The 52,617-nt window shown below is 68.7% G+C and carries 53 protein-coding genes and 2 tRNA genes; 27 read left to right on the forward strand and 28 right to left on the reverse strand.

Annotated elements, in window-relative coordinates; genetic code table 11:
* Positions 1–145: 145 nt before the first annotated feature.
* From ABZU72_RS22990 to ABZU72_RS23020, 7 genes are all read right to left on the reverse strand, one after another.
* Positions 146–865 (reverse strand): TetR/AcrR family transcriptional regulator, encoded by a 720-nt coding sequence (locus tag ABZU72_RS22990; protein WP_355021117.1) that lies wholly within the window; start codon positions 863–865, stop codon positions 146–148.
* Positions 866–931: 66 nt separating this feature from the next.
* The gene (hemB, locus tag ABZU72_RS22995; protein ID WP_355021118.1) at positions 932–1,915 is read right to left on the reverse strand and encodes a porphobilinogen synthase; all 984 of its coding nucleotides are present in this window, start codon (positions 1,913–1,915) and stop codon (positions 932–934) included.
* Between the two features lie 95 nt (positions 1,916–2,010).
* Entirely contained in the window at positions 2,011–3,696 is a 1,686-nt protein-coding gene (locus ABZU72_RS23000; RefSeq protein WP_350665879.1) for a uroporphyrinogen-III synthase, read from the reverse strand.
* A complete protein-coding gene (hemC, locus tag ABZU72_RS23005) occupies positions 3,693–4,706 on the reverse strand; it encodes a hydroxymethylbilane synthase (protein ID WP_355021119.1) in 1,014 nt (337 codons plus the stop codon). Before hemC ends, ABZU72_RS23000 begins: the two co-directional genes overlap by 4 nt.
* Positions 4,703–5,998, reverse strand: a complete 1,296-nt coding sequence (locus ABZU72_RS23010; protein ID WP_355021120.1) for a glutamyl-tRNA reductase — start codon at positions 5,996–5,998, stop codon at positions 4,703–4,705. The genes hemC and ABZU72_RS23010 overlap by 4 nt, the downstream gene beginning before the upstream one ends.
* Positions 5,995–6,720, reverse strand: a complete 726-nt coding sequence (locus ABZU72_RS23015; RefSeq protein WP_350665885.1) for a redox-sensing transcriptional repressor Rex — start codon at positions 6,718–6,720, stop codon at positions 5,995–5,997. Before ABZU72_RS23015 ends, ABZU72_RS23010 begins: the two co-directional genes overlap by 4 nt.
* Positions 6,721–6,898: 178 nt before the next feature.
* Positions 6,899–7,138, reverse strand: a complete 240-nt coding sequence (locus tag ABZU72_RS23020; protein WP_091043131.1) for a glutaredoxin family protein — start codon at positions 7,136–7,138, stop codon at positions 6,899–6,901.
* Between the two features lie 57 nt (positions 7,139–7,195).
* Between ABZU72_RS23020 and ABZU72_RS23025 the strand changes: the two genes are divergently transcribed.
* The 3 genes from ABZU72_RS23025 (at position 7,196) to ABZU72_RS23035 (ending at position 10,369) form a co-directional block, all read left to right on the forward strand.
* A complete protein-coding gene (locus tag ABZU72_RS23025) occupies positions 7,196–8,095 on the forward strand; it encodes an HAD-IB family hydrolase (protein ID WP_355021121.1) in 900 nt (299 codons plus the stop codon).
* A 191-nt stretch (positions 8,096–8,286) separates the two neighbouring features.
* Positions 8,287–9,036: a sigma-70 family RNA polymerase sigma factor gene (locus ABZU72_RS23030; RefSeq protein ID WP_350844849.1), complete on the forward strand. Its 750-nt coding sequence runs from the start codon at positions 8,287–8,289 to the stop codon at positions 9,034–9,036.
* 142 nt (positions 9,037–9,178) lie between these two features.
* A complete protein-coding gene (locus ABZU72_RS23035) occupies positions 9,179–10,369 on the forward strand; it encodes a DUF5667 domain-containing protein (RefSeq protein WP_355021122.1) in 1,191 nt (396 codons plus the stop codon).
* A gap of 100 nt (positions 10,370–10,469) precedes the next feature.
* Here ABZU72_RS23035 and ABZU72_RS23040 read toward each other — a convergent pair whose 3' ends face one another.
* The 5 genes from ABZU72_RS23040 to ABZU72_RS23060 all read right to left on the reverse strand — a co-directional run bounded on the left by ABZU72_RS23040 (position 10,470) and on the right by ABZU72_RS23060 (position 14,389).
* A complete protein-coding gene (locus ABZU72_RS23040; RefSeq protein ID WP_355021123.1) occupies positions 10,470–11,426 on the reverse strand; it encodes a lysophospholipid acyltransferase family protein in 957 nt (318 codons plus the stop codon).
* Positions 11,419–12,468 (reverse strand): NAD-dependent epimerase/dehydratase family protein, encoded by a 1,050-nt coding sequence (locus ABZU72_RS23045; protein WP_355021124.1) that lies wholly within the window; start codon positions 12,466–12,468, stop codon positions 11,419–11,421. Before ABZU72_RS23045 ends, ABZU72_RS23040 begins: the two co-directional genes overlap by 8 nt.
* Positions 12,469–12,482: 14 nt before the next feature.
* Positions 12,483–12,584 carry an AURKAIP1/COX24 domain-containing protein gene (locus ABZU72_RS23050; protein WP_008356322.1) on the reverse strand — a complete coding sequence of 34 codons (102 nt, stop codon included), beginning with the start codon at positions 12,582–12,584 and terminating at the stop codon, positions 12,483–12,485.
* A gap of 185 nt (positions 12,585–12,769) precedes the next feature.
* On the reverse strand, positions 12,770–12,973 hold the full coding sequence (locus ABZU72_RS23055; RefSeq protein WP_008356311.1) for a helix-turn-helix domain-containing protein: 204 nt from the start codon (positions 12,971–12,973) through the stop codon (positions 12,770–12,772).
* A gap of 210 nt (positions 12,974–13,183) precedes the next feature.
* A complete protein-coding gene (locus ABZU72_RS23060; RefSeq protein ID WP_355021125.1) occupies positions 13,184–14,389 on the reverse strand; it encodes an acetoin utilization protein AcuC in 1,206 nt (401 codons plus the stop codon).
* Positions 14,390–14,573: 184 nt separating this feature from the next.
* On the opposite strand from ABZU72_RS23060, the gene trpS reads away from it, so the two are divergent.
* Positions 14,574–15,551, forward strand: a complete 978-nt coding sequence (gene trpS / locus ABZU72_RS23065) for a tryptophan--tRNA ligase (RefSeq protein WP_355021126.1) — start codon at positions 14,574–14,576, stop codon at positions 15,549–15,551.
* 91 nt (positions 15,552–15,642) lie between these two features.
* Here trpS and ABZU72_RS23070 read toward each other — a convergent pair whose 3' ends face one another.
* Positions 15,643–17,094: an MFS transporter gene (locus ABZU72_RS23070; protein ID WP_355021127.1), complete on the reverse strand. Its 1,452-nt coding sequence runs from the start codon at positions 17,092–17,094 to the stop codon at positions 15,643–15,645.
* 257 nt (positions 17,095–17,351) lie between these two features.
* On the opposite strand from ABZU72_RS23070, the gene ABZU72_RS23075 reads away from it, so the two are divergent.
* A complete protein-coding gene (locus tag ABZU72_RS23075) occupies positions 17,352–18,461 on the forward strand; it encodes a ScyD/ScyE family protein (RefSeq protein ID WP_355021128.1) in 1,110 nt (369 codons plus the stop codon).
* 66 nt (positions 18,462–18,527) lie between these two features.
* On the opposite strand, the gene ABZU72_RS23080 is transcribed toward ABZU72_RS23075, so the two are convergent.
* Both ABZU72_RS23080 and ABZU72_RS23085 read right to left on the reverse strand, forming a co-directional pair.
* Positions 18,528–19,985 (reverse strand): alkaline phosphatase PhoX, encoded by a 1,458-nt coding sequence (locus ABZU72_RS23080; protein WP_355021129.1) that lies wholly within the window; start codon positions 19,983–19,985, stop codon positions 18,528–18,530.
* Between the two features lie 427 nt (positions 19,986–20,412).
* The gene (locus ABZU72_RS23085) at positions 20,413–21,363 is read right to left on the reverse strand and encodes a 5'-nucleotidase (RefSeq protein WP_355021130.1); all 951 of its coding nucleotides are present in this window, start codon (positions 21,361–21,363) and stop codon (positions 20,413–20,415) included.
* A gap of 107 nt (positions 21,364–21,470) precedes the next feature.
* On the opposite strand from ABZU72_RS23085, the gene ABZU72_RS23090 reads away from it, so the two are divergent.
* Positions 21,471–21,543, forward strand: a tRNA-Pro gene (locus ABZU72_RS23090).
* Positions 21,544–21,551: 8 nt separating this feature from the next.
* Here the strand turns inward: ABZU72_RS23090 and ABZU72_RS23095 are convergent.
* The gene (locus ABZU72_RS23095; RefSeq protein WP_355021131.1) at positions 21,552–22,025 is read right to left on the reverse strand and encodes a hypothetical protein; all 474 of its coding nucleotides are present in this window, start codon (positions 22,023–22,025) and stop codon (positions 21,552–21,554) included.
* Positions 22,026–22,117: 92 nt separating this feature from the next.
* Here ABZU72_RS23095 and ABZU72_RS23100 point away from each other — a divergent pair, with 92 nt between their 5' ends.
* From ABZU72_RS23100 to acs, 7 genes are all read left to right on the forward strand, one after another.
* Entirely contained in the window at positions 22,118–23,221 is a 1,104-nt protein-coding gene (locus ABZU72_RS23100) for a histidine kinase (RefSeq protein WP_355021132.1), read from the forward strand.
* Positions 23,218–23,991 carry a LytTR family DNA-binding domain-containing protein gene (locus ABZU72_RS23105; protein WP_355021133.1) on the forward strand — a complete coding sequence of 258 codons (774 nt, stop codon included), beginning with the start codon at positions 23,218–23,220 and terminating at the stop codon, positions 23,989–23,991. Before ABZU72_RS23100 ends, ABZU72_RS23105 begins: the two co-directional genes overlap by 4 nt.
* Before the next feature lies 1 nt (position 23,992).
* Positions 23,993–24,361, forward strand: a complete 369-nt coding sequence (locus ABZU72_RS23110; protein WP_355021134.1) for a hypothetical protein — start codon at positions 23,993–23,995, stop codon at positions 24,359–24,361.
* Positions 24,358–25,896 (forward strand): cation acetate symporter, encoded by a 1,539-nt coding sequence (locus tag ABZU72_RS23115; RefSeq protein ID WP_355021135.1) that lies wholly within the window; start codon positions 24,358–24,360, stop codon positions 25,894–25,896. The genes ABZU72_RS23110 and ABZU72_RS23115 overlap by 4 nt, the downstream gene beginning before the upstream one ends.
* Positions 25,897–26,082: 186 nt before the next feature.
* Entirely contained in the window at positions 26,083–26,433 is a 351-nt protein-coding gene (locus ABZU72_RS23120) for a DUF485 domain-containing protein (RefSeq protein ID WP_355021136.1), read from the forward strand.
* Between the two features lies 1 nt (position 26,434).
* Positions 26,435–28,066 (forward strand): cation acetate symporter, encoded by a 1,632-nt coding sequence (locus ABZU72_RS23125; protein WP_355021137.1) that lies wholly within the window; start codon positions 26,435–26,437, stop codon positions 28,064–28,066.
* Positions 28,067–28,177: 111 nt separating this feature from the next.
* Positions 28,178–30,148: an acetate--CoA ligase gene (gene acs, locus ABZU72_RS23130; RefSeq protein WP_355021138.1), complete on the forward strand. Its 1,971-nt coding sequence runs from the start codon at positions 28,178–28,180 to the stop codon at positions 30,146–30,148.
* 64 nt (positions 30,149–30,212) lie between these two features.
* Here acs and ABZU72_RS23135 read toward each other — a convergent pair whose 3' ends face one another.
* A complete protein-coding gene (locus ABZU72_RS23135; RefSeq protein ID WP_355021139.1) occupies positions 30,213–30,743 on the reverse strand; it encodes a C40 family peptidase in 531 nt (176 codons plus the stop codon).
* Positions 30,744–31,256: 513 nt separating this feature from the next.
* Between ABZU72_RS23135 and nhaA the strand changes: the two genes are divergently transcribed.
* From nhaA to ABZU72_RS23150, 3 genes are all read left to right on the forward strand, one after another.
* Positions 31,257–32,555, forward strand: coding sequence for a Na+/H+ antiporter NhaA (nhaA, locus tag ABZU72_RS23140; RefSeq protein ID WP_355021140.1), 1,299 nt, complete (start codon positions 31,257–31,259; stop codon positions 32,553–32,555).
* A gap of 42 nt (positions 32,556–32,597) precedes the next feature.
* Entirely contained in the window at positions 32,598–33,005 is a 408-nt protein-coding gene (locus tag ABZU72_RS23145) for a phage holin family protein (RefSeq protein ID WP_355021141.1), read from the forward strand.
* A 177-nt stretch (positions 33,006–33,182) separates the two neighbouring features.
* Positions 33,183–34,115 carry a DUF559 domain-containing protein gene (locus tag ABZU72_RS23150; protein ID WP_355021142.1) on the forward strand — a complete coding sequence of 311 codons (933 nt, stop codon included), beginning with the start codon at positions 33,183–33,185 and terminating at the stop codon, positions 34,113–34,115.
* Between the two features lie 160 nt (positions 34,116–34,275).
* On the opposite strand, the gene ABZU72_RS23155 is transcribed toward ABZU72_RS23150, so the two are convergent.
* From ABZU72_RS23155 to nth, 4 genes are read right to left on the reverse strand one after another with little or no spacing between them, the layout of a single operon-like run.
* On the reverse strand, positions 34,276–35,454 hold the full coding sequence (locus ABZU72_RS23155) for a MarP family serine protease (RefSeq protein ID WP_355021143.1): 1,179 nt from the start codon (positions 35,452–35,454) through the stop codon (positions 34,276–34,278).
* Positions 35,451–36,146 carry a CoA pyrophosphatase gene (locus ABZU72_RS23160; RefSeq protein ID WP_355021144.1) on the reverse strand — a complete coding sequence of 232 codons (696 nt, stop codon included), beginning with the start codon at positions 36,144–36,146 and terminating at the stop codon, positions 35,451–35,453. The genes ABZU72_RS23155 and ABZU72_RS23160 overlap by 4 nt, the downstream gene beginning before the upstream one ends.
* Positions 36,143–36,787 carry a TlpA disulfide reductase family protein gene (locus ABZU72_RS23165; protein ID WP_355021145.1) on the reverse strand — a complete coding sequence of 215 codons (645 nt, stop codon included), beginning with the start codon at positions 36,785–36,787 and terminating at the stop codon, positions 36,143–36,145. Before ABZU72_RS23165 ends, ABZU72_RS23160 begins: the two co-directional genes overlap by 4 nt.
* On the reverse strand, positions 36,787–37,503 hold the full coding sequence (nth, locus tag ABZU72_RS23170) for an endonuclease III (RefSeq protein WP_355021146.1): 717 nt from the start codon (positions 37,501–37,503) through the stop codon (positions 36,787–36,789). Before nth ends, ABZU72_RS23165 begins: the two co-directional genes overlap by 1 nt.
* A 187-nt stretch (positions 37,504–37,690) precedes the next feature.
* Between nth and ABZU72_RS23175 the strand changes: the two genes are divergently transcribed.
* The 3 genes from ABZU72_RS23175 (at position 37,691) to ABZU72_RS23185 (ending at position 40,366) form a co-directional block, all read left to right on the forward strand.
* The gene (locus tag ABZU72_RS23175) at positions 37,691–38,368 is read left to right on the forward strand and encodes a Crp/Fnr family transcriptional regulator (RefSeq protein WP_008356269.1); all 678 of its coding nucleotides are present in this window, start codon (positions 37,691–37,693) and stop codon (positions 38,366–38,368) included.
* A gap of 68 nt (positions 38,369–38,436) precedes the next feature.
* Positions 38,437–38,946: a SigE family RNA polymerase sigma factor gene (locus ABZU72_RS23180; RefSeq protein ID WP_355021147.1), complete on the forward strand. Its 510-nt coding sequence runs from the start codon at positions 38,437–38,439 to the stop codon at positions 38,944–38,946.
* A complete protein-coding gene (locus tag ABZU72_RS23185; RefSeq protein WP_355021148.1) occupies positions 38,939–40,366 on the forward strand; it encodes a hypothetical protein in 1,428 nt (475 codons plus the stop codon). The genes ABZU72_RS23180 and ABZU72_RS23185 overlap by 8 nt, the downstream gene beginning before the upstream one ends.
* 43 nt (positions 40,367–40,409) lie before the next feature.
* On the opposite strand, the gene ABZU72_RS23190 is transcribed toward ABZU72_RS23185, so the two are convergent.
* The 5 genes from ABZU72_RS23190 to ABZU72_RS23210 all read right to left on the reverse strand — a co-directional run bounded on the left by ABZU72_RS23190 (position 40,410) and on the right by ABZU72_RS23210 (position 43,372).
* Entirely contained in the window at positions 40,410–41,006 is a 597-nt protein-coding gene (locus ABZU72_RS23190) for a YdeI/OmpD-associated family protein (protein ID WP_355021149.1), read from the reverse strand.
* A 17-nt stretch (positions 41,007–41,023) separates the two neighbouring features.
* Positions 41,024–41,818: an MBL fold metallo-hydrolase gene (locus tag ABZU72_RS23195; RefSeq protein WP_355021150.1), complete on the reverse strand. Its 795-nt coding sequence runs from the start codon at positions 41,816–41,818 to the stop codon at positions 41,024–41,026.
* Positions 41,815–42,699: an NUDIX hydrolase gene (locus ABZU72_RS23200; protein ID WP_355021151.1), complete on the reverse strand. Its 885-nt coding sequence runs from the start codon at positions 42,697–42,699 to the stop codon at positions 41,815–41,817. The genes ABZU72_RS23195 and ABZU72_RS23200 overlap by 4 nt, the downstream gene beginning before the upstream one ends.
* A 62-nt stretch (positions 42,700–42,761) precedes the next feature.
* Positions 42,762–43,220, reverse strand: coding sequence for a RidA family protein (locus ABZU72_RS23205; protein WP_355021152.1), 459 nt, complete (start codon positions 43,218–43,220; stop codon positions 42,762–42,764).
* A complete protein-coding gene (locus tag ABZU72_RS23210) occupies positions 43,217–43,372 on the reverse strand; it encodes a DUF4177 domain-containing protein (RefSeq protein WP_141791386.1) in 156 nt (51 codons plus the stop codon). The genes ABZU72_RS23205 and ABZU72_RS23210 overlap by 4 nt, the downstream gene beginning before the upstream one ends.
* 92 nt (positions 43,373–43,464) lie before the next feature.
* Here ABZU72_RS23210 and ABZU72_RS23215 point away from each other — a divergent pair, with 92 nt between their 5' ends.
* The 3 genes from ABZU72_RS23215 to ABZU72_RS23225 all read left to right on the forward strand — a co-directional run bounded on the left by ABZU72_RS23215 (position 43,465) and on the right by ABZU72_RS23225 (position 46,603).
* Positions 43,465–44,280, forward strand: a complete 816-nt coding sequence (locus ABZU72_RS23215) for a maleylpyruvate isomerase family mycothiol-dependent enzyme (protein ID WP_355021153.1) — start codon at positions 43,465–43,467, stop codon at positions 44,278–44,280.
* Positions 44,281–44,307: 27 nt separating this feature from the next.
* Entirely contained in the window at positions 44,308–45,324 is a 1,017-nt protein-coding gene (locus ABZU72_RS23220; protein WP_355021154.1) for an ArsA-related P-loop ATPase, read from the forward strand.
* A gap of 112 nt (positions 45,325–45,436) precedes the next feature.
* The gene (locus tag ABZU72_RS23225; RefSeq protein WP_355021155.1) at positions 45,437–46,603 is read left to right on the forward strand and encodes an ArsA family ATPase; all 1,167 of its coding nucleotides are present in this window, start codon (positions 45,437–45,439) and stop codon (positions 46,601–46,603) included.
* A gap of 79 nt (positions 46,604–46,682) precedes the next feature.
* Here ABZU72_RS23225 and ABZU72_RS23230 read toward each other — a convergent pair whose 3' ends face one another.
* Positions 46,683–46,958 carry a WhiB family transcriptional regulator gene (locus ABZU72_RS23230; RefSeq protein ID WP_045548985.1) on the reverse strand — a complete coding sequence of 92 codons (276 nt, stop codon included), beginning with the start codon at positions 46,956–46,958 and terminating at the stop codon, positions 46,683–46,685.
* 226 nt (positions 46,959–47,184) lie between these two features.
* On the opposite strand from ABZU72_RS23230, the gene ABZU72_RS23235 reads away from it, so the two are divergent.
* Complete coding sequence (locus ABZU72_RS23235; RefSeq protein WP_355021156.1) at positions 47,185–49,620, forward strand: penicillin-binding protein; 2,436 nt, start codon at positions 47,185–47,187, stop codon at positions 49,618–49,620.
* A 67-nt stretch (positions 49,621–49,687) separates the two neighbouring features.
* On the opposite strand, the gene ABZU72_RS23240 is transcribed toward ABZU72_RS23235, so the two are convergent.
* A complete protein-coding gene (locus ABZU72_RS23240; protein WP_355021157.1) occupies positions 49,688–50,146 on the reverse strand; it encodes a GatB/YqeY domain-containing protein in 459 nt (152 codons plus the stop codon).
* Between the two features lie 25 nt (positions 50,147–50,171).
* On the opposite strand from ABZU72_RS23240, the gene ABZU72_RS23245 reads away from it, so the two are divergent.
* The 4 genes from ABZU72_RS23245 to ABZU72_RS23260 all read left to right on the forward strand — a co-directional run bounded on the left by ABZU72_RS23245 (position 50,172) and on the right by ABZU72_RS23260 (position 52,566).
* Entirely contained in the window at positions 50,172–51,092 is a 921-nt protein-coding gene (locus ABZU72_RS23245) for a metallophosphoesterase (protein ID WP_355021158.1), read from the forward strand.
* Positions 51,093–51,165: 73 nt separating this feature from the next.
* Positions 51,166–51,239, forward strand: a tRNA-Pro gene (locus tag ABZU72_RS23250).
* A gap of 72 nt (positions 51,240–51,311) precedes the next feature.
* Positions 51,312–51,770 carry a nitroreductase/quinone reductase family protein gene (locus ABZU72_RS23255; RefSeq protein WP_355021159.1) on the forward strand — a complete coding sequence of 153 codons (459 nt, stop codon included), beginning with the start codon at positions 51,312–51,314 and terminating at the stop codon, positions 51,768–51,770.
* A gap of 37 nt (positions 51,771–51,807) precedes the next feature.
* Positions 51,808–52,566 (forward strand): hypothetical protein, encoded by a 759-nt coding sequence (locus ABZU72_RS23260; RefSeq protein ID WP_355021160.1) that lies wholly within the window; start codon positions 51,808–51,810, stop codon positions 52,564–52,566.
* Positions 52,567–52,617: the final 51 nt, after the last annotated feature.

Genomic DNA, 52,617 nt, shown 5'->3' on the forward strand with positions numbered 1-52,617 from the left:
CCTGTGGAGAGCGAGTGGCCCGAGGTGGCGGCACGGTCGCGTGTAACACGCTGTTCGTAGGAATATCCGGTCGTTCTAATAGGGCGAGTAGTCCTACGAACGACGTGTTACACCCCGCGCGGGCGGCCCCACGAGTTCGCGACAGTCAGGCGGCGGGCTCGTCGTCCTCGTACTCGGTGACGAAGGCTCGACCGAGCTCGCGGACCGCATCCAGGGAGGATGCGTCGGCCAGCAGGGAGCTGAGGTGGTAGTCGGCGACCGACTCGGCCAGGGCGTCGGAGCTCGCCGGGGCCTTCTCGTCGTCGCGCCGGCCGTGCCAGAGCCGGTGCTGGGCGCCTTCGTTGAGCGAGAGCAGCATCAGCGCGGTGGCGGCGGGGTCGGTCTGACGAAGCTCACCGCTGGCGACGCCCATCTCGAGGAGCTGGGCGGCCGCGTCACGCAGCTTGTCGCCGTCCTCCTCGAAGCCGGCGAAGACCTGCGGCTGCGCCAGGGCGGCCACCTCCAGCTCGTAGAAGTCGAGCGGCGCGGTGCACAGCTGGCGGACGTCGGTGTAGAGGAAGGCGTAGAGCCGCGGAGCAGCCGGGCCGGCCTCCTCGAGAAGCTTCTCCGCGAGCGTGAGCGACTCGCGGTTCTTCTCCATCAAGGCGGAGAGGATCTCCTCCTTGGATTTGTAGTAGTAGTACATCGAGGACTGGCGCAGTCCGACGCACTCGGCGATCTGGCTGATCGTCGTCGCCGCGACCCCTTGAGCGGTGAAGAGGCGGGATGCCTCTTTGAGAATCTCTTCCCGCGGGTTCGCCGAATTCCGTCCACTGTTGCGCGGCCGACCGGTGCGCTTGGGGCTGGCCAACTCTCGATTGGTCACGGGCTGCAGTCTACTCTCAGGATATGTTCCACGTCACAGAGCTGAGCGGCTGATCAAGCGAGAACGTCAGCCTCGCAGCCAGCCAGCTGCTTCGGTGGCCCAGTAGGTCAGAATGACGTCCGCGCCCGCCCTCTTGAAGGCGGTGAGTGTCTCCAGGATCGCCGGTTCGCGGTCGATCCAGCCGTTCGCGGCGGCGGCTTCCAACATCGAGTACTCCCCTGAGATGTTGTAGGCAGCCACCGGAACATCGACAGACTCACGCACTCGCTGCAGGACGTCGAGATACGGGAGCCCGGGCTTGACCATCACGATATCGGCACCCTCAGCGACGTCAAGGAGCGCCTCGCGGACGCCCTCCAGCGCGTTGGCCGGATCCTGCTGATAGGTCCGTCGGTCACCCTTGAGGGCGGAGTCGACGGCCTCGCGGAACGGGCCGTAGAACGCCGAGGCGTACTTCGCGGAGTAGGCGAGGATCGAGACGTCGGTGTAGCCCGCGCCGTCGAGGGCGTCGCGGGTCACCGCGACCTGGCCGTCCATCATCCCGGACGGGCCGACCATGTGGACGCCGGCCTCGGCGTGGGCGATCGCCATCTGAGCGTAGATCTCGAGGGTGGCGTCGTTGTCGACCGAGCCGTCCTCGGCGAGCACACCGCAGTGACCGTGGTCGGTGAACTCGTCCAGGCACAGGTCGCTCATCACGGTGAGCGCGTCGCCGACCTCGGAGACGACGTCGGCGATGGCGACGTTGAGGATGCCGTCGGGGTCGAGCGCGCCCGAGCCCACGGCGTCCTTCGTCTCCGGGACACCGAAGAGCATGATGCCGCCGATTCCGGCGGTCGCGGCCTCGGCCGCAGCCTTCCGCAGCGACTCCCGGCTGTGCTGGACCACGCCGGGCATGGTCGAGACCGGGACGGGCTCATCGATCCCCTCGCGCACGAACGCGGGCAGGACCAGGTTGGCGGGACGTACGGCCGTCTCCGCGACCATCCGGCGCATGATCGGCGTGCGGCGCAGCCGGCGGGGACGGATCACGGGCTTCTCGATGCTCATCTGCACTCCAACGCAAAAGGGGTACGTTCCACGGTAATGCAACAGCCGCGTGCACCCACACTCGGGAGCACGCGGCAGTTGCGGTGGAACTCGGTTCAGGAGGTACGCGAACGGCGGCGCGAGGCGGGGCGCCGGTCGGACGGCTTGGTGACCGGCAGGCCCTGCTCGACCAGCGAGGCACGACGCGCGGCACCGAAGGCGGCGAGCGCCTCGGTGAGCGCCTCGATCGACGGCTCGGGCGACATCACGTCGACGCGCAGGCCGTGCTCCTCGGCGGTCTTGGCGGTGGCCGGACCGATCGCCGCGATCACCGTGGAGGTGTGCGGCTTGCCCGCGATGCCGACCAGGTTCCGGACCGTCGACGAGGAGGTGAAGACCACCGCGTCGAACTTGCCGGTCTTGATCGCGTCGCGGGTCGGCGCGGGCGGCGGAGCCGCCCGGACGGTGCGGTAGGCGGTCACGTCGTCGCACTCCCAGCCGAGGTCGACCAGGCCGGCGATGAGGTTCTCGGTGGCGATGTCGGCGCGCGGGAGGAAGACCCGGTTGATCGGGTCGAGGTCCGCGTCGTACTCCGGCCACACCTCGAGCAGGCCGGCGGCCGACTGGTTGTCGGTGTTCGGCACGAGGTCGGGGCGCAGGCCCCAGGCCTCGAGCGCCTGCCCGGTCTTCTCGCCGACGGCGGCGATCTTCAGACCGGAGAAGGCGCGGCAGTCCAGGCCGTACTCGTCGAACTTCTCGCGTACGGCGCGCACCGCGTTGATCGAGGTGAAGGCGATCCAGTTGTAGCGGCCCTCGACCAGGCCGCGTACCGCCTTGTCCATCTGCTGCGGGTTGCGCGGGGGCTCGACGGAGATCGTCGGCACCTCCTCGGGCACGGCACCGAAGCCCTTCAGCTTCAGCGACAGCGCAGGCGCCTGCTCCTTGGTGCGGGGCACCAGCACGCGCCAGCCGAACAGCGGCTTCGTCTCGAACCACGAGAGCGTCTCACGCAAGTTGACCACCTTGCCGATCACCACGATCGCCGGCGGCGCCATCCGTGCGGCACGAGCGTCGACAGCGATGTTCTCCAGCGTCGACTCTACCGTCGACTGCTCGGTCGTGGTGCCGACGCGGGTGATCGCGACCGGGGTCTTGGCCGAGCGGCCCGCCGCGACGAGCTCCTTGGCGATGTCGCCGATCATGCCGACGCCGGAGAGGAGAACCAGGGTGCGGTTGTCGGCGTACTGGCTCCAGTCGATCTTCTCGTTGCAGGTGACGACCGCGACCTCTTGGTGGTCCTTGGTCGTCAGCGGGATGCCGGCGTAGGCCGGAACGGCCGACACCGACGAGACGCCGGGAACGATCTCGAAGCCGATGCCCGCCTTGGCGCAGGACTGCGCCTCCTCGGGGCCGGAGGCGTAGAGGAAGGGGTCGCCGGTCATCAGGCGCACGACGCGCTTGCCCAGCTTCGCCTGCTTGACGACGGCCTTGGCACGGGCGGCGTTGGCCAGGGGCTGGCCGTCGACGCCGAACCCGCCGTCGATGAACTCGGGTCCGACCGGTTCCGGGGTCTCTTCACCCTCGGCCGGCTCGACGGGCTCGGGGATGCCGAGAACGCCGCGCACCATCGAAGCGTGCTCGGGGGCCTCGGTCACGACAACATCGGCCTGCTTCAACAGGTCGATCGCCCGTACCGTCAGCAGCTCAGGGTCACCAGGACCGCTGCCGACGAAGGACACCCAGCCCAGTGGGGTGGCCGAGCTGTGCTCGGCCGTCTGCTCGGTGGTCTTTGCTCGGGTCATGCGTTGTGCACCTTGTCCTGCTCGGGAGCGGTCTGGGGGGAACCGCCCGTGTCCATGACAGCCTGGCCGGGGTCAGTGGTGGGGTCGTCGGTCAGGTCTGCTGCACCCTCGGCGAGCATCTCCTCGGCGAGCCGGCGTCCGACGCCTGCGGCGTCGTCGAGCGGCCCGGATGCGGAGAGTCGGATCGAGAGCGAGCCATCGAGTGAGAGCGCGACTGCCCGCACCCACAGCTCTGGTCCTTCCTCACCCTCAACCACGTCGGCGAGGGTCCCGATGGGCGCGGCGCAGCCACCTTCGAGGGTGGCGAGCACCGCGCGTTCTGCCTCGACAGCCGCTCGGGTGGGCGAGTCGTCGAGGGAAGCCAGAATCTTGCGTACGTCGGCATCGGCGTCGCCTGCGCGGCACTCGACCGCCAGGGCCCCCTGACCAGGAGCGGGCAGCACCTGGATCGGGTCGAGGACCTCGGTGACCTCGTCGAGCCGGTCGATGCGGGCCAGGCCGGCACGCGCGAGCACGACAGCGTCGAACTCGCCCGAGCGGACCTTGCCGATGCGGGTGTCCACGTTGCCGCGGATGCCGGCCAGCTCCAGGCCGAGGCCGAGGGCCTTGATCTGGGCGACGCGTCGCGGCGAGCCGGTGCCTACCCGCGAGCCCGGCGGGAGCTCACCGAGGGTCAAGCCGTCGCGGGCGACGATCACGTCGCGCGGGTCCTCGCGCGGCAGGATCGCGACCAGCTCGATGCCTTCCTCGGGGTAGGTCGGCAGGTCCTTGAGGGAGTGGACCGCGAGGTCGATCTCCTTGGCGTGGAGCGCGTCGCGCAGCGCGCTGACGAAGACGCCCGTCGAGTTCGCGCTGGTCAGCGGGGTGTTCGCTGCCTGGGTGCGATCGCCGTCGGAGACGATCTCGACCAGCTCGACGATGTGGCCCTGGGCGCGGAGCACCTCCGCGACGAGGGTCGACTGGGTGACGGCGAGCTGGGAACGGCGGGTGCCGAGACGAAGAGTTCTCATGAGTGGTCTCCTGGGACGTCGGCCCGGGTCACCGCGGAGACGGCCTCGGGGTCGAGCGCGAAGAGCTCGGCGAGCGCAGCGGCGTAGGACACCGCACCGGTCTCGTTGGCGAGCTCCTTGACCCGGACGGTCGGTTCGTGAAGCAGCTTGTCGGCCACGCGGCGTACGGTCCGGAGGACCTCGGCACGAGTCACCTCGTCGAGGCCGGGCAGCTTGTTGTCGAGGCGCTCCATCTCGGCGGCGACGACACCGGTGGCCATGCTCCGCAGCGCGACCACCGTCGGGGTCACCGCGGACTGGCGACGAGCGCTCAGGAACGCCGCGACCTCCTGGGTGACGATGTCGCGGACCGCGAGCACCTCCTTGCCGGCGGGCGAGGCGTGCAGCTCGTCGGCGAGGGCGGCCAGGTCGATCAGGGTGGCCCCCGGGAGCGACCCCGCAGCGGGGTCGATGTCGTGGGGCAGGGCCAGGTCGATCAGCGCGATCGGGCGGCTGCTGCGGTCACCGACCATGTCCGCCGGGACGAGCAGCCCGTTGGCGCCCGCGCAGGTGATCACGACGTCGGCGGCCGCGATCTCGTCGGCCAGCGTGTCGAGCGAGGCCGAACGCGCGGAGTACTCCTTGGCGAGGCGCTCGGCGTTGGCCGTGGTGCGGTTGACGACGACCACGTCGGCGGCCCCCAGCCGGGAGACGGTCGCGGTGGCCAGCCCGGCCATCGCACCGGCGCCGACGACGGCGACCCGCTTGCCGCGTACGTCACCCACGGCGCGCGCGGCGCGGTCCAGCGACGCGGTGACCAGCGACGGGGCGGCCTGGTCGATGTCGGTCTCCGCGCGCGAACGCTTGCCGACGCGCAGCGCCTGCTGGAACAGGCTGTTGAGCGCCGGTCCGACCGTGCCCATCTCCTGGCCGAGCTGCAGCGCCGCGCGGGCCTGCCCGAGGATCTGGCCCTCGCCGACGGCCATCGAGTCGAGCCCGGCAGCCACCTTGAACAGATGGGAGACGGCACCGTCGTCGTAGTGGACGTAGAGGTGCGGCAGCATCGTCTCGAGCGTCTGCCCGGCGCCCTCGATGATGCGGCGGGAGAGCTCCTCGACGGAGCCGTGGAACCGCTCGACCTCGGTGTAGATCTCGAGACGGTTGCAGGTCGCGATGACCGCTGCCTCGCTGACGTGTTCACAACCAGCCACGTCGGTGAGGAGCTTCTGCAGGCCGTCCGCGTCCACCGATGCCGCCTCGAGCAGCGAGACCGGCGCAGAGTTATGTGAGATGCCGACAACAAGGACACTCATGCCGTGATCCCTTCCTCGGAACCATTGTCCACCGTCTCGACAGCTTCTGCAGCCTTGCGCGACTCGTGATACGCGAGGATCTGCAGCTCGATCGAGAGATCGACCTTGCGTACGTCGACACCCGGCGGCACGTTCAGGACGGCGGGCGCGAAGTTGAGGATGCTGCTGATGCCGGCCGCGACCATCGCGTCGGCGACGTCCTGGGCAGCGGTCGCCGGCACCGAGATGACTCCGATCGAGACCTGCTCGGCCGCGACGATCTCAGCCAGGTCGGCGAACGGCCGGACCTCGAGCCCGGCGACCGTCTGGCCCTGCATCGGCGCGGCCGCGTCCAGGAGCGCGACGGTGCGGAACCCGCGGCTGCTGAAGCCGGAGAAGTTGGCGAGCGCCTGACCCAGGTTTCCGATACCGACGATGATGACCGGCCAGTCGTGGGTGACGCCGATCTCGCGGGCGATCTGGTAGCTCAGGTAGTCGACGTCGTAGCCGACCCCACGGGTGCCGTAGGAGCCCAGGTAGGAGAGGTCCTTGCGCAGCTTGGCCGAGTTCACCCCGGCGGCGGTCGCGAGCTCCTCGGAGGAGCAGGAGGCGATGTTGCGCTCGGCGAGCGAGGTCAGCGCCCGGAGGTAGACCGGAAGCCGGGCGACAGTCGCCTCGGGGATGTCCCGGTGGGGGTCCTGGGCACCGCTGCCCTCGCCCGTATTCGTACTCCGTGCCGTCACGCTCTGCTCTTTCAATGCCGGCGCCACAGACGGGGGCTTTTTAGCCCGGGATCGCCCTGCGGCTCAGCCACCATACGGAGTTTGTGACCGCGAGAACAAACTCGCAGAGCGTCGGCTAGCACACGTGTTTGCGGAGTTGTCAGAGGGGGGCTGTTCGGGGTAATGGGCCGATCGACAGTTATTCTGGGGAGCGCGCGAGCGCTGCCCTCAGCCGCTCCTCGGAGACACGCCAGAAGTCGTGCTGCTTCCCGTCGACGTACGTCACGGGCACCTCGTTCGTGAAACGCTCGCGCAGTTCCTCGTCGGCGTCGATGTCGACCTCGGTGTAGTCGTCCCCGACCACCTTCTCGAGGACCAGCCGAGCCTCGTCGCACAGATGGCAGCCCTGACGGGAGTAAAAGGTCACACGTGGTTCCATCCGACCATCTTGACACCTGGGTCCCCTCACGGCGTCCGGACCACTACTGTTGGCGAAATGAGCAGCGCCAGCGACCGCCGCCGTGCCGAGCTTCGGCGAAAAGACCTCAAACGCCGCTCGGCTCTCGCCGGCGAGGCATCGGCCGCGGCCGCGGAGATCGAGGCGTGGCTCTATCCGACGGCCGGAGACCCGACGGCGGCAGCCTTCTTCGACGTCGACAACACGATCATGCAGGGCGCGACGATCTTCCATCTGGCCCGCGGCCTGCACCGGCGCAAGTTCTTCCGTACGCGGGACATCGCCTCGGCTGCGTACAAGCAGGCCTATTTCCGGGTGGCCGGGGTCGAGGACCCGTCCCACATGGAGTCGGCGCGCTCGTCGGCGCTGTCGTTCATCCGCGGCCATCGCGCCGAGGAGGTCGAGAGCCTGATGGAGGAGATCTTCGACGAGGGCATGGCCCACCGGATCTGGCCCGGCACCAGGGCCCTCGCGCAGACCCATATCGACCAAGGACAGCGGGTGTGGCTGGTGACCGCGGCGCCCGTCGAGGCCGCGCGGGTCATCGCCCGACGGCTCGGGCTCACCGGCGCGCTCGGGACGGTGGCGGCCACCGAGGACGGCGTCTACACCGGCGATCTGGTCGGCGAGATGCTCCACGGGCCGGCCAAGGCGGAGGCGGTCAAGGCGATCGCCGCCCGGGAGGGCCTCGACCTTTCTCGCTGCGCCGCCTACTCGGACTCCTACAACGACCTGCCGATGCTGTCGCTGGTCGGACATCCGTGCGCGATCAATCCGGACGCGCGCCTACGCGCCCACGCGCGCGTGAAGGGCTGGCCGATCCGTGACTACCGCACCGGTCGCAAGGCCGCCCGGGCCGGCGTGGTCACCGCGGCGCTGGGCGGGGCGGCCACCGGGGCGATCGCGGTGGCGATCGCGCTCCGCGGACGGCGGGACTGATCGCCCTGTTGGCGACCTGTATGCAGTGGCGGGTATTCGCCGCTCTGTCAGGAAATTGCCAACACACGCCGAGGCAACTTCGGCTCGGGACCTGACATCGGGATGCCCTAACCCGTAAGGTTGGGCTCGCTCAGGGGGAGTCTTCGGGAGGGACCCACATGTCGCGCCGCGCCAATGACGTCCATCGTCGCTTGGATGCACTGCGTGCTGCGGTCGAGCTCTTGATGAACGAGGGCTACGAGCCCGCCTACGCCGGTGTCGCCGGTGCGTCCGGTCCGCTCGCCGAGCCCGAGCGCCGCGGCTCGGGTGGCACCCACGAGTCCAAGCCCCGCTCCGACAACGAGCCGGACGACGACGCCGAGCTCGCCACATCCTCGGAGGAGAGCGAGGCCGACCGCACCCGGCTGATCGCGCTCGTCGAGCTCGCCCGCAAGGGTGACAAGGAGGCGTTCGGCCTCCTCTACGACCACTACCACGGTGCGGTCTACCGGTTCCTCTTCTACCGGACCCGCTCCACCCAGGTCGCCGAGGACCTCACCTCGGAGACGTTCTTCCGCGCGCTCCGCTCGATGACCGGCTTCCGCTGGCAGGGCAAGGACTTCGGCGCCTGGCTGATGACCATCGCGCGCAACCTGGCCACGGACCACTTCAAGGCGGGACGTACGCGCCTGGAGATGACCACCGAGGACATGGGTCAGCACGACTCGTCCTCGGACGGGCCGGAGAAGATCGTGATGGCCGGGATCACCAACGAGATGCTGCTCGGGGCTCTCTCCAAACTGCCCGACGAGCAACGCGACTGCATCATCATGCGTTTCCTCCAAGGGCTGTCAATCGCGGAGACAGCCGCTATCCTCGGGCGCAGCGACGGAGCCGTGAAACAGCTCCAGCTGCGCGGGATCCGCAATCTCGCCAAGCAGATGCCTGACGGGATCCGCTGATGACTGTGTTCCGCACCACCTTGAATGCTCGACCGGTTGCCGTAACCCGCGGCCGGGGCGACTCGTTGTCTGACATGGCAGCACCTTGTGCGCAGCTGTTTCGACGAATCCCTGACAGCCGATACCGAGTAGGAACCCCCCGATGAGCCCGGCATTCCCGGCGCGAAAGCGTGCCGACGAGTTCGACCGAATGGTCGCGGCTGCTGCTGCGACGGATCGGCGTGCCTCGCAGTCTGCCGACGAGCTTCGTGATCTGGCCGTCTTCGCTTCGTCGCTCTCCACTCTCAGCGACTCCGCCGTCCCCAGTCGCGACTTCTCCGTCTCCCTTCGCGAGCGCCTCATGGAGGCCGCCGACACCGAGCTCGTGCCCGCGCCGCGCACCGAGAAGACGGTCGAGCGCAAGCTCACCGTCGGTCCCGTACGCAGGCCGCGCCGGCAGCGCAAGCTCGCCGTCGCCTTCGCCGCGATGGCGATCGTCGGCGGCACTGCAGGTGCCGCGGCCGCGTCCCAGACCGCTCTGCCCGGTGACTCGCTCTACCCGGTCAAGCGTGCCGTGGAGAACGTCTCCGCCGGCTTCACCGTCAGCACCCAGGCCCGTGGCATCCGGATCCTCGAGGACGCCGGCACCCGCCTGCGCGAGGCCAAGTCGCTCGTCGCCGATGCGCCGATGACCGACTCCGAGCGGGTCACCACGACGCTCGAGACCTTCTCGCGACAGGCCGCGCACGGCTCCGACCTGCTGATCAGCGACTTCGAGCAGTCCCAGGACAACGACTCGCTCGCCCAGCTGCGTACGTTCGCGGCCGATGGCGTCGAGGAGCTGGCCGAGCTGAGCCCGAAGGTGCCCGAGCGTGCCGAGCCGGCCGTCTCCGACGCCGCGCAGACCCTCGTGCTGATCGACCAGGCCGCCGCCCAGCTCTGCCCCACCTGCGAGGGTGGCATCACCGAGCTTCCCGCGACGCTGGTCTCCAGCCTCACCTCCGACATCGACGGGCTGCTTCCGGCCGACACCGTCGTCGAGGCCGAGGCGCTGCCGCCGCTCACCCAGGACGACAACGCCCTCGATCTGCCCTCCATCGACCCCGACAAGATCGGTCCCGGCTCGGTGACCGACCCCAAGGGCGAGAAGGACGACCAGGAGAAGCCCTCCGAGGAACCGGAGGAGGACGGCAGCATCCTGCCGACCCCCACCACCCCCTCCGACGGCGATCCCTCCGAGGACCCGGACACCGACCCCGGCACCGTGACGGACCCCGTCACCGGTCTGGTCACCGGCGTCACCGGTCTGGTCGGCGACGTGCTCGCCGGCGCCACCGGTCTCCTCACGCCGTAACTCACGGCCGAAGCGTCACTGGCGCTGGTCGAGTTGGCACAGGCGTGCCGTCTCGGCCGGCGCAGCTGACTTCTCGACCGGCGGGGGTGACCTCTCGGGATCAGCCGAAGACGGAGGCGCGCTCGCCCAGCAGGCGGTAGAGCGTCTGCTGGATCGTCTCGCGCACCTGGTCGGTGACGTTGAAGACCAGCATCGGGTCGTCGGCCTCCGAAGCGTCGTACGCATCGGTGCGGATCGGCTCGCCGAACTCGATCAGCCACTTCGACGGGAGCGGGATGAGACCCAGCGGCCCGAGGAGTGGGAAGAACGGCGTGATCGGCAGGTAGGGCACGCCGATGACCTTGGCGAGGGCCGGGATGTTACCGACCAGCGGGTAGATCTCCTCGGCGCCGACGACGGAGAGCGGCACGATCGGGACACCGGTGCGCAGCGCCGAGGAGACGAAGCCGCCGCGGCCGAAGCGCTGGAGCTTGTAGCGCTCGCTGTAGGGCTTGCCGATGCCCTTGAAGCCCTCGGGCCATACGCCGACCAGCTCGCCGTTGCGCAGCATCCGCTCGGCGTCCTCGCTGCAGGCCAGCGTCGCGCCCGCCTTGCGGGCGATGTTGCCGACGATCGGCATCCGGAAGACCAGGTCGGCCCCGAGCGGGCGCAGGTTGCGACCGAGCTCGTCGTGGATCGAGACCATCGTCATCAGGCCGTCCATCGGGATGGTGCCGGAGTGGTTGGAGACGATCAGGGCGCCGCCGTCGGTCGGGATGTTCTCTATGCCGCGCACCTCGACCCGGAACCACTTCTCCTTGATCGGCCGCAGCACGGCCAGCATGAAGCGTTGGGTGAGCTCGCGGTCGAAGCCGTATTCGTCGACGGAGTATTCGCCGGAGATCCGGCGGCGCAGGAACACGATGAACCGAGCGAGCTGCTCCTCCCACTCGGCACCGAAGACCTCTTTGGCGGCGCTCTCCAGAGCCGCTGCCCAGTCGGCCGCCGGGATCGCCCGCAGCGGGTGGCGCTCGCGCGCCGTGGCGCCGGTGAAACCCTGGGCGGGGGACTCAGTCACCGGGCGCTCCTGTCAGTCGGCTCTCCAAGGCGGCCAGCGCACGGTCGGCGCGGTTCGCGGACGGCATCACGCTGTCCGCGAAGTCTACGACCGTGTCCTCGGTCGTGTATCGGGGTTCGAAGCCCAACAGCGAGCGCATCCGCGTGGTGTCGACGCCACGACCGTAGGTCAGCAGGGCCCGGAGCTCGGCGGGATACTCGCCGCCGCCGAACCTCGCCAGGCCGAACATGGGCTCGGGGATCGGCACCGTGACCCGCTGCAGCCGGCGCGCGACCTGCGAATGGGTCAGCACGCCGTCGCCGGCGACGTTGAACGTCCCGGGGACCCCGGTGCGTACAGCATGCTCGAGGACGCCGTAGAGGTCCTGCTCGTGGAGGAACTGAAGGCGGGGGTCGAAGCCGAGCACGTTGGGCACAACCGCGCGCCGGAAGTGGGACGCGATCGGGCTGACCACGCTCGGCCCGAGGACGTTGGCACAGCGCAGCACTGTGACCGCGATGTCCGGGCGACGGCGGGCGAAGCCGCGTACGTAGGACTCGATGTCGGCCGCGTCGCGGGCATAGCCGGAGGACGGGGTGCGCCGCGGCTCCATCGACTCGGTGAACATCGCCGGGTCGCGGCTGCTCGCCCCGTAGACCTGGGTCGTCGACTTCACCACGACCTGACGCAGGGACGGCGCAGTCTGACAGGCCGCGAGGAGCTGCATCGTCCCGATGACGTTGAGCTCCTTCATCGTCGAACGACCCCCGGTGGTGCCGGGGGTCGCGATGACGCTGAGGTGGACGACGGTGTCGACCTCCTCCTTGGCGATCACCTTGGCGATCACCGGGTTGCGGATGTCGGCTCGGACGAATCCGACCTTGCCGATGTCACCGCGAGGCGGTGCGACATCGACTCCGATCACCCGCTCGACGTTCGGGTGGCGGGCGGCAGCGCGCGCAAAACGGCGACCGAGGTCACGCGAGACCCCGGTGACCAGGAGGACCCGCCCCTGCTGCCCGCCTCGGGCTTCGCTTCGGCCAGGTCCGGTGCGTTCCGCCACCTACGCCACGAACGTCACTTGCCGAGCTTGCGGCGCTGGACGCGAGTCTTCTTGAGCAGCTTGCGGTGCTTCTTCTTCGCCATGCGCTTGCGACGCTTCTTGATGACAGAACCCACGGGGAACCCTTCACGATCGTTGCAGAGAATGCCGGCCCGGTGCCGACGCGGCCACTCACCGCAGCGCGCGGCAAACAGACCTAGGGGGTAAGACTAACGAAGCCAGGGCACCCAGAGAGAATCGGTGACCCGATGGGACCGGTGTTGCCCCCGCGCCCATTGTGCCTGGGCGCGGGGTCCGACAACTAGCCCGCGTTGTAGAACGAGCTCTTGAGGTATTCGTTCGCGTCGTCCTCCCGAACCCGGAAGGAACGACCGACACGCACCGCAGGCAGCTCGCCCGAATGAACCAACCGGTAGACCGTCATCTTGGATACGCGCATCATCGACGCAACCTCGGCAACGGTCAGGAACTTGCTGTCAGAGATGTCTCCAGAAGGAGTAACCATCTGCTTCCACCGTTCTCTCTCGAGTGATCGCGACGCCGGCGGCTTCCCCACCGCCGGTCCAAAAACGCGATCCCAAAGTGAGAATAGGGCCTGATGTGACTGATGGGGAAGGGGACACCCCTGAGAATCTCACATACCACCGGCGTGTCGAGTTGCATTTGGGCGCGACGAACTGCGGTTTCTAGACCGTCCCGAAACTATCTGACCGGGCTACGGCATCGGGTCGAGCCCGTGCAGCGGGAACACCGCTGTGCGAGTCGCGTGGACCTGCCGGTCCAGCCACGTGCCGGGGTCATATCCGCTCCCCCAGTCGCGGTAGGCCGGTTCACGTCCGTCCGTCATGCGCAACGGTGCGACCCTCCCGAGGCGCGTCTGCACGTGCTCACGCCAGCCACCTGGCACGTCGAGCGTCGGCTCCAAGGGATTCCCCGACACTAGCGCAAGAAGGTGGGTCCATGCGCGTGGCACGACGTCTACGACCGCATAACCACCGCCGCCGAACGCCACCCACTTGCCGCCGCACACCTGGTGGGCGAGCTCGTGGAGCGCGACGTACGCCGCCCGCTGGCCGTCCACGCTGAGCGCCAGGTCGGCGAGGGGGTCGTCGGTGTGCGAGTCGCAGCCCTGCTGGGTCACCAGGATCTCCGGCTGGAACTCCCGGATCAGGTCGGGCACGACGGCATGGAAGGCGCGCAGCCAGCCGTGGTCGGCGGTGCCGGGCGGCAGCGCGACGTTGACCGCGCTCCCCTCGGCCTCGGGTCCGCCGACCTCCTCGGCGAAGCCCGTGCCGGGGAAGAGCAGCTGGCCGGTCTCGTGGAGGGAGATCGTCAGGACGCGTGGGTCGTTCCAGAAGGCCCGCTCGACGCCGTCACCGTGGTGCACGTCCACGTCGACGTACGCGACCTTCTTCACGCCCTGGTCGAGGAGCCACTGGATGCCGGCGGCGACGTCGTTGTAGATGCAGAACCCGGCGGCCCGTCCACGCATCGCGTGGTGGAGGCCGCCCATGATGTTGGCGCTGTGCAGGCTCTCGCCGGAGTAGACCTGGCGGCAGGCCTCGATGCTCGCGCCGACGATGTGTGCGCTGGCGTCGTGGATGTGCGCGAAGACCGGGTCGTCCTCGGTGCCGAGGCCGTGGGCGAGGTCCGACTCGCCGCTCCTGCCGGCCTTGATGACCGCCTCGATGTAGCTCTCGTCGTGGATGGTGAGCAGCTGCTCCGGGGTGCCCATCGGCGCCTCGACGACCTTCAGATGGTCGAGTACGCCGAGCTCGCCGGCCAGGCGCATCGTCAGGTCCACCCGGATCGGCGCCATCGGGTGGGTCGGGCCGAAGTCGTAGTCGGCCAGGCTCTCGTCGAACACGACCGTCGAGTGCCCCTGGCACGAGGTCGGCCACGTGGTCGGCGGAGTCGTCATGGGCCACACGCTATCTGTGACGTGTGAGACACTGGAGAGGTGTTCAGCATTCGTTCCACCCAGTGGTGGTCCGCCTCCTAGGCGGTCCACCCGATTGTTGAGCACTCACATCAGGCCGCCCACGGGCGGCCTTTCTCGTTGATCGTCGCTGACCCGTGGGCCTCACCACCCCGAAAGGTCCACCATGACCAGGCGACTCTCTCTCATCACACCCTCCGGCCGACTCACCATCGGCAACCTGCTCGGCGCGCTGCGACCGATGCGATGTATCGAGCCTGTCGAGATGGCCGCCACGGCCGACTCGGACGCCTTCTACGGCCTCTCCGACCTGCACGCACTGACCCTGCCGCACGAGCCGTCGGTGCTGCGTACGCGGACGGAGGAGATGGCACTCCTCCTGATGGCGTCCGGGCTCGAACCGGCCACGTTGTTCATCCAGTCCCACGTCCCCGCGCATCGCTCGCTCAGCTATCTGCTCGAGTGCGTCGCGCACACCGGCGAGCTGGGTCGGATGATCCAGTTCAAGGAGAAGTCGCGCCGCGTGGGGGCGTCGGTGCGCGCCTCGCTGTTCACCTATCCGGTGCTGATGGCGGCCGACATCCTGCTCTACGGGGCGACCGAGGTGCCCGTCGGTGACGACCAGCGTCAGCACGTCGAGCTGGCCCGGGACATCGCGATCCGGTTCAACACGACGTACGGCCGGGTCTTCTCGGTCCCCCAGGCGGTGCATCCCGAGGCCGGGGCCCGGATCATGGATCTGGCCGAGCCGACCCGCAAGATGTCGAAGTCGGCCGGCGACGCGCACCCGGGCTCGATCTTCCTGCTGGACGATGCCGATGTCGTACGTCGCAAGGTGGCCCGTGCGGTCACCGACTCCGCCGGAGACGTCTCCCGCGACGAGGAGCGGCCGGGTGTCACCAACCTGATCGACATCCTCGAGGCCTGCGGTGGATCGGCGGCCGGGCTGTCGAACTACGGCAGCCTGAAGGCCGCGGTCACCGACGCGGTCGTCGCCGAGCTCGAGCCGATCCAGAAGCGCTACCACGAGCTCGCCGCCGACCGGGCGTACGTGACGCAGGTGTACGCCGCCGGAGCCGAGAGGTGCCGTGAGGCGACCGCACCGGTCCTGGCCGCGGCGGAGGCGGCGATCGGGCTGGGCTGAAACGCGTGTAACACGTCGTTCGTCGGACTTATCGCCCTATCTGATAGGGCGATAAGTCCGACGAACAGCGTGTTACACGGGGGCGGTCCGCTCAGATGCGCACGTCAGCCAGCTCTCCCACCCGCGCACCTTGCGGCCGCAGGTAGACCACGAAGGTGACCAGGGCGCAGATGGCGTAGAAGATGGTGAAGGCGATGAACGCCGACTTGGTGGCGTCGAGGGGGTTGTCGACCCACGGGCTGTTGAAGGCGATCGGGATGAAGAACCCGCCGATCGCACCGACGGCGCCGATGATTCCGACCGCGGCGGAGGACTTCTTGGTCGCGCCGACGAGTGCGGCGTCCCGCTCGGCGGTGCCCGGCGTGGTGGCCATCTCGGCCTCACGACGGAAGATCGACGGGATCATCTTGTACGTCGACCCGTTGCCGATGCCGGTCGAGGCGAAGACCAGCATGAAGAAGCCCAGGAACGCCGGGAACCACGACTGGTTGTCGAACGCGATGGCGGGCGTGGCGTCCGGGTTCGGGGTGAGCTGCATCAGCGTCCACAGCACCCCGAGGGTGAAGACGACCAAACCGATGAACGCGCCGAGCGTGACCTTCGCGCCGCCCCAGCGGTCGGCCAGCCAGCCGCCCAGCGGCCGGGTCGCGGAGCCGATCAGGGCGCCGAGGAAGGCGAAGTAGGCGAAGTAGATGCCGGTGCCGAGCGGCGCGGGCTCGGGCACCCAGAAGTTGAGCTTGATCAGCAGGGGCATCGCGGCGGAGTAGCCGATGAAGGACCCGAAGGTGCCGATGTAGAGGAACGACATGATCCAGGTCTGCTTCGACTTCACGACCGAGAGCTGCTCACGCACGGGCGACTTCGCGGAGCTGAGGTTGTCCATGAAGAAGAAGGCCGAGAGGGTCGCTATGACGGCCAGCGCCGCGTAGACGAACGCGGCCCGCTCGAGGTGGATGCCGCCTTCGGAGGCCTTGATCAGCCCGAAGATGCCGGCACCACCGACGATGACCGGCAGCAGGAACTGGATGAGCGCGACGCCGAGGTTGCCGCCAGCGGCGTTGAGGCCGAGCGCGGCGCCCTTCTTGGCGGAAGGGTAGAAGAAGTTGATGTTCGCCATCGAGGAGGCGAAGTTCCCGCCGCCGAGGCCGGCGGTGGCGGCGATGACGCAGAAGACCCAGTAGGGGGTGGACGGCTGGGTGACGGCGTACGCGAAGCCGAGGGTCGGCACGAGCAGCAGCGCGGCCGACATCATCGTCCAGTTGCGACCGCCGAACTTCGGCACCGCGAGGGTGTAGGGCACCCGCAGCAGCGAGCCGACCAGGTTCGGGATGGCGATCAGGAAGAACAGCTGACTCGGGGTGAAGTCGAAGCCCTGGGCGACCAGGAAGGCCGAGGAGACCGACCAGATCAGCCAGACCGAGAAGCCGAGGTGCTCGGCGAAGATCGACCAGATCAGGTTGCGGCGGGCGGTCTTCGCCCCGGTTTCCTCCCAGAAGGTGGCGTCCTCCGGACGCCAGTCGTCGATCCAGTAGCGGCGGCTCATGGTGGGCTCCTCAGATGCGGCAGTCGGCGAGATATCACTCACCATCGCCAGTCCACGTTTCAGCCGGCGCCAACCCTCGCGCGCAGGCCCGTCAACTTCCTCTCACGACCTCACAGGGCTCACAACCTCACCGCTGCCACCGAGAACGGCGTTACCCAAACCGGGCGATTCGATCGCCACCAGAGGCAATGAGACTGAAGAACGACCGGCGACGACGCGGTCGCTGGTCCGTACAGACAACACAAGGGGGACACGCAATGTCCAGACTTCCACGGTGTCTGACGGCGGCCGCCGCACTGATCCTCGGCGCGGCGCTCATCGCCACCACCCCAGCAGCGCAGGCCCATTCCAAGCCTCGTCTGCCCACCGGCGTACTCGCATCCGGCCTGCTCTCCCCGCTCAGTGCGGCGGTGGGCGATGACGGGACGGCGTACGTCTCCTCGAACTTCGCCGGCCAGATCCTGAAGGCCCGGCCGGGCAAGTCGCCGAAGGTCGTTTACACCGATCCGAACGGCTACGAGGTCGGCGGGCTGTCCGTCCGCGACGGTGTGGTGACCTTCGTCGTCACCCGCTCCAACCGCGAGACCTTCGAGAACACGGGCAGCTGGCTGAAGCGGCTCTACCCCTCCGGCAAGGTCAAGACCGTCGCCGACCTGCACGCCTACGAGAAGAAGCGCAACCCCGACGGCCGTACGTCCTACGGGTTCCGCAAGGGCGATCCCAAGTGTGACGCGAAGTGGCCGGCCGAGATCGGCGCACCCGCGTCGTACAAGGGCGGGGTCGACTCCCACCCGTACGCCACCGCGACCAGGAAGGGGAGCACCTACGTCGCCGACGCCGGTGGGAACAGCATCCTGTCGGTCTCCTCGTGGGGTCACGTGAAGACCGTCGCGACGCTGCCGGGGATCCCGTACAAGTTCACTGCGGAGGTCGTCGAGGGATTCGGGCTCGACCCGTGCTTCGTGGGTCGGACCTACTACTTCGAGGGCGTTCCGACCGATGTCGAGACCGGCCCTGACGGGCGGCTCTACGTCTCCAGCCTGCCGGGCGGGCCGGAAGGCCCCGAGCTCGGATCTCGCGGAAGCGTCTTCAAGATCGACGCCCGCACAGGACACCAGAAGCAGGTCGCTCGTGGCTTCCTGGGTGCCACCGGCGTCGCGGTGAGTCCGCACGGCACGATCTACGTGGCCGAGATGTTCGGGAACAAGATCACCGCCGTACGCCACGGCCACCGTTGGACCAAGGCTTCACCGCCGACTCCTGGGGCCGTCGAGTGGACCAAGTGGGGCGTGGTCGCCACGACCGACGTCCTGTCCGGCACCGACGGCACCTCGCCGCCGGCCGGTCAGCTGGTCAACCTCGGCTGATGGCGGTACGTGGCGGGCGGCCCGAGCCGCCCGCCACGTACGTCTCATCTCTCGAGCCGCCGATCCTCAACCGAGGTAGCGCTCCCACGGGCCGGTGATGGCCAGGGTGTAGCCGGGGTCCTGCATGTTGACGAAGAGGACCTTGCCGTCGGGCGAGAAGCACGGCCCACAGAACTCGGAGTCGTTCAGATCGTTGCGGGCGATGGCGTACGCCGGGCCGCCCGGGAACGCGCCGAGCACGTGCGAGGCGCCGGTGCCGTCCTCGGCGAGCACCAGCGAACCCCAGGGGGTGACGGTGACGTTGTCGGGGCCGTCGAAGGTGAGGTCGCTGTACTTCGGCGCCGGGGCATCGTCCTCGGACTGCGTCTGGTGCGGGAAGTACGTCACCAGCTGGATGGTCTCGGCCTTGTAGTCGTAGAACCAGACCATGCCGTCGTGCGGGGACGCGTCGGCGGGCATGTCGCCCTCCTCCCACGCGTAGGAGTTGACCACGTAGACGCCCTCGTCGGTGCCCCACACGCCCTCGAACTTGCGCCCGCGGGTGACCTCGCCGTCGGCGAACTGCTCGCGGCACGGCGTCTCCTGGGCGTCGCGCTCGGGCACGGTCTTCCACTTCACCGGGAAGGGCTGACCCATCTGCGCGGAGGTCAGATAGGCCACGTCGGGCAGCACCGAGCCGTCGGGAAGGATGATCTGCATCGCGGCGAGCGTGCCGGCGTCGTCGGCCAGCTCGGTGAGCACGCCCGGGCCGAGCCTCACCCCGGCCGGGGCGGTCCAGCGGTAGAAGAGCCCGTTCGGCTCGTCGGCGTCCTCGGAGAGGTAGACCTTCGTGCGGCTCTTGTCGATCGCGAGGGCCTCGTGGTCGTAGCGACCGAAGGCCTTGATCGGGCGCGGGTCGGCCGAGCCGTCGGCCCAGACCTCGAAGACGTAGCCGTGGTCCTTCTCGTAGACGCCCTTGGTGCCGTCCTCGCCCTCCCACTCCTCGCCGGCGTCGTTGACGGTCTCCTCGCAGGTCAGCCAGGTCCCCCACGGCGTCGGGCCGCCGGCGCAGTTGGTGGAGGTGCCGGAGATCGCGACGAACTCACCGAAATTGGCACCGCCCCCGTCGGTGGTGATCACGGTGCAGCCGCCCGACGGCGCGCCCGGGTCGTAGACGGTGCCCTCGACGAGCGGCACCGGAATGCCCTCACCGGGCTCGATCTCGTGGTTCTGGATCAGCGTGTAGCGCCCACGCCTGCCGCCGAGCACCATCATCCCGTCGTGGTTGGACGGCGTCTTCTCACCCGTCTTCAGGGTCGTCTCCCCAGCGGAGGTGACGATGGCGTACGCGAATCCCTCGGCCAGCGCGAGGATCCCCTTGGGGTCGTCCACGAGCGGCGGGAACGGCTCGCGGGCGCGCTTGCGTCCCGGGGTGCCGGGCCGCGCCGGCTTCGCCTCGGCAAGAGCGGGAACGGCACCGGCGACGGCCAGGCCGACCCCGGCCGCGGCTCCTCCGGTGAGCAGGGAGCGTCGAGTTGCGGACATGGGTTGGTACTCCTCGGAGCTTGGTAGGGGATCCCGAGACAGGTCTCAGCCCTCTACCCAAGCCACTCCGCAACACCTGCGCGCCCGCGCGAGATGAACCTCAGGCGACAGTGGCGTGAAACGTACGCCGACGGCGCCTCAGGCCGCTCCGAACAGGCCGTTCAGGCCGGTCCTCCGGGCGGGGCCGGAGCGCCCGCTCTCCCACGCGTACCCGCACCTGCAGCACATCAACCGCCGGCGGCCCCCCGCCGAACGCGAGAGAACCCGGATCTCCTCGTCTTCGGTGCACTTGGCACACATAGCCGAAGTCATCGAGTGAACTCCTCGCACTTCTCAAGTGAACAGAACCTGTACAACTCTCCCCAGGGTGACATATCAACCGGCCCGTCCACCAGATGAGCACTTCCTGTGGGTGAACTGTAAAGTGCTATTGACCAGCGGGAACATCGTCGGCGTTGGCCACGCCGTAGGGGATGTGGACTCCGGCGATCGACCCGACCGCCTCGTCCAGATGGGTCGTCTGGTCGTCGAAGAAGATCAGCGGACGGAGCACCTCGAGCACCCGCACCTTCTCCACGCCACCGAGGAAGAAGGCCTCGTTGACGTAGACGTCCCACGACTGCAGAGACCGGATCGCCCGCTCATGGGCCGGGGCGCCGCGGGCGGTGACGAGCGCGATCCGCAGCCGTGGCTCGTAGCCCGGATCCTCCAGGCGGCGCTGCTCCTCGATCTGCTGGATCCGGTTGAGGTCGCGCAGCAGCGGCTGCAGCGGCCCGGGCTCGAGCGGCTCGGCCTTCCGGCTGGCCTCGTAGGCCCGATATCTCTCGATCCCCTCCTCGCGGAAGACCCGCTCGCTGCCGTCGTCGGCGAGCACACCGTCGAAGTCGAAGGCGACGACCACGGAGCGGTCGGTCTCGTCGTACGTCGCCGCCGACGGCAGCACGTGACCGGCCGGGAACCCCTCGCGGCTGGCCGCGATGACGTCCTCGCGGTTGCCACTGAGGAACAGCGACATCCCGAGCGCGCCGATGTAGGGGTGGGGCGAGCGACCCTGGGTGAAGACCGCGCGGGTCATCGGCAGGCCGTGGTGCTCGATCGAGCGCATCACCCGCAGACCGGTGTTGGGGTCGTTGCGCGAGACCACGATCACCTCGACGAGCCCGTCGTCGGCGTCGGCCGCCAGGTCGTTGAGGCTCAGCAGCCGCTTGATGAACGGGAAGGCGACACCTGGCCGGAGCGGGTCGTCGATGCGCTCGTCCTGGTAGCGGCGGTAAGCCTTCTCGCCGTGCTCGCGGAAGTACGCATCCGACTCGGTGAGGTCGAAGAGCGCGCTCGAGGCGATCCCGACGACCAACCGGTCCCTCAGCTCGTATCCCACGCGTCGCAACCTACAGCCGATAAATCGATAAATCGTGTGCGTTCGGGGTCATCGCCTGTCTAACGTGGTCGGCATGCAGCAGCGACCGCGCCCGTGAAGACACAAAACGGGTTGTGGGGAAGCGGCTATCCCTCCTGGGTTGGGTCCAGGCGATCGCGGGTTCGAGTCCCGCCAACCCGACGACGACCTCAGTCCACGTTGGTGACGCGGAGGAACTCCTGGACGTCGAAGACGGCCCGGAAGACACCGGCGGCCTTCGGGAGCAGCGGCGCGACCTCGGCGTACGGGACGACGCGCGGGTCGGTGACCCGGTGGTCGACGCCGTCGTAGACGATCGTGGCCGAGTTGGCGGCCAGGACGTTCTGGGCCCAGTCGACCTTCGAGGTGTAGGGCAGGTTGATGACGAAGCCGTCGGGGGTCGGGAACGGCGTGACCGGGGTGGCGTACTCCCGTCCGCTCGCGCGGCCGACGTGGAGGACGACGCCGTTGGTGGCACCTTCCATCCCGGCGGTCTTCAGGGCCTCGGACGCGAACCGCTTCGAGAAGGCGCGGATGCGGTCCTGCAGCCACGGCGACTTGTTGCGCATGCCGATCACGAAGGCGGCCCCCGCGCCCGCTACGCCGACAGCCAGCAGACCCGGGATCACTCGACTCAATCGCATGCCGCAAACCTACCTCGCGCCCCTGCGGTGGCCCGGGTGACAGATAGCGTGGGCGCGGTCACAATTATCGGTGAGCGGCGAGAGGAGAGCGGATGCGGCGCTGGAGGCGCACCCACCTGGGCACAGAAGCCGATCGGGCGACCTTCCGCACCCTCCACAACGCATCGCTGGCGAGCCCTGCGCTGCGTGGCGGCCTGACCGTCGACAGCGCCGAGCGCGCTGCCCCACACCTGCAGGCACTCCTGGCCGCCCCGGCGCTCGCGATCACCGACACCGACGGCCTGCTCGCCTGGGAAGGCATCGGCACCCACCACCAGGAGCACGTGACCAAGCTGGCCGAGGGGACGCTGGAGCACGGCGCGACAAGGTTCTACGACCGGGTCGACCTCGAGTGCGGCCAGGCCGGCTGCCCGCTGCACTCCGCCGTGGTCAGCCCGCTGGTCGTCGACGATCACCTCGTCGGCACGCTGCAGGCGTACGCCCCGGACACCTCGGCGATGATGGTCCGCGCCACCGACGAGGTCGCGACCTGGGTCTCCGGTCAGCTCGAGCTCGCCGAGCTCGACGCGTCGCGGCGGCGCCTGATGGAGGCGGAGGTGCGCGCGCTGCGCGCTCAGATCAGTCCGCACTTCATCTACAACTCGCTGGGGGCGATCGCCAGCTTCGTACGCACCGATCCGGAGCGTGCGCGCGAGCTGCTCCTGGAGTTCGCGGACTTCACCCGCTACTCCTTCCGGACCCATGGCGAATACACCACGCTGTCCGAGGAGCTCCGCTCCGTGGAGCGCTATCTCCTGCTGGAGCAGGCCCGGTTCGGCGAGCGGCTCTCGGTGAGGCTCTCGGTGGCGCCCGAGGTGCTGCCGATCGCGGTGCCGTTCCTGTGCCTGCAGCCGCTGGTCGAGAATGCCGTACGCCACGGGCTCGCCGACGCGCAGACCGGCCACATCTCCATCCGGGCCGCCGACAGCGGCACCGAGTGCGTGATCGAGGTCGAGGACGACGGCGCCGGCGAAGACCCGGAGAAGGTACGCAACGCGCTGGCCGGCGGCGCCGACTCCGTAGGGCTCGGCAACGTCGACGCCCGGCTCCGCAACGCCTACGGCGACGACTACGGTCTGGTGGTCGAGACCGCCCCCGGCGCCGGCACGAAGGTCATCCTCAGAATCCCGAAGTTCGCCCCAGGAGTGCACACATGAGTGGCCGAACCACGCAGGCGTTCGCCGCGCGACAGGGAGCGCCCGGGGGCCGGCTGAGAATCCTGGTCGTCGACGACGAGCCGCCGGCAGCCGACGAGCTCTCCTACCTGCTCACCCAGGACGCGCGGGTGGCGGAGGTGCGCACCTGCCTGAACGCGACCGACGGGCTGCAGCAGCTGCAGGGGTCGGGCGTGGACGCGGTCTTCCTCGACATCCAGATGCCCGGTCTCAACGGGCTCGAGCTGGCCCGCCTGCTGGCGAGGTTCAAGACGCCGCCGGCGGTCGTGTTCGTGACCGCTCACGAGGAGCACGCGCTGGAGGCGTTCGACCTGCGCGCCGTCGACTACGTGCTCAAGCCGGTGCGCGCCGAGCGGCTGGCGGAGACCGTCACCCGGCTGATGGGCAGCATGCCGGAGGAGGAGCCGAGCGGCGACGTACAGATCCCGGTCGAGCTCGGCGGCGTCACCCGCTTCGTCTGGCGCTCCCAGATCACCCACGTCGAGGCGCAGGGCGACTACGCCCGGCTGCACACCGCCGACGCGTCCCATCTGGTGCGGGTCCCGCTGACCCAGCTGGAGCAGGAGTGGGCCTCCGCCCGGTTCGTACGCATCCACCGCTCCCTCCTCGTCAACCTCGCCCACGTGACCGAGGTGCGGTCCGAGGCCGGCCGCTGCTCGGTCGTCGTCGGCGGCTCCGCCCGCGGGACCGAACTGCAGGTCAGCCGCCGGCACACGCGCCAGCTCAAGGACCTGCTCGCCCGGCGAACCTGACATGACAGAGCCACAACGCGTACGCGTCACCGGACCGCCCCGGCGACGCCCGGCCGTCCGCCGGGTCGACGTCGACGAGGACACCCGCCTCGGCGAGGTCTACCTCGGCTCGCTGATGCGCGCCCAGTTCTCGATCGCCCTCCGCACCCTGGCGGTGCTCTTCCTCGGCGTCGGCTCGCTCCCGCTGCTGTTCTGGCTGGCTCCGGGCCTGGTGCGCACCGCGCCGTTCGGCGTACCGCTCCCCTGGCTGCTCCTCGGGGTGCTGGTCTACCCGTTCCTGTTCCTCCTCGGCCGCTGGTACCTGCGCGGAGCTGAGCGCAACGAGGCCAGCTATGCCGACCTGCTCCGCTCCGACGACGAGACGCCATGACTTTCGAATCCGCCCCGGCGATCGTCGCGGTCACCCTGGTCACCCTGGCGACGCTGACCATCGGCACCTGGGGGCTGCGGTTCAGCCGGACCACGAGCGACTTCTACGTCGCCTCGCGATCGGTACGCCCCGGCCTCAACGCGAGCGCGATCGGCGGAGAGTATCTCTCGGCCGCCTCCTTCCTCGGGGTCGCCGGTCTGGTGTTCACCTCCGGTGCCGAGATGCTCTGGTATCCGATCGGCTGGACCGCCGGCTATCTCGTGCTGCTGACCCTGGTCGCGGCACCTTTGCGCAGGTCAGGGGCGTACACGCTGCCCGACTTCGCCGAGGAGCGGCTCGCCTCCACAGGGGTGCGGCGGCTCTGCTCGCTGCTGGTCGTGAGCATCGGCTGGCTCTATCTGCTGCCCCAGCTGCAGGGCGCCGGGCTGACCCTGGAGCTGGTCGCGGACGCACCTCGCTGGGTGGGGCCGGTGCTGGTCGGGACCGTCGTGCTGGTCAGCGTCTTCTCGGGCGGGATGCGCTCGATCACGTTCGTGCAGGCCTTCCAGTACTGGCTCAAGCTGACCGCCCTGCTGGTGCCTGTCGGGGTGCTGGTCGCGGTCTGGGCCAACGACGGCGCGCCCCGCGCCGACCTCAGCCAGGCCTGGTCGCTGCCCATCGGCACCGACACCACGACCGGCCTCTATGCCACCTACTCGCTGATCGCGGCGACGTTCCTCGGCACGATGGGCCTGCCGCACGTGGGCGTCCGCTTCTACACCAACCCCGACGGCCGCGCCGCCCGCCGCACGACCCTGGTCGTGCTCGCCCTCCTCGGCGTCTTCTACCTGCTGCCACCGATCCTCGGCCTCCTCGGGCGCGTGTACGCAGCCACCCCCGCCTCCGCCGACACCCTGGTGCTCGAGCTGCCCCGGCTGATGGTCCCCGGCTGGGCGGGCGACGCCCTCACCGGACTGGTCTGCGCGGGCGCCTTCGCGGCTTTCCTGTCGACGTCGTCGGGCCTGGCGATCGCCGTCTCCGGCGTGCTCTCCCAGGACGTGGTCGTCCCCCTGCTACGTCGAAGGGGCAGCCGCTTCGGCGGCGTCGCCGCCTTCCGGATCGCGTCCCTGGTCGCCGTCATCGTCCCGGTCATCGGCGCCCTGCTGACCCCCAGCGTCGGGGTCGCCCGCGGGGTCGCGTTGGCCTTCGCTCTCGCCGCCGCCACCTTCTGTCCGCTGCTCCTGCTCGGCATCTGGTGGCGCCGGCTGACCGCCTACGGCGCCGCCACCGGCCTGGTCACCGGCCTGGTCACCACGGGGTCGGCCGTGGTGTTCACGATCAGTGGGTCGCGTACGGGCACGTGGGCCGACGTCGCGCTCACCCAGCCCGCGCTGTGGGCGGTGCCGTTGTCCTTCGCCGTCATGATCGTCGTCAGCCTCGCCTCCGCCGCCCACGTCCCGGCCCACACCACCCGGCTTCTGGTCCGCCTGCACTCCCCTGAGCCGGTGACCGAGCCGGCTGTGTCGGCCATGAAGGCGGCCTTGCAGGAGCGCTGACCGGGCCGCGACAGCAGCCATTCAGCGTACGAAATCGACCGCTCGTCGCGCGACGACGCCGTCTACCGAGGGACCGGGCGTTACCCCGCGACGAGCGGTCCGACGGGCCCCTAATGTGACTGCGATCACACGTCGTCCGTCATCCACCCCCACGGTTGACGGCCTCGTCAACGAAAGGGTTAGACCGTGAGCGAAGAAGCGCACGACCAAGCCCACCGGCACGACCCGGTCTACGACAGACTGCACGCCACGGCAGAGTTTCGCGCTCTGCGGTCGGCGTACCGGAAGTTCGTATTCCCGGCCACGGTGGCATTCCTGGCTTGGTATCTCCTCTACGTGTTCTGCTCCAACTGGGCAGAGGACTTCATGAACACCAAGCTCGTCGGCAACATCAACGTCGCGCTGGTCTTCGGGCTCCTCCAGTTCGCGACCACGTTCGGCATCGCCTACCTCTACGCCAACTACTCCAACAAGCACCTCGACCCGCTGGCTCGGAAGCTCGACGAGGAATACGAGATCGAGAAGAGGGACGCCTGATATGGACGGCAGCCAGATCCTCACCACGGTCCTCTTCCTCGCGGTCGTCGCGGTCACGATCGGTATCACCTTCTGGGCGAGCCGGCAGACGAAGACAGCGGCCGACTACTACGCCGGGGGCCGCGGCTTCTCCGGTTTCCAGAACGGTCTCGCCATCGGCGGCGACTACATGTCGGCGGCGTCGTTCCTCGGCATCTCCGGCGCCATCGCCCTGTCCGGCTACGACGGGTTCCTCTACTCGATCGGCTTCCTCGTCGCCTGGCTGGTGGCGCTGCTGCTGGTCGCGGAGGTGCTGCGTAACTCCGGTCGCTACACGATGGCCGACCAGCTGGCGTACCGGATGAAGCAGCGCCCGGTCCGCCTGGCCGCGGCGACCTCCACGGTCGTCGTCTCGATCTTCTACCTGCTGGCCCAGATGGTCGGTGCGGGCGCCCTGGTGGCCCTGCTGCTCGGTGTCGAGGACCAGGTCGTCAAGAACATCGTGATCCTGTTCGTCGGCGCGCTGATGATCTTCTACGTCACCGTCGGCGGGATGAAGGGCACCACCTGGGTCCAGATCGTCAAGGCCGTGCTGCTGATGACCGGCTCGGCGCTGATCGTGATCCTGGTGCTCGCCCAGTTCGGCTTCAACCTCTCCGAGCTGCTCGGCTCCGCCGCCGACGCCTCGGGCAAGGGCGACGCCTTCCTCCAGCCCGGACTGAAGTACGGCCTGAGCTTCACCAGCGAGCTGGACTTCGTCTCGCTCGGGCTCGCCCTGGTGCTCGGCACCGCCGGCCTGCCGCACATCCTGATCCGCTTCTACACCGTCCCGACCTCGGCGGATGCCCGCAAGTCGGTGCTGTGGGCGATCGGCCTGATCGGTGTCTTCTACCTGTTCACCCTGGTCCTGGGCTTCGGTGCGGCCGCGCTGGTCGACCCGACAACCCTGGACAAGGCCGGCAACCTGGCGGCACCACTGCTCGCCCAGGAGGTCGGTGGCGGTGAAGGCTCCATCGGTGGCGCCGTACTGCTGGCGCTCATCGCAGCGGTCGCCTTCGCCACGATCCTCGCCGTGGTCGCGGGGCTGACGTTGACCTCCTCGGTCTCCGTCGCCCACGACATCTACAACTCGGTGATCAAGCGTGGCAAGGCCACCGAGAAGGAGGAGATGAAGGTCTCTCGCTGGGCCGCGGCGGGCATCGGCCTGGTCGCGATCCTGCTGGCCATCCCAGCGCAGTCGCTGAACATCGCGTTCCTGGTGGCACTGGCCTTCGCGGTCGCCGCCTCGGCGAACCTGCCGGCGATCATCTACAACATGTTCTGGGCGCGGTTCAACACCCGTGGTGCGGTGTGGTCGATCTACGGCGGCCTGATCTCCTGTGTCGGTCTGGTCTTCTTCTCGCCGGTCGTCTCCGGCAAGACGGCCGTGGACGCGGTGACGGGCGAGACGATCTCCGCCTCGCTCTTCCCGCTCGGCGTGGACTTCTCCTGGTTCCCCCTGGAGAACCCCGGCATCATCTCCATCCCGCTCGGGTTCTTCCTGGGCTGGCTGGGCACGGTGACGTCGAAGGAGCCGGAGACCGCTGAGCGTTACGTCGAGCTCGAGGTGCGCGCCCTCACCGGCGCCGGCTCGGAGAAGGCGATCACGCACTGATCCATCACGGCGGGCCGTCGTACACAGGTGTTGTACGACGGCCCGCCATCATTCTTTCCCCCGCACTACCCTGTGGCTTGAGCCACACATTTTTCGTACGTAGGAGTCACTGTGAGCGACGAGACCCTGTCCAACCTGCTGCACGAGAAGCGCCGGTTCGAGCCCCCGGCCGAGCTTGCCGCCGCTGCCAACGTCAAGGCTGATGCGTACGACGCCGCTGCCGCGGACCGCGACGCGTTCTGGGCGGCCGCCGCGGAGCGGCTCACCTGGTCCAAGCCGTTCGACCGCGTCCTGAACTGGGACAACCCGCCGTTCGCGAAGTGGTACGAGGGTGGCGAGATCAACGTCGCCTACAACGCCGTCGACCGTCACGTCGAGGCCGGGCTCGGCGACCGGGTCGCGATCCACTGGGTCGGCGAGCCTGCCGACGACAAACGCACCATCACCTATGCCGAGCTCAAGGACGAGGTCTCCCGGGCCGCGAACGCCTTCGAGGCGCTCGGCGTCGGCAAGGGCGACCGGGTGGCGATCTACATGCCGATGATCCCCGAGGCCGTCATCGCGATGCTGGCCTGCGCGCGGATCGGTGCGATCCACACCGTCATCTTCGGTGGCTTCTCCGCCGACGCTCTCGCGACCCGCGTCGTCGACTGCGGCGCGAAGCTGATCGTCACCTCGGACGGCGGCTACCGCCGTGGCGCACCCTCGGCGCTCAAGCCCGCCGTGGACGAGGCGGTCACGAAGGTCGAGGCGACCCAGCCCGGCCTGGTCGAGAACGTACTCGTCGTCAAGCGCACCGGCCAGGACGTCGACTGGAACGACTCGGTCGACAAGTGGTGGTCGGATGTCGTGTCGTCGGCGTCGACCGAGCACACTCCGGTGGCGCACGACGCCGAGCACCCGCTCTTCGTCATGTACACCTCGGGCACCACGGGGAAGCCGAAGGGCATCCTGCACACCACCGGCGGCTACCTCACCCAGGCGGCGTTCACGCACTGGGAGGTCTTCGACCTCAAGCCCGAGACCGACGTCTACTGGTGCACCGCCGACATCGGCTGGATCACCGGCCACTCCTACATCGTCTACGGACCGCTGGCCAACGGCGCCACCCAGGTGCTCTACGAAGGCACCCCGGACTTCCCCGAAAAGGGTCGCTGGTGGCAGATCATCGAGGAGTACGGCGTCACGATCTTCTACACCGCGCCGACCGCGATCCGGACGTTCATGAAGCAGGGGCGCGCCATCCCGGACGGCCGCGACCTCTCCTCGGTCCGCCTGCTCGGCTCCGTTGGTGAGCCGATCAACCCCGAGGCCTACATCTGGTACCGCGACGTCATCGGTGGCTCCGCGGTGCCGGTGGTGGACACCTGGTGGCAGACCGAGACCGGCGCGATCATGATCTCGCCGCTCCCCGGGGTCACCCACGGCAAGCCGGGTTCGGCGATGAAGGCCCTGCCGGGCGTGGGCGCCGACGTGGTCGACGACAACGGCGTCTCCGTCCCGAACGGTGCCGGGGGCTACCTCGTGCTGACCCAGCCGTGGCCGTCGATGCTGCGTACGATCTGGGGCGACGACCAGCGCTACATCGACACCTACTGGGCGCGGTTCAAGGATCAAGGGTTCTACTTCGCCGGCGACGGCGCGAAGAAGGACGAGGACGGGGACGTCTGGGTCCTGGGCCGCGTCGACGACGTGATGAACGTGTCCGGACACCGCCTCTCCACGACCGAGATCGAGTCGGCGCTGGTCTCGCACCCCTACGTCGCCGAGGCGGCGGTCGTCGGTGCGACCGACCCCGACACGGGGCAGGCCGTGGTGGCGTACGTCATCCTGCGCGACGGGTCGCCGGAGGACTGCCACAAGGAGCTCTCCGACCACGTCCGCAAGGAGATCGGCCCGATCGCCAAGCCGCGGCAGATCATGATCGTGCCCGAGCTGCCCAAGACGCGCTCGGGGAAGATCATGCGGCGACTCCTCCGAGACCTCGCCGAGGGTCGCGGCGTCGGCGATACGACGACGCTTGCCGATCAGACGATCATGGATCTGATCGCCGCCGGGAAGACGACCGCCACGGACGAGTGATCACGGGCGGGTCCCACAGCGGCCCGGTCACCCTTCGCGGGGCGGCCGGGCCGCTGCGTACGTTCTAGTGCTTCTTGTACTTCACCCGGCGGATGAAGTGGCTGTCGGTCCAGATCGGGTCCTTCGTGACGGCCTCACCCGACCCGGGCGCATGCCAGACCCAGCGGCGACCGTCGCGCTTCCCGGCGTAGATGCCGACGTGATAGACGCCGCCGCTGCCGTAGAAGAAGACCAGGTCGCCCTTGCGTGGCTTCTTGACCTTGAAGGTGTGGCCGACCTGGGCCGACGAGCTGTGCGGCAGCTTGCGGCCGAGCTTCTTGTAGACCCACTGGGTCAAGCCCGAGCAGTCGTAGGCGTGGGGGCCGTTGGCGCCGTAGGAGTAGGGGTCGCCGGCCTGGCTCTTGACGCGACGCAACGCTCGCAGCCCGCGCGACTTCTTCTTCTTTTTCTTGGTGGTGTGGGTGCTCGCCTGAGCGCTGGTGTTGGCGCTGGTCTGGGCACTTGCGCCCGGCGGGGAAGCTGCCGTGGCGGACTGGTTGGGAGCGGCGGCGAGCGCGAGGCCGACCACAAGGGCGGTCGCAAGGCCGACGGTCATCGTTCTGTAGGCGCACGAAAGCGCACGGACACACGAACCGGTCATTCGAGGTTCCCCTGTTGCAGCGACGCCTGCGAAGGTTCACCTGTCGGATTCGGGCTGCTGTTGCCCGGGCGCTGGTCTCGTCTGCGCCTTCACCCCTAGCCGGTCCGCCTTGTCTCTGGCTCCCGGCGTACTGCTTGGCTCCCCCGTGCCCGCCACCGTGGTCGGATCGACTCTCCTCCGGTTGTGACGGGCCTCGGCGCGACCGGAGCGGCCCCACCATTCGGTGAGGGCTCATCCACTATGCAATGGAATCCGGTGCCTGTCGGGGCATTTGTGCAGCAACTCACTCTCTGTTTTATAAATTTGCTTGTGTTTGACTCGGTTTGCGCTCGCCCTTCGGTCGAAAGTGGCCCCAAGTTGAGCACCCTCCTGTCCCTGACAACGGTGCTTGCTAGGGTCGAGATCAGGTGTGCCGGGAAGTCTGGTCGGCGTGACATCGTCGACCCCTGAGCCCCTGGAGGCCCATCCGTGACCGACACCCGCAACCGCCTCTTCACCCGCGGCTCCTGGCTGGAGACCTCGCGGACGGCCGAGATCCTGCGAGCCGAGACGACCGGCGGCGTACTCCTCATCATCGCCGCGATCATCGCGGTCATCCTGGCCAACAGCCCCTGGCAGGAGGCGTACGAGGCGGTCCGCGACTTCCGGGTCGGGCCGGAGGCTCTTCATCTCGATCTGACCATCGGGGCCTGGGCGGCCGACGGCCTGCTCGCGATCTTCTTCTTCGTCGCCGGTCTGGAGCTCAAGCGGGAGTTCGTCTCCGGCGACCTCCGCGACCCCCGGCGGGCCGCGCTGCCGATCGCGGCCGCGGTCGGCGGCATGGTCGTACCGGCGCTGGTCTACGTCGCCGTCAACCTGATCGGCGACGGCTCGCTGGCCGGCTGGGCGACACCGGTGGCCACCGACATCGCCTTCGCGGTCGCCATCCTGGCGGTCATCTCGACGCATCTGCCTGCGGGGCTGCGTACGTTCCTGCTGACCCTCGCCGTCGTCGACGACCTCCTCGGCATCACCATCATCGCGGTCTTCTTCACCTCGGAGCTGCACATCGGCTACCTGCTGCTGGCACTCATCCCGATCGGGCTCTTCGCGGTGCTCGTGCAGCGTCGCGTACGCAGCCCCTGGCTGCTCCTCCCGCTCGCCCTGATCGCCTGGGCCCTCGTCCACTCCAGCGGCGTCCACGCCACCGTCGCCGGGGTGCTGCTCGGGTTCACCGTGCCCGTGATCGCCCGCAATCCCGAGGCCAAGCGCGGGCTCGCGGAGCACTTCGAGCACCTGGTCCGACCGATCTCCGCCGGTGTCGCGGTGCCGATCTTCGCCTTCTTCGCCGCCGGCGTGTCTCTCGGCGGGTGGGTCGGGGTGACCAGCGCGATGCGCGACCCGATCACGCTCGGCATCATCCTCGGCCTGGTCGTCGGCAAGACCATCGGTATCTCCGGCTCGACGTGGCTGCTGGCCCGGTTCACCAAGGCCTCGCTCGACGACGACCTCGCCTGGTGGGACGTGATCGGGATGGCGATGCTGGCGGGCATCGGGTTCACCGTGTCGCTGCTGATCGGCGAGCTGGCTTTCCACTCCGATCCCGGCGCCCATGACCACATGAAGGTGGGCGTGCTCTTCGGGTCCGTCCTGGCCGCCGCCTTGGCGACGGTGGTGCTGCGTGCCCGCAACCGGGTCTACCGCCGCATCGAGCAGGTCGAGACTCTCGACGCCAACAAGGACGGCGTGCCGGACGTGTTCGAGGATGATCAGGGTCGGGACCGGTAAGGTCGTGGGCGCTCCCCAACACACGTTCAGCGAAGGGTTCCCATGGCAGTCGACATCGTGAAGTCCCCGGGCGACGAGGACCCGACGATCGGAAAGCTCGTCGTCGACGCCACCCGCGACATCTCCGAGCTCGTCAACAAGGAGATCACGCTCGCCAAACAGGAGCTCAAGGTCTCGATGACCAACGCCGGCGTCGGCGTCGGTCTCTTCGCCACCACCGCGTTCCTGCTGGTCCTCGCCGTGATCATGCTCTCCTTCTCGGCGGCCTACTTCATCCACTGGGCCGGCCTCGGCCTGCACTGGTCCTTCCTCATCGTCTTCGGCTTCTACGTCCTCCTCGCCGCCCTGCTCGGCTTCGTCGGCGTACTCAAGGTGAAGAAGGTCAAGGCCCCCGAGAAGGCCATCGCCCAGGGCAAGGAGATCCCCCGGGCTCTCAAGGGCCAGTACTGACCCACCGCCGAGGCGGGGGCCGAGGCGTCAGCCCCGTCGGCCGAGACGTCACTCCGGTCGGCCGAAGCGTCACGGTGACGGGCCAGTTTCTGTCCACAGGGCGCGCTGAGTCCGAAGTTATCCACAGCCTCTGAAAAGACGGATGACTTCGTACGCATCCTGTCGCACGCTGCGGCCATGAATCTCTCACTCGTCAAGACCGACAGCCACCTGCCAGAGCGTCCCTTCACCACGTCCGACATCGAGTCGGTCGCGACCAACCGATACGCACTCGCCCAGGCGATCAGCCATGGGGACGTACGCCGCCCGTTCCGGGGCGTCTATCTCGCCGCACAGGCGGAGGACGACCCGGTGAAGCGCGCCGAGGCCCTGGTGCAGGTGGTGTCCGAGCACCAGGTGATCAGTGACCGAACAGCCGCCTGGGTGCACGGCATCAACACCTTCACCCAGACCGAGATGGCACAGGTCCCTGCCGTGGAGACATGTGCCGTCCGCGGTCACACCCGCACACGGCGCCCTGGCACCGACGGCCGCTCGCGCGACCTCCTGCCCGAAGACATCGAGGTCATCGGAGGCGTACGGGTGACGACACCGCTACGCACCGCGCTCGACCTCGGCTGCAACCTGAACCGGCGGGAGGCGATGGCCGCGCTCAACGAGTTCGCCCGGCACCATGGGATCACCCGGAGCTCTCTCGATGAGCAGCTGCCCCGCTTTCGCGGCCGGCGCGGTGTCGTCCAGCTCCGCGAGCTCGTTCCACTCCTGAATCGTCGCCTCGAGTCCCAGCGCGAATCGTGGACCTTGCTCGCGATCAGCGACGCCGGACTTCCTCTTCCCGAGGCACAGGTCTGGGTCGACGTCGAAGGAATCCCGACCTACCGCCTCGACTTCGCCTATCGGCTCGCCAAAGTCGCGATCGAGTACGACGGCGAGGACCACGACGACCCCGACCAGCGAATCTACGACGAAGAGCGCCGAGGCTGGCTGATCGATCACGGCTGGACGATCGTGATCGTACGAAAGGGCGACTTCACCGGCGACCGTCTCGATGCCTGGCTCCGCGAGATCAAGGCCGCCCTGACCCCGACCTACTCCACCCGCCGCTTCTGATCGAAGCGTCGCCCCCGTCGGCCGAAGCGTCACGCGCGCGAGCCGAGGCGTCAGTCCCGTCGGCCGAGTTGGCATCGCGTTGCCAACTCGGCCGACGCGGCTGACGCTTCGGCCGACGGGAGTGACGTCTCGGCCGACGTACCCGACGCCTCGGCAGGGGTCAGCCGGCGCAGGCTCCGGTGTCGACGGCAGCGGTCTGGGAGCGAGCCTCGCGGGCGATCTCGATGACCTGGTCGGTGGTGAGGGCGTAGCCGGTCTCGGAGTCGGTGACCGAGGCGGCGAAGACGACGCCGACGACGTCACCCTCGGAGTCGACGATGGGGCCTCCGGAGTTGCCGGGGCGGATGAGGCTGCGTACGGAGTAGACGTCTCGGATGACGGTGCCGACGCCGTAGATGTCGGGCGATCGGAGTCGCTGCTCGGCACGGATACGACCGGGCTGTACGTCGAAGGGGCCGTCCTGCGGATAGCCCAGGACAGCGATCGGGTCCTCAGCGGCAGCAGAGCTGTCGAAGTCGAGGCGCTTGAGGTTGCCGCCACCCTCGAACTTCAGAACGGCGATGTCGATCTCCGGGTCGTAGTGGACGACCTTGGCGTCGTTGGCGCCGTCACCGACGATGACGTTAGGGTCGTCGACGCCGGCGACGACGTGGGCGTTGGTCATCAGGTAGCCGCGGCCGATGACGAATCCGGTGCCCTCGACACCCTTGCCGCACTCGTTGGCGCCGCGGATCTTGAGGACCGACTCGCCGGCGCGTACGACATCGGGGTCGGTGAGCATCCGCCGCGGACCGGGTCCGACCTCGACGATCCGCTCACTGGCGAACGGCTCCAGGTAGCGCGGGAAGAACGAGGTGCCGACGACGTCGTTGAACGCGCTCAGTGCACGGTCGGCAGGCGACGGCATGATGGAGTCGACCTTGGCCAGGATCGCCGACCCACGCACCGCGGGCGTGAGCCCGTTGATCTGTGCCCCCGAGACCGCGACCCCGAGAGCCCAGGCGACGACCAGCACGGCCGCCGCGCTGAGCAGCGATCCGCCGAGCGCATCGACGATCCGGGCAGGCTGCCAGGTGATCTCGTCCCGCACGCGTACGCCGCCGTATTGCAGCACCGCCTGCCCGATGGACGCACACGCGATCACGACGAACAGAGCGCCGAGCGAGACCCACAACGACGGAGCCGCGCTGCCGAGCACCTTCGGTGCCAGCCAGATGCCGATGAAGCCACCGAGCAGCAGTCCGCCGGTCGCGAAGGCGCCGGTGATGAAGCCCTGCCAATATCCCGAGAGCGCGTAGGCCGCGACGAGGATGATCAGGATCCAGTCAAGAAAGTTCACGGCTGATTCCGTTCGCGTCCCTGGAACATGTATTCGGGCAACTCCTTGATCGGGGCGTCCGGAATCTCCGTGATCCACCCGAGATAGGTGAAGAAACGGCTGATGATTCCACCTGTGAAGCCCCAGAGGATGACATCCTTCTCCGGTCCGATCAAGAACGCGGGCATCAGCCATCCGCTACGGCCCGGTGCGCCGACCTGGATCCGGTGAGCCGGGTCGATGAGATCCGACAACGGCACCCGGTAGACGGCGTGCACCTCTTCGACCGAGCGCGTGGTGACCGGAGACGGCTCCCGCCACCACCCGATGATCGGCACCACCGCGTGGTTGGAGAACGGGATCCACAGCGCCGGAAGGCGGCCGACCACGTCGACACCGGTCGGGTCGAGCCCGGTCTCCTCCCAGGCCTCCCGCAGCGCTGCCTCCTCGGCGGTCTCCCCCGGATCGAGCCGGCCGCCGGGGAACGAGACCTGGCCCGGATGCGACCGCATCGTGTGCGAACGCTCGGTCAGCAGCAGATCGGGACCCGAGGGCCCTTCGCCGAAGAGCATCAGCACGGCTGACTCGCGGGCGCTGCCGTCGGCCGGCGGCAGGAACTGTGAGATGTCCTCGCCCTGGATCTGCTGCGCCGCCTCGACGATCTCGTCGAACCACTCCGGCCGCGTCCCGTTGGCCGCCTGGCGCTCCCTCACAGCTCGATCCCCAACTTCTTCTCGACGAGCTCCTTCACCTGGGCCGCACTGGTCATGCCACCCATCTGCAGCAGCTCGACCTCGCCGGAGGAGGACAGGACGTACGTCGCCGGCACCGCGCGCGCTGTGAGCGGCCCGCCCTGCAGCTCACCGCCCGGATCGGCGTACATCGGGAAGGTCACCCCTCGCGAGATCGCCTCCTCGAGCGCGACTCCCGGGACGGTGTCCATGACGTCGATGCCGACCACCGGCACCTCGTCGCCGTAGGTCTCGTAGAAGCTCTGCAGCGCGGGCATCTCCTCTTTGCAGGGCGCGCAGAAGCCCTGGAAGAGGTTGATCACCATTGGTCCCTCGAACGAGGCGAGGTCGGCGGACTCGCCACCGCCGAGGCAAGGCAGCACGATCGACGGCAGCCCACCGTCGCTCGCACGCCCTTCCTCGCAGGCCTCCACCTTCGACGCCTTCTTGGCCGCCACCATCTCCGCGGTGGCGACGTTGACCTTGGAGGAGGACGGCTCGTCGGCGAGTGGCGCGCCGGATTGCCCGCCCCCGCTCGAAGAGTTGCCGCAACCGGCCAGGACGGCCAGCAGCAGGGCGGCTGCCGACGCGACCCGGGCTCGTCTCCCCAGGGCACGAACCATCAGTTGCGGCCCTCCGTGCGGACCAGCTTGGCCGCGGCGACAGGGTCGGTCGGCCCTTCGCCGTACGCAGGGCACATCTGCGACACCGGACAGGCGCCGCACGCGGGCTTCTGCGCGTGACAGATCCGCCGCCCGTGCCAGATCACATGGTGGGACAGCATCGTCCAGTCCCGCTTCTCGAAGAGCGCGCCGACCTCGTGCTCGACCTTGACCGGGTCCTTCTCGGTCGTCCAACCGAAGCGCCGCGAGAGCCGCCCGAAGTGCGTGTCGACGGTGATCCCCGGCTTGCCGAAGGCGTTGCCGAGCACCACGTTGGCGGTCTTGCGCCCGACACCGGGCAGCTTCACCAGCTGCTCCAGACGGTCGGGCACCTCGCCGTCGTACTCCTCCACCAGCACGGCGCTCAGCTTCAGCAGCGCTTCGGTCTTGGCGCGGAAGAAGCCGAGCGGCCCGACGAGCTGCTCCAGGTGCTCCCGGGGCGCCGCCGCCATCTCCTTCGCGGACGGGTACGCCGCAAAGAGGGCCGGTGAGGCCAGGTTGACCCGCTTGTCCGTGGTCTGCGCGCTCAGCACGGTCACGACCAGGCATTCGAACGGATTGGTGAAGTCGAGCTCGGCCTTGGCATCCGGATAGGTCTCACCGAGGACGCGGTCGATCCGACGGGCACGACGCACCAGACCCAGGCGCGTCTCAGTCGCAAACTTCTGGGCAGGCACGCAGCAAGGCTACGCGGCCGCACCGACAATCCCGATCCGGCCCAGAGGGCGGCTACCACAAACACCGCTCAACACATGCACTTTCTGCCCTTATCGGTGGGTGATGTGCACTTGTGAGACGTTCCACAGATAGGATTCCCGGTGTAATACCCGCGGATGTGGGGAAAATCCAGGAGGAATGGCCGCAATGGACAACGACGTACTCCGTCAGGCACCGCTCTTCAGCGCACTCGACGACGAGTCGATGACGGCCCTGCACGCCTCGATGGCAGAGTCGAAGCTCCGCCGCGGAGAGGTGCTCTTTCACGAGGGCGACTCCGGCGACAAGCTGTACGTCGTGATCGACGGCAAGGTGAAGCTCGGCCGCACCTCATCCGACGGCCGCGAGAACCTGCTCGCCATCATGGGCCCGGGCCAGATGTTCGGTGAGCTCTCGCTCTTCGACCCCGGCCCCCGCTCGGCCACCGTCACCGCGGTCACCGACTCCGCCTTCGCCAGCCTGTCGCACGAGGACCTCCTGAAGTGGCTCGAGGGCCGCCCGGTCGTCGCCCGCGGCCTGCTCGCCCAGCTGGCCGGCCGCCTCCGCAAGGCCAACGACGTCGTCGCCGACCTCGTCTTCTCCGACGTCCCCGGCCGTGTCGCGAAGGCCCTGCTCGACCTCGCCGACCGCTTCGGTCGCACCGCCGACGACGGCGTCCACGTCCACCACGACCTCACCCAGGAGGAGCTCGCCCAGCTCGTCGGCGCCTCCCGCGAGACGGTCAACAAGGCCCTGGCCGACTTCGCCAGCCGCGGCTGGCTCCGCCTCGAGCCGCGCAGCGTCGTCATCATGGACATCGAGCGCATGGCTCGTCGCGCCCGCTGATTCTTTACCTTCCAACAGGCATCCGGCCTCCTTCCACCTGGCGTAACAGCAGGTGAAAGGAGGCCGAGATGCTTTTCGGATCAGACCCGGGTCAGGCGGAGTTCGACGAGTTCGTACGCTCCCGCGCCCAAGCGCTCTCCCGCACGGCGTACTTGCTGACCGGTGATGCCCACCTCGCCGAGGACCTCCTCCAGCAGGCACTCCTGTCCGCGGCCAAGGCCTGGCACCGCATCGAAGGCCACCCCGAGCCGTACGTCCGGCGGATCCTCTACACCCAGAACATCTCCTGGTGGCGCCGCCGTCGTTTCGCGGAGACCCCACTGGATGCCCACGAGGCCACCACCGCAGCGCCTGAGACCGGCGACCGAGACCTCCGGCTCAGCTTGGAACAGGCCCTTGCCCAACTGACGCTGAAACAGCGCACGATCCTGGTGCTGCGCTACTTCGAAGACCTCACCGAGGCCCAGACCGCCGACATGCTCGGGCTCCACGTCGGCACCGTGAAGTCGACCGGCCGCAAGGCGCTCGATCGGCTACGCGCCCTCGCCCCGCACCTCGAGGAGCTCATCAATGACTGACCAGAAGCTCCGCGACGAGCTCTCCCGCATCGCCGACACGGCACCATCTCTCCATGTCCCTGACGGCCTTTACGCACGCGGTCGCCGCGTCCATCGCCGTTCGGTCGCGATCGTGGCGGCCTCCGTCACCGCGGCCGTCGCTCTCATCATCATCGGCTTCACCGGGCTCCCCGACCGACAGTCCGATGTCGAGCCGGCCGAGCGCAACGGCGACCTCGCCGTCCCCGAGATGGTCGAGACCGCGCCGGAGTGGCTGACCGAGCTCGACGGGCTCGGCTCGTACGCCCATGCCGACGTCATGGAGGACGACCTCGATCTCGGCGTCGGGGCCGTGGCGTACGTCCGGAGCAGCAGCGACGAGAACGGCAGCGTCCCGGTCGTGGTCGATGCCGCTACAGGCAGCTATCACGTGCTCGACCTGGCCGGTTTCATCGGCAAGGAGGTGCGTGGCCAGCCGTCACACAGCGCCCTCGCGCTCTCGCCGGACGGCAGCCATCTCGCCTGGGCGTGGGCCGATCCCGCCGACGGTGACGATGACGGTGACGCCACACCGCGTCCAGCCGGCGTGAAGGTCGCCGACCTGACCACCGGAGACGTACGCACCTGGAACATCTCCGCGCAACACGACGCCGCCGTCTACGTCCACAACCTCGAGTGGTCCACCAACGGACAGTGGCTGCTGTGGCAGGGCTGGCAGATGCAGAGCTGGCGGGACGCGACCTTCGAGACCGAGACCTCCCGAGCCGGCGGCATCGGGCTCGGGGACGACGGGTTCCTCTTCACGGACGAGAGCTCCGCCCAGGCTGATCAGCAGAACAGGGAGCTCGGGTTGAGCCGGGAGGTCGAGTGGGCCATCTCCGACGACGGCACGATCGCCCGCCTCATCGAGAGCCACGTCATCACGCAGGCCCCCGGGATGGCCCCCGAGAACCAGCCGCTGACCCCGATCGACGAGGGACAGTACGTCGGCCTGGCTTTCAGAGGAACAGAGCTGCAGGTCATCAAGCAGCCCTTCGGAACCGAGGTGCTGCCGGCGGACGGGAGCTCCCGCGGGCTGAAGACCACTGCGAGCGGATACCCGCGGCTCGTCGGCTGGGCCGGCGCGAACCCGATCCTCTGGCAGGAGATCGACGACAACCTCACCTCCTTTGATCAGTACTGGTCGGCGGCCCCCGACGGCACATCGAGCCTCGTCGCGATGCACCGGCCGATCGCCAAGGGCGCGACGATCGCCTACCGGCTGATCAAACCCGGTGAGGTCAGGACCACCGTTATCCGACCCGACCCGACCTGGCCCGAACCGTCCAGCGGCCTGGGCCTGCCGACGATCGGTCTCATCATCGCGGCCCTGTTCACCCTTGTCCTCGCCCCGTTCGTCGTACGCCGGCGTCAGATCCGTTCGGCGAGAAAGGCCCGCTGAGCGCGCACCGAGAGCTCCGCGACATCCGCCCACACGAACGGGGCTACTGAGGCCGGCGCTTCTGTGGATGGATCGTCTCGTGACGGGCGAGCATGGCGACGTACTCCTCGATCTTGCGCGCCCGCGCGGCCTCGGTCTTCAGGGCGGTGATGCGGTGATAGAGGGCGAAACGGTTCTGGGAGGTGAGGACGTCGTACATCGCCTGCGCCTCGGGCACCGCGGCGATCGCGGCGAGGAGATCTGGCGGGGTCTGGGCAGTGGCCGGACCGGCGTACGCCGCCTCCCACCGCCCGTCCGCCTTCGCCGCCTCCACAGCGGCCCGCCCGGCGGCGGTCATCCGCCCCTCGGCCTCGAGACGGTCGATGTGCTCGACGTTCCTCAGCGACCAGCGGCTCTTCGGCCCACGCGGGGTGAACCGCTGGAACGACGACTGCTCGTCGCGCCGCCGGGCCTGACCGTCGATCCACCCGAAGCAGAGCGCCTCATCAAGCGCGGTCTGCCAGGTCAGCGTGGTCAGCGTGCCGCCCTTCTTGGTCAGCACCAGCCAGACCGCGGCCGTCTCGGCATGGTGCTCCTCCAGCCAGGCCCGCCACGCGGGTGGGTCGGGAAGCAGGAGCTCGGCTCCGGACAGGATCGCCATGAGCCGAACAGTAGGCCTCAGCGCTCAGCGAGGTAAGCTAATTGGGCTCGCACCGAGAGCTCGGCGGCACCCCACAGGACCTGGTCGACGTCGGCGTACACGATCTCGACGATCGCCCGCGGATCCGCCTCGGCAGGGTTGTTGCCGAGCCCGGAGAGAGCGTCCTCGACCTGGCCGAGACGTTCGCGGCGGTGGGCGATGTAGTAGTCCAGCGCGCCGAGGGCGTTCCCGATGACCGGGCCGTGACCGGGCCAGACGCTGCCGACACCGTGTTCGGAGGCGAGGGCGTGCAGGCGGTCGAGCGAGTCCAGATAGGCACCCAGCTCGCCGTCGGGGTGGGCGACCACGGTCGTCCCACGCCCGAGGACGGTGTCACCCGTCAGCACCGCCCCGTCGGCGGGCAGCCAGAAGGACAGCGAGTCCGAGGTGTGCCCCGGAGTCCCGACGACGCGGATCTCCAGACCGTCGACCTCGATGACGTCACCGTCGCCGAGCCCCTCGGTCCCGAGCCGGTATTCAGGATCAAGAGCGCGTACGCCGGCCCCGACCCGCTCCGCGAAGGCCCGTGCCGCCTCGGAGTGGTCGTAGTGATGGTGGGTCAGCAGCACCGTCGCCACCTCACCGGCGGCCTCCGCGACGGCATCGAGATGCCCGTCGTCGAGAGGCCCCGGATCGATCACGACCGACCGGCGCGCGCCGGGCTCACGCAGCACCCAGGTGTTGGTGCCGTCGAGGGACATGATCCCGGGGTTGGGCGCGAGGATGCACTGCCCGCGCTCGCCGAATGCCCCGCCAGACCAGGACTCGTTCATGAGTGCTTCCTTCCGGCGACGAGGGAGGCGTGCAGGGGCATCATCGACAGGGTGTGGCCGCCGTCGACCTCGGTCACAGCGGGAGTGAACATCGTCAGCACACGCTCGGCGGCGACCGCGAGGACCTCGTCCTCGGACCCGAACGAGGTGACCTCGAGACAGTTGAGATAGGTCGGCGGCATCATTGCCAGCTCGCCGGCCTCGACCTGGGCGACCGCCTCGGCGGTGCTCAGCCAGAGCACCGAGGACGACTCGCTGGACACGTCGCGCGTCACCTGCCCCTCGGGGAGGCGCGCGACGAAGAACCAGGTCGCGAAGCGCTTCGGCTCGAAGACGGGCGTCGTCCAGGCCGCCCATGGCGCCAGCAGGTCCGTACGCAGCACCAGCCCGCGACGGGTCAGCAGTTCGGTCAACGACAATGAGCGTGACTCCAGGGCGGCACGGTCGGCCTCCCAGTCGTCGCCCGAGACGTCGTCGACAACGGAATCGCCCGAGGCTCCCGCGAGCAGCACCCCGGACTCCTCGAACGTCTCCCGCACCGCCGCGGCGACCAGCGCTCGCGCGCGGGACTCGTCGACCCCGAGCCGCCGAGCCCACTCACCGGCGGACGGCCCGGCCCAGCAGGAGTCGGGCAGCTCGGCATCGCGTACGTCCACGCCGCCGCCGGGAAAGACAGCCATCCCGGCAGCGAAACCCATCGTCAGCTGCCGGCGGAGCAGGTAGACCTCGGGGCCGGAGGAGGAGCCGTAGGAGCCCGGCCGCAGCAGCAGCACCGTCGCCGCGTCGCGCGGCTCGACCGGGGTGCGTACGCCCTGGGCGTACTCCCCGGCCAACGCCACGATGTCGTCACCAAGCCGGACTGGAGGGATCGGGATACGCACGTTCGTCACTGTAGCGACGCTCACACCAGCGCCCTACCCCCATCCGAGCCTCAGACCGAGGCTCAGATCTCGACGACGATCTCCACCTCGACGGGAGCGTCGAGCGGCAGGACGGGCACACCGACGGCGGAACGCGCGTGCCGGCCGGCCTCGCCGAAGACCTTCCCGAGCAGCTCCGAGGCACCGTTGGCGACGCCCGGCTGACCGGTGAAGTCGGGGGTGGAGGCGACGAAGCACAGCACCTTCACGATCCGCTTGACCTTCGAGAGGTCACCGATCTCGGCCTTGACCGCGGCCAGGGCGTTGAGCGCGCACTGCTGCGCCGCCGCGTAGCCGTCCTCGGCCGACACGTCCCCGCCGACCTTGCCGACGGAGAGCAGCGCGCCGTCCTTCATCGGGAGCTGGCCCGAGGTGAACACGTGGTTGCCCGAGCGCACCGCCGGGATGTAGGCCGCCACCGGCGGCACGACGTCCGGCACGCTCAGCCCGAGCTCGGCGAGAACGTCCTCGGGGCCGCTCACTCGGAGACCGCCCGCTTGAAGAAGCCGACGTAGTTGCCGGTGCCGTTGTCGAGGATGGAGACGAGCTCCCACCCATCGGCACCGAAGTTGTTGAGAATCTGCGCCGCAGCGTGGTTGAGGATCGGCGCTACCTGGTACTCCCACTTGGTCATATCGGCACCCTACTTCGCGGACCCGCGGACGGGTCTCCCGGCGAGATGGTTTGACCTTCCAACTGAGGTCCCGGCCCACTATGGTCAGGTCCGTGACTTCCGCAGAGCAGCTGAAGACGTACGTCGACACCTGGTGGTCCTCCGTCCAGGACCTCCTCACACTCCTGGAGGAGCTCTCCGAGACCGACTGGGACCAGCCGACCGACCTCCCCGGCTGGGACGTACGCGCCATCGCCTCCCATGTCGCTCACCTCGAGGGCCTCACCGCCGGCGCACCCCGCGAGGACGCCTCCGTACCCGAGTCCACCCACATCAAGTCGCCGATGGGTCAGTTCACCGAGATCGGCGTGATCACCCGACGCGACGCCGCGCCGTCGAGCATCATCGACGAGATCCGCCGCTACACCGCCGTACGTCACGACGAGCTGCTCGCTTCTCCGCCCGAGGACCCCGCGGCGCCGGCGTCCGGCATCTTCGGTGCGCTCGGGTGGACGACCGGCAAGCTGCTCCGCAACCGGCCGCTCGACCTCTGGCTGCACGAGCAGGACATCCGCCGCGCCACCGGCCGCCCGGGCAACCTCGACAGCCCCGGCGCCCTCCACACCGCCGACTACCTCCTCGAAGGCGTCGGGTTCGTGCTCGCCAAGAAGGCCGCCTGCGCCCCCGGCACCTCCGTGGTCGTCGAGGTCGAGGGCCACGCGCCCTACGCCTTCACCGTCACCAAGGAGGGCAAGGGAGTCCCGGTGGCCGACCCGGTCACCGCGCCCACCGTCACGCTCTCCACGGACCGGGAGACGTACGTCCTCCTCACCGGCGGCCGCGCCTCCGGCGACCCCGCCAAGGTCGAGATCAGCGGCGACACTGCCATCGGCACCAAGATCGTCGAGAACCTCAACATCACCCCCTGATGGCGCGACCCCGTTAAAGTCGTTCCCATGAGTTCCGACTGGCCCCACGTGCAGCTGCATGTGGTGACCGGCAAGGGCGGCACGGGCAAGTCGACAGTGGCTGCAGCCCTGGCGCTCGGGCTGGCCTCCCACGGGCAGAACGTCCTGCTGTGCGAGGTCGAGGGCCGCCAGGGCGTGGCGCGGATGTTCGACGTCGACCCGCTGCCCTACGCCGAGACCCGCATCGCAACCGGTCTGCGGCTGCGGGCGCGATCCGGTGCCGACGCCGAACCGGGCAACGTCTACGCCCTGCACATCGCCCCGGAGGAAGCCCTCCTCGAGTACCTCAAGATGTACTACAAGCTCGGCCCGGCCGGCCGCGCCCTCGACCGCTTCGGCGTGATCGAGTTCGCGACCACGATCGCGCCCGGGGTCAGGGACGTCCTGCTCACCGGCAAGCTCTTCGAGGCCGTCCAGCGCAACAGTCGCAACAAGGGCGCCCGGACCTACGACGCAGTCGTGCTAGACGCTCCCCCGACCGGCCGGATCACGAGCTTCCTCAACGTGTCCGAGTCGGTCGCGGGCCTGGCCAAGGTCGGCCCGATCAAGCACCAGGCCGACACGATGATGACCCTGTTCCGCTCCCGGCGCACCGCGGTCCACCTCGTCACGCTGCTCGAGGAGATGCCGGTCCAGGAGACCGCCGACGGCATCAGCGAGCTGCGCGCCGCCGGGCTCCCTGTCGGCGGCGTCATCGTCAACCAGGTACGCCCCCGCGACCTCCCCGACGAGTCCCTCGCCCCCGCCCGCGCCGGCACCCTCGACGACGAGCTGATCGCCGAGGACCTCAAGCGCGCCGGCGTCGAACCCGACCCCGCCCTGATCTCCGCCCTCGCCGACGAGGCCAAGGAGTACGCCGAGCGCCGAGCCCTCGAGGACGCCCAGCGCGACCTCGTCGCCGGCCTCGGGGTCCCCACCTACGAGCTCAACCGGATCGCCGGCGGGATCGACATGGGTGGGCTGTACGAGCTCGCGGCCGAGCTCAAGGATCAGGGGCTGGCATGAGGATGGAATACCCGGTTAACCGGGTATCCCTGCACTTCTCGGGCATTGCAACACCTGAGAAGTGCAGGAATCACCTGAGCGGCGTGACGGAAGTGACGAGAGGGACAGCCCGATGAGCGCGCACCCACGCGTCGGCCCGCTGGCCGCGCATGCCGACCACACCCGAGCCCTCGAAGTCGACGGGCTACTCGACGACCGCGACACCCACATCATCGTCTGCTGCGGCAGCGGCGGCGTGGGCAAGACGACCACGTCGGCGGCGCTCGCACTCAGAGCAGCCGAGCGCGGCCGCAAGGTGGTGGTGCTGACGATCGATCCGGCGCGACGCCTCGCGCAGTCGATGGGCATCGAGCGGCTCGACAACACGCCTCGCCCTGTTCCCGGGATCGGCCCTGGCCGGCTCGACGCGATGATGCTCGACATGAAGCGCACCTTCGACGAGGTGGTCGAGTCGCAGGCCAGCCCCGAGAAGGCGCAGCAGATCCTCAACAACCAGTTCTACATCGCGCTGAGCTCGAGCTTCGCGGGCACGCAGGAATACATGGCGATGGAGAAGCTCGGCCAGATCTACCGCGACGCCTTCGCCCACAACGGCGGCAACGGCGACTACGACCTGATCGTCGTCGACACGCCCCCGAGCCGCAGCGCGCTCGACTTCCTCGACGCACCTGAGCGCCTCTCCAGCTTCCTCGACGGGCGCTTCCTGCGCCTGATGCTGGCCCCGGCCAAAGGTCCGGTCAGGCTGATGTCGGCCGGGATCAACATCGTCACCAACGCGCTCAAGAAGGTCCTCGGCGGGCAGATGCTCACCGACCTGCAGACCTTCGTGACCGCGCTCGACACCGTCTTCGGCGGGTTCCGGCAACGAGCCCAGGAGACGTACGCACTGCTCCAGGCCGACGAGACCGCCTTCCTCGTCATCGCTGCCCCCGAGCCCGACGCGCTCCGGGAGGCCGCCTACTTCGTCGAGCGCCTCTCCGGCGACCGGATGCCGCTCCAGGGCCTGGTCGTCAACCGGGCCACCCTGCCTGACGACGCATCGCTCACCGCAGCCGCGGCAGGGGCCGCCTCGGAGCGCCTTCCCGACGCGCCGCTCACCGCCGGGCTGCTGAGGCTCCACACCGACCGCGCGCTCCTGGTCGAGCGCCAGAGCCAGCTGCGCGAGCGCTTCGCCGTCGCCCATCCCCAGGTGCCGACCGCCGTCGTGCCGGCGCTGCCCGGTGACGTACACGATCTCGACGGGCTCCGCGAGATCGGCCGGCTGCTGGCCCGGGAATGAGTCGAGCCAGGACGTACGAAACGTACGTCCTGGCTCAGACCAAGATCTTCAGCGACCCACTCGAGTAGGGGACGAGGGGTCACTCCACAGAGGCACGGGTGCGCGCGGCCTCGAGGACAGCGCGCCAGGAGGCGTTCGGGCTGCGGCGGAGCAGCGCCCGACGCTCGCGCTCGGTCATGCCGCCCCAGACACCCCACTCGATCTGGTTGTCGAGCGCCTCGGCCAGGCATTCGGTGCGGACTACGCAGCCGGAGCAGACCATCTTGGCCTTGTTCTGCTCGGCTCCACGTACGAAGAGCTCGTCGGGCTCGTTCTCACGACAAGCGGCCTGTAGCGACCATTCATCAACCCACATGGTGTGCCATCCCTTCATCGGAGCGCTTCGCCCTCCCCATATTGATGACGTGGCGCCCGTGCGGACTAAAGGTTAAGGACTCGACCCGGTCGAGTGACACACCCTTCTGGCCCAAAGTACGTAGTTCGAAATGACTAGATGGGGTCCTAGGACCCGTTTCTGGCTCCCTGTCCGGCTCCGATTGCGAATCATGTGCTATTAACCGCAATCACCTACGATGACCAGCATGTCCTCGCCGTCGCTGCGCCCGCAGACCGTGCTCAAGCATCTCGCCGTCATGTGCGGCGTGGCAGCCGTCCTCGGAGTCGTCGCCGCGGGTCTCGCCATTCCCTTCGCCGGAGTGGCTGGGATCGCGGCCAAGGAGACCGCCGAGAAGATGGACTCGCTGCCGCAGGCCTTCGAGGTCGACGACATGTCCCAGACAACCAAGATCGTCGACCGCAAGGGCAACCTGATCACGACGCTCTACGACCAGAACCGCGTCTACCGCCCTCTTGACCAGATCTCGCCCAACATGTCGAAGGCGCTCCTGGCGATCGAGGACTACCGCTTCTACCAGCACGGCGCGATGGACCTCAAGGGCACGCTGCGCGCGCTGATCACCAACCAGGCCAGCGACTCGGTGCAGGGTGGTTCCTCGATCACCCAGCAGCTGGTGAAGACGACGCTGGTCTACTCCGCGAAGACCGAGGCCGAGCGCAAGGCGGCCATCGAGAAGTCGACCGCCCGCAAGATCCGCGAGCTGCGCTACGCGATCGCTCTGGAGGAGAAGCACTCCAAGGACTGGATCCTCGAGCGCTACCTCAACGCGGCCTACTTCGGCGACGGCGCGTACGGCGTCCAGGCGGCCGCCAAGCACTACTTCAACGTCAACGCCTCCGAGCTCAACTGGCAGCAGTCGGCGATGCTGGCCGGGATGGTGAAGAACCCCACCGGCTACGACCCGACCAACTACCCCGACGCCACCATCGCCCGCCGCAACGTCGTCGTCGACCGGATGGCCGCGCTCAAGGTCGTCTCCCGCCCCGAGGCGGAGAAGCTGAAGGACGCCAGCCTCGGCCTGAACGTCCAGAAGCAGCGCAACGGCTGCCTCGGCTCGTCCGCGGAGTTCTTCTGTGACTACGTCCTCAAGTGGCTGCTCAAGGACCCGGCCTTCGGTGAGACCGAGACCGACCGGCTCGCGCTGATCAAGTCCGGCGGTCTGACCATCAAGACCACGCTCGACCAGCGCTTCCAGGACGCCGCTCAGGAGTCCGTCGAGGATCACGTCTACGCCACGGACCAGGCCATCGGCGCCCTGGCGATGGTCGAGCCCGGCACCGGTCGGGTCCGGGCGCTCGCCCAGTCCCGTCCGATGGGTGACAACAAGAAGAAGGGTCAGTCCTACCTCAACTACCTGGTCCCGAAGGAGAAGTCCGGCGACTCCAACGGCTTCCAGGCCGGGTCGACCTTCAAGGCGTTCACTCTGGCCGCGGCCATCGAGCAGGGCTTCCCGCTCAAGCAGAAGATCAACTCGCCGGAGGAGCTCACCCTCAACGAGTCCACCTTCGCCGGCTGCCCGGGCGACGGCAACCGCGTCGGTTCCCACACCTTCCACAACTCCACCACGTCGGGCAGCAAGGACGCCTACACCGGCACCCGGGAGTCCGTGAACACCTTCTACGCCCAGCTCTTCCAGCTCACCGGGATGTGCACGCCCTACAAGATGGCGCAGAAGATGGGCATCAAGCTCACCGCCCCGTTCGGAGTCAGCTTCGACGACGGTCACATCTGCAAGCCGAGCGAGACTCGCTGCGGCGGCGCGGAGCGCGTGCCCACCTTCACCCTCGGCGTCGTGGACGTCAGCCCGCTCGAGATGGCCGAGGCGTACGCCACGTTCGGCGCCCGTGGCAAGCACTGCGACTCGGTGCCGGTCAACGAGATCCTCGACGCCAACGACAAGGTGATCAAGAAGTACGAGCCGACCTGCGAGCAGGCGATGGCCAAGGGCACCGCCGACGCGGTCAACGACATCCTCCGCGGCGTGATGGAGCCCGGTGGCTTCGGTCAGAACCTGGCCCTGTCGGTGCCGAGCGCCGGCAAGACCGGCACCACGCAGGACAACAAGGCGGTGTGGCTGATGGGCTACACGCCGCGGCTCGCGACCGCTGGGATGATCGCCGGGGCCAACTCGGCGGGCACGCCGCTCGGTCTCCAAGGCCAATACATCGGCGGCGACTACATCGCCACCGCATCGGGGTCGGGTTTCGCCGGCCCGATGTGGGGCGACGCGATGCAGGTGATCGACAAGTACCTCAAGTACGTGGACTTCCAGGAGCCCGACCCGAACGTGATCGCAGGGAACACGGTCGACGTCCCCTGGGTCGGCGGCATGACCGTCGAGAAGGCCACGAAGGTCCTGCGGGGCGCCGGCTTCCAGGTCCAGGTCGGCCCGGAGGCGTACTCGGAGTACGACCCCGGCCTGGTCGCCTTCACCACTCCCTCCGGCGAAGCAGCCGAGGGGTCGCCGGTCACGATCTACACCTCGCTCGGCCCGGAGCCGAAGCCAGATCCCAAGCCCAAGAAGAAGCAGCCCGAGAAGAAGCCCGGCCGCGGCGATGAAGAGAGACCCGCCACGGTCGAGGACGAGCCCGACTTCGGCTGGGAGTGGCCGACCGGCTGACGCCCAACCCAGCAACGACACGTGGCCCCACCGATCCGGTGGGGCCACAGTCGTTCTCGGGCAGTCGTCAGGCGAGCTGCTTACGCACCTCCGCGGCCACGGCGCCGCCATCCGCACGTCCCTTGGTCTGCGGGGTCAGGATGCCCATCACCTTGCCCATGGCGCGCATCCCCTCGTCGGCCGCACCGGTCTGGGCGATGGCCTTGCTGACCAGGTCGGAGATCTCCTCGGCGCTCAGCTGAGCGGGCAGGTACTCGGTGATCACCGCGGCCTCCGCGGTCTCCTTCTCGGCCTGCTCGGCGCGACCGCCGTCGGCGAAGGCAGTGGCCGCCTCGCGGCGCTTCTTGGCCTCGCGGGTGAGGATCGTGATGATCTCGTCGTCGGTGAGCTCCTTGGCCTCCTTGCCGGCGACCTCGGCCTCGGTGATCGAGGCCATGACCATGCGCAGCGTCCCGGCGCGCTCCTTGTCACGGGCCTTCATCGCGGAGGTCAGGTCGGTCCTCAGCTGGTCCTTCAGAGTGCTCATGGAACCATTGTGGCAGGGTTGAGCCATGCGGCTCGCCTCAGTAATCGGCGCAACCCTCGGCACCGGGCTCGCCACCGGCGCGGCCATGACGGCGTACGCCTTGTGGGAGGCCCGTCAGTACACGCTGCGCCACGTCGGACTGCCGGTGCTCCCCGAGGGCGCGGACCCGCTGCGGGTGCTGCATCTCTCCGACATGCACGTGGTCCCGTCGCAGCACAAGAAGCTCGACTGGATCGCGTCGCTGGCGTCGCTGAAGCCGGACCTGGTCGTCGACACCGGTGACAACCTGGCCCACCAGCGGGCGGTGCCGTCGATCGTCAATGCCCTCGGCTCGCTGCTCGACGTACCGGGCGTCTTCGTGCACGGCTCCAACGACTACTACGAACCGCGGATGCGCAACCCGATCGGCTACCTGCTGCCGGACAACGGTAAACGGCAGACGAACGTGCCCGAGCTCCCCTGGCGTGACCTGTCCGCGTCGTTCACCAAGTCCGGCTGGCTGGACCTCACCAACACGCGCTCGTCGCTGACCGTCAAGGGCATCGAGTTCGCCTTCGCGGGCGTCGACGACCCCCACCTCCGCCTCGACGACCTCTCCTCGGTCGCCGGCCCCGCGGACCCGTCCGCGGACGTACGCCTCGGGGTCGCGCATGCTCCGTATCTACGGGTCCTGGACCAGTTCACCGCCGACGGCTACGACGCGATCCTGGCCGGCCACACCCACGGCGGTCAGATCTGTCTGCCCGGCGGACGAGCGCTGGCCACCAACTGCGATCTCGACCCCGCCCGGGTACGCGGCCTGCACACTCACACCCACGGCGGACGGCAGGCGTGGCTGCACGTCTCGGCCGGCCTCGGCACCTCGCCCTACACCCGGATCCGCATCGCCTGCCGCCCCGAGGCGACGCTCCTGACGCTCACCCCGCGCGGGGCGTCTCGACGGTAGGGGCCGATTACGGATCGGAGGAGTCTCTGGGCTATGCTCATTCCTCGTTGGACCGTTTGTTCGGTGCAGCATTCGGGTTGTAGCGCAGCTTGGTAGCGCACCTCGTTCGGGACGAGGGGGCCGCAGGTTCAAATCCTGTCAACCCGACATCGAGTTCAGGCTCGGAGATCGCAAGATCTCCGAGCCTGAACCTCTTTCTGGCCGAGTAATGTCGACGCCATGAGCTTCGACACTCGCAACGGCACCCGTGGCGCCAAGCAGCCCTCGGCCAACCTCCTCCTGAAGCTGGGCAACAAGCTGATGATGAGCCGGGCCCGCAAGAGCAACGGCACCACGGCCGGGATGCGGCTGCTCGTGCTCACCACGATCGGCAAGAAGAGCGGCGAGCCTCGCTCGACGCCGCTCGCCTGGTTCCCGGGCGACGATGACACCTGGCTGATCGCCGCCTCGGCAGCCGGCGGGCCGAAGAACCCGGCGTGGTACTACAACCTTGCCGCCAACCCGGACCGGGTCACCATCGAGCTCGGCGGCGAGACCATCCCGGTGGTCGCCGAGCAGCTGCACGGCGAGGAGCGCGCCCGCGCGTGGGCTGCGATCGTCGAGTCGGCCACCAACTTCGGGACGTACGAGGAGAAGACCGACCGCGAGATCCCGGTCATCCGTCTCACCCGCGCCTGAGTTCAAATGTGACGCGCGACATGCGAAACTGCCCCTCATGAGCAACGACCCCGCCGACAAGCTCGCCGCGCCGTCGTTCGGTTTCAAGAAGAAGCGTGGGGGCACGAAGCCGGCGAACGCCAAGCCCGAGAAGACCCAGCCCTCGAAGACTCAACCCCAGAAGACGCAGGCCCCGAAGGCTCGTGTCGAGAAGGCACCGGTCGAGACTGCACCGGTCGAGAAGGCATCGGTCAAGACTGCTGCGGTCGAAACGGCCTCCGCGGAGAAAACCCAGGTGCTGGAGAAGACGGCACCACCCGTCGTAGCGCCCGAGCCGCCTGCGAAGAAGCAGAAGGCACAGAAGCCGTCCAAGCCCGCGAAGGAGCCGAGAGCGCCCAAGGCACCCAAGACGCCCAAGGACCCGAGCCAGCGGCGGATCAACCTCGGCACCCCGTCGGGCCTGTCCGCGGCGGTCATGATCGGCGCCATCGTCGGCGCGTTCATGGCCCTGGCCGTCTGGTTCAGCGGCACCCTGAGCCAGTGGACGCGAGGCACCTCGTCGCTCGGCGACAAGGGAGCGATCATCCTCATCGCCGTCTTCGCGCTCGCGATCATCGTCGGCGGCTACCTCCTTCGCCTGGCCGGCGCCCGCTCCCCCTTCACGGTCAGCTTCCTCGGCTCAGCGCTCGTCGCCGTACTCTCGATGCTCTTCCTCACCGACGTCTTCGCACACGCCTGGGGAGTGATCGTCGTCGTGATCCTCGCCGCCGCCGCGTACGCTCTCGCCTACTGGGTCACCACCAACTACATCGACTGACAGACCCATCCGAGGCGTCACTCCGGTCGGCCGAGTTGGCACCGTCGTGCC

It is taken from the genome of Nocardioides sp. NPDC004968 (assembly GCF_040608935.1).
Lineage (GTDB): Bacteria > Actinomycetota > Actinomycetes > Propionibacteriales > Nocardioidaceae > Nocardioides.

Excerpts from the sequence above, each read along its gene's own strand:
- hemB (WP_355021118.1), bottom strand. The coding sequence starts at position 1,915 with ATGAGCATCGAGAAGCCCGTGATCCGTCCCCGCCGGCTGCGCCGCACG.
- ABZU72_RS23000 (WP_350665879.1), bottom strand. The coding sequence starts at position 3,696 with ATGACCCGAGCAAAGACCACCGAGCAGACGGCCGAGCACAGCTCGGCC.
- hemC (WP_355021119.1), bottom strand. The coding sequence starts at position 4,706 with ATGAGAACTCTTCGTCTCGGCACCCGCCGTTCCCAGCTCGCCGTCACC.
- ABZU72_RS23010 (WP_355021120.1), bottom strand. The coding sequence starts at position 5,998 with ATGAGTGTCCTTGTTGTCGGCATCTCACATAACTCTGCGCCGGTCTCG.
- ABZU72_RS23020 (WP_091043131.1), bottom strand. The coding sequence starts at position 7,138 with ATGGAACCACGTGTGACCTTTTACTCCCGTCAGGGCTGCCATCTGTGC.
- ABZU72_RS23025 (WP_355021121.1), top strand. The coding sequence starts at position 7,196 with ATGAGCAGCGCCAGCGACCGCCGCCGTGCCGAGCTTCGGCGAAAAGAC.
- ABZU72_RS23035 (WP_355021122.1), top strand. The coding sequence starts at position 9,179 with ATGAGCCCGGCATTCCCGGCGCGAAAGCGTGCCGACGAGTTCGACCGA.
- ABZU72_RS23055 (WP_008356311.1), bottom strand. The coding sequence starts at position 12,973 with ATGGTTACTCCTTCTGGAGACATCTCTGACAGCAAGTTCCTGACCGTT.
- ABZU72_RS23060 (WP_355021125.1), bottom strand. The coding sequence starts at position 14,389 with ATGACGACTCCGCCGACCACGTGGCCGACCTCGTGCCAGGGGCACTCG.
- trpS (WP_355021126.1), top strand. The coding sequence starts at position 14,574 with ATGACCAGGCGACTCTCTCTCATCACACCCTCCGGCCGACTCACCATC.
- ABZU72_RS23070 (WP_355021127.1), bottom strand. The coding sequence starts at position 17,094 with ATGAGCCGCCGCTACTGGATCGACGACTGGCGTCCGGAGGACGCCACC.
- ABZU72_RS23075 (WP_355021128.1), top strand. The coding sequence starts at position 17,352 with ATGTCCAGACTTCCACGGTGTCTGACGGCGGCCGCCGCACTGATCCTC.
- ABZU72_RS23080 (WP_355021129.1), bottom strand. The coding sequence starts at position 19,985 with ATGTCCGCAACTCGACGCTCCCTGCTCACCGGAGGAGCCGCGGCCGGG.
- ABZU72_RS23095 (WP_355021131.1), bottom strand. The coding sequence starts at position 22,025 with ATGCGATTGAGTCGAGTGATCCCGGGTCTGCTGGCTGTCGGCGTAGCG.
- ABZU72_RS23100 (WP_355021132.1), top strand. The coding sequence starts at position 22,118 with ATGCGGCGCTGGAGGCGCACCCACCTGGGCACAGAAGCCGATCGGGCG.
- ABZU72_RS23105 (WP_355021133.1), top strand. The coding sequence starts at position 23,218 with ATGAGTGGCCGAACCACGCAGGCGTTCGCCGCGCGACAGGGAGCGCCC.
- ABZU72_RS23110 (WP_355021134.1), top strand. The coding sequence starts at position 23,993 with ATGACAGAGCCACAACGCGTACGCGTCACCGGACCGCCCCGGCGACGC.
- ABZU72_RS23115 (WP_355021135.1), top strand. The coding sequence starts at position 24,358 with ATGACTTTCGAATCCGCCCCGGCGATCGTCGCGGTCACCCTGGTCACC.
- ABZU72_RS23125 (WP_355021137.1), top strand. The coding sequence starts at position 26,435 with ATGGACGGCAGCCAGATCCTCACCACGGTCCTCTTCCTCGCGGTCGTC.
- ABZU72_RS23135 (WP_355021139.1), bottom strand. The coding sequence starts at position 30,743 with ATGACCGTCGGCCTTGCGACCGCCCTTGTGGTCGGCCTCGCGCTCGCC.
- ABZU72_RS23145 (WP_355021141.1), top strand. The coding sequence starts at position 32,598 with ATGGCAGTCGACATCGTGAAGTCCCCGGGCGACGAGGACCCGACGATC.
- ABZU72_RS23150 (WP_355021142.1), top strand. The coding sequence starts at position 33,183 with ATGAATCTCTCACTCGTCAAGACCGACAGCCACCTGCCAGAGCGTCCC.
- ABZU72_RS23165 (WP_355021145.1), bottom strand. The coding sequence starts at position 36,787 with ATGGTTCGTGCCCTGGGGAGACGAGCCCGGGTCGCGTCGGCAGCCGCC.
- ABZU72_RS23175 (WP_008356269.1), top strand. The coding sequence starts at position 37,691 with ATGGACAACGACGTACTCCGTCAGGCACCGCTCTTCAGCGCACTCGAC.
- ABZU72_RS23180 (WP_355021147.1), top strand. The coding sequence starts at position 38,437 with ATGCTTTTCGGATCAGACCCGGGTCAGGCGGAGTTCGACGAGTTCGTA.
- ABZU72_RS23185 (WP_355021148.1), top strand. The coding sequence starts at position 38,939 with ATGACTGACCAGAAGCTCCGCGACGAGCTCTCCCGCATCGCCGACACG.
- ABZU72_RS23190 (WP_355021149.1), bottom strand. The coding sequence starts at position 41,006 with ATGGCGATCCTGTCCGGAGCCGAGCTCCTGCTTCCCGACCCACCCGCG.
- ABZU72_RS23195 (WP_355021150.1), bottom strand. The coding sequence starts at position 41,818 with ATGAACGAGTCCTGGTCTGGCGGGGCATTCGGCGAGCGCGGGCAGTGC.
- ABZU72_RS23210 (WP_141791386.1), bottom strand. The coding sequence starts at position 43,372 with ATGACCAAGTGGGAGTACCAGGTAGCGCCGATCCTCAACCACGCTGCG.
- ABZU72_RS23220 (WP_355021154.1), top strand. The coding sequence starts at position 44,308 with ATGAGTTCCGACTGGCCCCACGTGCAGCTGCATGTGGTGACCGGCAAG.
- ABZU72_RS23225 (WP_355021155.1), top strand. The coding sequence starts at position 45,437 with ATGAGCGCGCACCCACGCGTCGGCCCGCTGGCCGCGCATGCCGACCAC.
- ABZU72_RS23230 (WP_045548985.1), bottom strand. The coding sequence starts at position 46,958 with ATGTGGGTTGATGAATGGTCGCTACAGGCCGCTTGTCGTGAGAACGAG.
- ABZU72_RS23235 (WP_355021156.1), top strand. The coding sequence starts at position 47,185 with ATGTCCTCGCCGTCGCTGCGCCCGCAGACCGTGCTCAAGCATCTCGCC.
- ABZU72_RS23240 (WP_355021157.1), bottom strand. The coding sequence starts at position 50,146 with ATGAGCACTCTGAAGGACCAGCTGAGGACCGACCTGACCTCCGCGATG.
- ABZU72_RS23245 (WP_355021158.1), top strand. The coding sequence starts at position 50,172 with ATGCGGCTCGCCTCAGTAATCGGCGCAACCCTCGGCACCGGGCTCGCC.
- ABZU72_RS23255 (WP_355021159.1), top strand. The coding sequence starts at position 51,312 with ATGAGCTTCGACACTCGCAACGGCACCCGTGGCGCCAAGCAGCCCTCG.
- ABZU72_RS23260 (WP_355021160.1), top strand. The coding sequence starts at position 51,808 with ATGAGCAACGACCCCGCCGACAAGCTCGCCGCGCCGTCGTTCGGTTTC.